A 57,671-nucleotide genomic window follows, 5' to 3' on the forward strand; every position below is an offset into this window, starting at 1 on the left:
ACCCGCTCAAAAATGAAAGCTATTATGCCTTCGGCAAAGAAATCATTGCTCCAGCGGATGGTATAATCATATCGGTAGTGAATGATATTTTAGATAATGCGCCTGTTGGGGTAATGAATCCGAATGAACCTGCTGGGAATAATGTCGTCATTGATCACGGTGGAGAATACAGCCATCTGGCGCATCTCAAGAAAGGTTCTGCAACAGTTAAGCCAGGAGACAAGGTCAAAAAAGGCGACGTCATCGGTCTGACCGGCAATTCAGGCAACAGCAGTGAGCCCCATTTGCATTTTCAGCTATCAGACGGACCTGATCTATTCACTGCTCGATCCATCAATGTGAAGTGGGAAAATGCGATGAAGCCGTCTCAAGGCGAAACCATTTCCTCAGCTAATTAGATAAATAATAACTGGAGGAACATTATGATTGAATGGATTCAGCAAACGGATGGGATATGGCCATATATTGTCTTATTTTTACTCGCAGCAGCGCCGTGGTTGGATGTATTTCTAGTCGTACCTCTTGGCATCGTAGCAGGATTGTCGCCAGTAGCTGTAGCCATTATCGGCTTTGCAGGCAACTTTCTTTTGGTACTGCTCCTGGGCCTGTTTTTCAAACAATTTTCGAAGTGGAATACGAATCAAAAATTGAAGAAGGGCATTACCACAACATCAAAAAAGGAGACTCGCGCAAGGCGAATTTGGGAGCGTTACGGCCTTCCCGGACTTGCCCTGCTGGCGCCCCTTATTGTGGGTACCGACATCGCGGCTTTATTAGCTTTGTCATTAGGCTCCTCGCGAAAACGCGTCATTCAATGGATGGCAGTCAGCCTTGCCGTATGGACCATTGTAATGGCGCTCGGCTCTGTTTATGGATTCAGCTATATGAAAATAATTTAATTGCGATGATCGAGCATACAGGCTCACTTAAAACCTATTGCTCAAACAGAAAAAAGGGTTATCTCACATTGGTGTATTCACCTTTGTAAGATAACCCTTTAGTATTTAGTCTTTTAAATCAAATTAGATTTTTTGAGAAGTCTTTGGATGATCACAGCCACTTCTGCTCTCGTGATTTCATCTTTAGGAGCAAGCACAGTACTGCTTCTGCCTGAGAAGATCTCCACTTGCAAGCAATCGAGGATGCTGCTCTTCGCCCACTCGGATGCGGCATTCGCATCTTTATAAGGAAGCAGCAATTCTCCAGCTTCACTTGCTGCAAGACTYGGTTTCAAGCCGGTGATTTTCATTGCTTTTGCAATGATCGCCATGGCTTGCTCTCTCGTTATTTTGTCCATAGGACGGAAGGTTCCATCTTCATATCCATTAATAAGACCATTTGAAAATGCGGTTTGAATATAGCTGCTATACCATTCATTTTTGTTCACATCCGAGAATGACGATGAGCTTGCCTCCAATTTCAAACCTAATCCCCGAACGATAATAGCAGCAAACTCCGCACGAGTAATTGATTTATTTGGATTAAACATTTCATTGCCAACACCCGTTATTACCATTCGTGAACCCATATCATTCACAGCTTCTTTTGCCCAATGCCGGTCTACATCCTTAAACGCAAGTGGATGCCAGACAATGGTATACGTGCTGTTCGTTAAGCTGTTCACTACGGCATAATACTTTTCGTTCTTAACGACAAGTCTAGTTGGAACATGACGAAAAGATCCATCTGGTTCAACCACAATCCCTGTCGTTATTCGGTTAGGATCAACACCAGCTGGGATAGCTATCATTCTTTCTACATACGCATCGAATTTAGAAACTTCAATCGTTTTTCCATCATACGAAGCTCGCACTGTAAAATTAAGCGGTGGAACAACCATCTCAAACTGGCCTTTAACTGCTGCACTTTCCACCATTTTTATGGTATCTGCTATTGGCTTGGCAATCTCTATCTCGAGCTTGAGGTCTTGAAGATTTAATTTTTTTCCAAAAAGCTTAGTGAGTGCATCAATACTGATCTGTGATGCAGGTATCGTATACGTAAATTGATCATGTTGAAGGACTAAGATAGCTTGCTTTTGTTCCAAATCAGCAATGATCTGTCCATTTATTTGTGAAGCATAAACATCTGAGCTGCCTTTTAGCGGAATCGTAATGACAGCATGCTGACTCTCAGACTCCAATCTGTTCTTAAGCTTGTTCGGATCCACGATAATGGTTGTCACCTTTTGATTATTCACAATTGCTGTAGTCGCTTTACCTGCGTATTCAATTTTACCGTTCACCAGCACTTCAACATCGGTTTCGTCCGTTTTTGGCGGGTTTGGCTGTGAAGGTTCAATTGAATAAGTTATTACCGTCAAGACATTTGAGTTTCCTGCATTCGCTCCACCTGTAACAACTAGTCGGAAGTCATATCCCGTTGCAGCGGATAAACCTGTTACCGTTGCTGTTGTTGCATTGGTCGCAATAGCTCCAGTTGTCGCTGTTGTCCATGTGTTTGCACCCGTTGGTGATTGCTCAACTTTAATGTTTGTTGCGCCCGTTGCTGCGCTCCATGTGAAGGTTGCGCTTGTACCCGTTTTGCTTGCACTCGCGAAATCTGTTAGTGCAATCGGGTTTGTCGTCACCGTTACTACGTTTGAGTCGCCTGCATTTGCTCCGCCTGTAACTACTAGACGGAAGTCATAACCTGTCGCTGCCGACAAGCCTGTTACTGTTGCTGTTGTTGCATTCGTGGAAAGAGCGTCTGTTGTCGCTGTAGTCCACGTGTTTGCTCCTGCCGGAGATTGTTCAACTTTGATGTTTGTTGCGCCCGTTGCTGCGCTCCATGTGAACGTTGTGCTTGTACCGGTTTTGCTTGCACTCGCGAAGTCTGTAAGTGCAATCGGGTTTGTCGTCACCGTTACTACGTTCGAGTTGCCAGCATTTGCTCCGCCAGCTACAACAAGGCGGAAGTCATAACCTGTCGCTGCCGACAACCCTGTTACTGTCGCTGTTGTTGCATTCGTGGAAAGAGCACCTGTTGTCGCTGTTGTCCACGTGTTTGCACCTGTTGGTGATTGCTCAACTTTGATGTTTGTTGCGCCTTTTGCTGCGCTCCAAGTGAACGTTGCGCTTGTTCCCGTTTTGCTTGCACTCGCGAAGTCTGTAAGTGTAATTGGGTTTGTCGTCACCGTTACTACGTTTGAGTCGCCTGCATTTTCTCCGCCTGTAACAACTAGGCGGAAGTCATATCCCGTTGCAGCGGACAAACCTGTTACCATTGCTGTTGTTGCATTCGTGGAAAGAGCGCCAGTTGTCGCCGTTGTCCATGTGTTTGCACCTGTTGGCGATTGCTCAATTTTCAAACCGCTTGCACCCGTTGCTGCGCTCCATGTGAACATTGCGCTTGTTCCCGTTTTGCTTGCACTCGCGAAGTCTGTAAGTGCGATTGGATCTGTCGTCACCGTTACTACGTTAGAGTCGCCAGCATTTGCTCCGCCTGTAACTACTAGACGGAAGTCATAACCTGTCGCTGCTGACAAGCCTGTTACTGTCGCTGTTGTTGCATTGGTCGCAATCACGCCTGTTGTCGCTTTTGTCCACGTGTTAGCACCTGTTGGTGATTGCTCCACTTTAATGTTTGTTGCACCTGTTGCTGCGCTCCAAGTGAACGTTGCGCTTGTTCCCGTTTTGCTTGCACTCGCGAAGTCTGTAAGTGCAATTGGGTTCGTAGTCACCGTTACCACATTCGAGTCGCCAGCATTTGCTCCGCCTGTAACTACTAGACGGAAGTCATATCCCGTTGCAGCGGACAAACCTGTTACCGTTGCTGTTGTTGCATTGGTCGCAAGTGCTCCAGTTGTCGCTGTTGTCCATGTGTTTGCACCTGTTGGTGATTGTTCCACTTTAATGTTTGTTGCGCCCGTTGCTGCGCTCCATGTGAAGGTTGCGCTTGTTCCTGTTTTGCTTGCACTCACGAAGTCTGTTAATGCGATCGGGTTTGTCGTCACCGTTACTACATTCGAGTCGCCAGCATTTGCTCCGCCTGTAACTACTAGACGGAAGTCATAACCTGTTGCGGCGGACAAGCCTGTTACTGTCGCTGTTGTTGCATTTGTGGAAAGAGCACCTGTTATCGCTGTTGTCCACGTGTTTGCGCCAATAGGAGATTGTTCCACTTTTATGTTTGTTGCATTCGTTGCTGCGCTCCATGTGAAGGTTGCGCTTGTACCCGTTTTGCTTGCACTCGCGAAATCTGTTAGTGCAATCGTGTTTGTCGTCACCGTTACTACGTTTGAGTCGCCTGCATTTGCTCCGCCTGTAACAACTAGGCGGAAGTCATATCCCGTTGCAGCGGACAAGCCTGTTACTGTAGCTGTTGTTGCATTGGTCGCAAGTACTCCAGTTGTCGCTGTTGTCCACGTATTTGCACCTGTTGGTGATTGCTCAACTTTAATATTTGTTGCTCCCGTTGCTGCGCTCCATGTGAACATTGCGCTTGTTCCCGTTTTGCTTGCACTCGCGAAGTCTGTTAGTGCGATCGGGTTTGTCGTCACCGTTACTACGTTCGAGTCGCCTGCATTTGCTCCGCCTGTAACTACTAGACGGAAGTCATAACCTGTCGCTGCCGACAAGCCTGTTACTGTCGCTGTTGTTGCATTGGTCGCAAGCGCGCCTGTTGCCGCTGTTGACCATGTATTTGCTCCTGCCGGGGATTGCTCAATTTTCAAGCCGGTTGCACCCGTTGCTGCGCTCCATGTAAATGTCGCCGATGTTCCGGTCTTGCTCGTACTAGCAAAGTCTATCAACGCAACTGAATTAGTAGTCACATTCACCACATTCGAGTTGCCAGCATTTGCTCCGCCTGTTACAACTAGGCGGAAGTCATAACCTGTCGCTGCCGACAAGCCTGTTACCGTTGCTGTTGTTGCATTAGTCGCAATCACGCCTGTTGTCGCTGTTGTCCATGTGTTTGCGCCAGTTGGCGATTGCTCAATCTTCAAGCTGGTTGCGCCCGTTGCTGCGCTCCATGTAAATGTCGCCGATGTTCCGGTCTTGCTCGTATTTGCAAAGTCTGCCAAAGGTACATTCATAGGAATTACTGTCAACGTTGCACTATTTGAGGTTGCCGCAGGCGTAGTACTACCCGAAGCGACTACGCGATAGTGGTATCCGCTCATTCCCGCTGTTGCACTTTTTATAACTAAAGTTACTGTTGTTGCTCCAGTGTAATCGGTATTATCACTAATATTTGTAAATCCCGCACCCATGTTCACCTGCCATTGATACGAACTCGCATTAGATGCAGCAACCGTGAAGGTAGCGTTGTCACCCTCATTGATCGTTGCATTGCTTGGATTGCTTGTAATCGACGGAGCTGGCCTTGTCACAGGATCACCAATTTGAACGTCATTAATTGAAGTCCACATTTCTGAATCTTGAGGAATTATTCGAATTTCATCAATATTGTCAAATGAAAAGTTTAATCCATTTGAGTGATCGAACGTAAACTTCCATGGATCAACACTAATTGTTAGATCGACCCATTCTCCAACCTGAACACCATCATTAAAAGCACCAATCTTGACATCTTTAGTACCCGAATCGATCAACGTAATCGATTCTAAAGAGAAGTTTTGAGATGAATTGCGACTTTTAATCGTCCATATACTTTGGGATTCATTATCTGCATAACCAGCAGATAGTCCACTTGCACCAATTGTATCCGGATAAGGAATTTCATAAGTTAGAACTAAATCTTTATTTGGGTTTACAGCAGACTTGGCCGAAAAATCTAGCGAAAAGCCCGGTATATCATCTGATCCGCCCTGCCCATCTGACACAACGGTTGCGTTGCCAGCAATACCAGCATTCGATTTAAACATAATAGTCGAAGCAATCGATGGTGCTTTTACCGTTAACGTTGCACTATTTGAGGTTGCCGAAGGCGCTATGCTGCCCGTAGCGATGACTCGATACTGGTATCCATTCATTCCCACTGTCGCACCCGTTATAGTTAACGTTGACGTAGTTGCTCCACTATACGTTGAACTATTAACAATATTTGAAAATCCAGCACCCGTATTTACCTGCCATTGATACGAACTCGCATTAGACGCAGCAACCGTGAAGCTAGCGTTCCCGCCTTCATTAATCGATGCATTGCTAGGATTTCCAATAATCAAAGGCGGTGAAGAAACTACGGCAGCAGCCTCTATAGTCGTAAAATTATATCCAAGTGAAAGAAACCGACTGCCGTCATAAACCACATTTGTAAGAAAAGCTGCTACATTAGTTGCTTCTGAAGTCCAGCTTGCTCCATCCGGAGAAGATACAATTTTCCCTCCAATACCTGAAACCATAAACTGTCCCGCTCCGTATGCAATCCCTGTTAAGAGACCAGTAGCTGTACTATCTTGACTAGTCCAGTTCGAGCTGGTGCCATCTGACGAGGTAAATATTTTACCACTGGCTCCTACAGCAACAAATAGATTATTTGCATAAACAACGTTTCTAAAAATGAAGGATGAACCTGTTAAAGAGGAAGCAGTCCAATTCAATCCGTCTGATGAATATGCCATTCTGGACCCTTGACCTACAGCAACATATGTTCCATTCCCATAAGCAACAGAGTAAAGAACAGTCGTGATGGCCGGACCTGCAGTAATTGCAGCTGGTGTCCACGACGTTCCGTCGCTAGATGTTAAAATCGTTCCGCTGTTTCCTACAGCAATAAACCGATTATTTACAAATTGGACGCCTTGTAAGTTGCTTGCCGTATTAGAGGCTGCCAAATTCCAATTGGTTGCATTACTTGATGCATAGATCGTACCGCCCGAACCAACTGCTACATAAGTGCCGTTGCCGTATGCAATACTTGAAAATCCATTTGCAGTTGGCGTTATCCGGCTTGTCCAATTCACTCGATCAGTGGAAGTAAAAATGGTGCCGCCAATCGTAGCCGAATTGTTATAGCCTACAGCAACATAAAGACCATTGTTATAGACCGTATCTGTGATGTTTGGTGTTACCGTTGTCCATTCAATACCATCAAGCGAATACATGATAGAGCCGCTATTGCCTGCAGCGACAAATTTTCCATTGCCAAATGTAATAGCCTGCATCGTGTTTCCATAGTTTGTTGTCCGTTCAGTCCAGCTCACCCCATCCGTAGAAGTGAAGGCTGTATTAGCATTGCTATACAAAACATACACGCCATTGCCATATGCACCTGCAAAAGCCTGCCAAGCTAAAGGAGTACTTGTCCAGGTAAGGGCATCTGAAGATCTGTAGCTTGCAAGTATTGGACTGGAATCAAAAGCGTAAAAATGATTATTTAAAAATCCTATAAAGTTTATTGAACTATAATATGTACTGTTAAGCTGCTGTCCTCCGCCCCATGTTGATGGATTTCCAGTGGCCGAATAATAAATTTTTCCGTTTGCATCGCCTAAGACATACTTACTGTTTCCATAGGAGATGTTGTACAAATCGTTGGAAATTCCAGATGCAATGGATGTCCACGACTGTCCATCACTTGATTTCAAAATAATGCCGGATGCTCCAACTGCCCAAAATGATCCATTTAAAAATTTCACAGAAAATAACTGATTCGACGTGTTGGATGTTGCTGCATTCCATGTAACAGCATCAGTAGAATATAAAATCGTACCTCCTGCACCAGCTGCAACGTAGACATTGTTTCCATAATCCACTTCATTTAAGTTTTGAGTACTATTCGTACTCCGTGTTGTCCACTTTGCAGCATCCGAAGATGTAGCAATCAGACCGTTGCTTCCTACTGCAACATAAATGCCATTGCCATAGCCCATCCCCAAAAACTGGTTGCTCGTATTATTGATAGGGTTATTTAATGTATTCCAGCTCGAGCCGGCTCCATATGTTGTTGATGAGAACCATACGATTTGAGAAAATACGACGAGAAAACTAAGAATAACGAGTAAGGGAGCGCGAAAAAAACGAATACACTTATACATAAATTCAACTCCAAATTAGAATTTTACAAGATGTGTCTTTTGATACAGCTGCTACTCAACTAAAAAAATGTCTAGCATTCTCCTTTCTAGTAAATGAACTGAACTTCCGATTCGTTTCTATGAAATGCTATCCAGTTGAAATTTCCTCCCAACCTTCCTTTCACCAAAAAATGTCAGTGTTATAACTAATTTGATATTCGACAATATAGAATAAAATCCTCTTTTTTTCGACAAAAAACGTCATTTTATTTCGCGTTCATTCAGCCAATAAATACATGTATTCTCCAAGCGGTTTTTTACAAAAAAAAACACTTAGGTTCAAACTCTAACTCACCTAAGCGCTTCTCTCTTCATCGATTCAATCATCTTTACGAAGTCTTGCTCATATCTATTTGTATCTGCGGCACCTCAAAGGTCACCGTCGTCCCTGCTCCCGCTTCGCTTGAAATACCAAGACCATTTCCGTACAAAGAGAGCAGTCTGCGATGAATATTGGTTAAGCCAACGCCTGACAACTGCCGTTGCCCTAGCAATAGCGAGCTGAGATCACTTTGCTTGATGCCAACTCCATTATCCGAAACTGAAATAATTAGCTTCTCCTCTGCCTCTTGAATACGTAATACGATCTTGCCCCCAGCAGCCTTTTGCATGACACCATGCCTAACTGCATTTTCTACAATCGGTTGAATGCTCAGCGGCGGAATAAATCCTCGCAGCTGTTTATCCACCTCATATACAACATTCAATCGTTTGCCAAACCGCGCTTGCTCTAATTTGACATAAGACTGAACAAGCTCAAGCTCCTTCTCTAAGCTGACGATCTGCTGACGATTCTGGAAATCGAAGCTGCTGCGTAAATATCGGCTTAAATTCAATAACAATTCTGTAGCCTTATCCGGATCATCAGGACATATCGAAATAATCGTATTGAGTGCGTTGTACAAAAAATGAGGTTTAATTTGTGCCTGCAGAAAAGCCAGTTCCGATCGAATAGCCGCTTGAACAGACTGTCTAAGCTCAAGCAAAGTTCGTACGCGAGCACGCAGTACAATACCGTCAACAGGTTTTGTTAAAAAATCATTGATTCCAGCACTAAAGCCCGTTTGAATATCGCCTGCCAATTTTCTTGCGGTGAGCATAAGTACAGGCAGTTCAGACAACGAGTATCGTTCCCTGATCCTACGGCAAAGCTCTAGTCCAGACATCGCTGGCATCATCCAGTCTGTTATCACGAGATCAATCCGTCGCTCACTGGATAGTACCTCCAGCGCTTCAGCGCCACTGTCAACCGCAATGACTGTGTAATTTTCCATAGACAATACATTTATTAATACTTGTAAGTTTACGGGATCATCATCTACCACTAACACAGTGAATGGATGTGTATCTTCTATTACTTCATTCCGATTCATCGCTGCTTGGAATGTTTTATTGAGCGCTAATGCCGGTTGAATCGCTGCTCTGCCGCTTTTACCAGCAGCAACCTCAGAAATAGCGGACAGCGCAGCTGAAGGAAGTGTAAATGAAAACGTTGAACCTATACCTAGCTGTGAATTCGCTTCGATATACCCGCCATTCAGTTCCACGAGTCTCTTCGTAATGTTCAACCCGATACCGGTGCCGCTATAGCCCGATTGTAGATCTACAGTGGAAACGCTATTAAACGCCTTGAAAATGTCGTCTAAACGATCCGCCGCGATGCCAATTCCAGTATCTGTAACGCTTATTTTCACCCATGAATCCACAACTTCCGCATAGATCCGAATCTCACCCTGATGCGTAAATTTCACCGCATTGCCAAGCAAATTAAATAAAATTTGACGCAGACGCTCCTCATCAGTATCGAGCAGCGGCATCTGCTGCGGCCAATCCTGCGTCAGGCTTACCCCTTTTTTGTCAGCTAAATGTCCAATGACCTCGACTACAGATTGCGCTGCTGCTGCTAAATCAACAGCTTGCCGATTCAGTGTAAGCTGACCATTTCGCAAGGTGGAAAAATCTAAAATATCATGAATCAGATAATTCAATCTTCTACCCGTCGATACAATCATAGAGAGCTGTCTAGCCTGATCGGTGTTTGGCGTCCCCGCTACACCTTCAAGCAAGGATTCTGCGATATTTACAATACCATGCAGCGGCGTTCGAAGCTCATGCGACGTATTCGCCATAAATTCATCCTTTAATTCGTCCAAGGTCAACAGCTTGCGAGAGAGCTCTTCCACCTCATTAAAGGTGTGAGAGAAACGTCGAGCTAGCATGATTACTTGAACAATGACCAAGATAAGCAGCTCAAACGAGATGAAAAAATGATTTTCCAATAGACCAAATACTTGCATGACACTGACGATTATAAATACTAAAATGCTTATCGCACTCAAAAGCAAAAAATAAGCGTCCCGCGATCGGCGCATAACACCTTTGACAAGCGTGTAAAGCACAACTCCAAAAGTAAATACTGAAAGGCCTATTCCCTTCAAAAACCACTGTGAATAAAGCATCGTCGGCAGCATGAATGCTGCAACAATGACAATACTCGATGCAATATTGCTTGCCCGCCACACAAACTTGTTAACAGCTCTTGGTACTGACACGTTCACATATTGCAATAAAAAATAATAACCGAATGCTGAAGATATGTTCTGCAGCTTCATGATCCAATCGTAGCTAAGCTGAGGCAAGGCCAGTGCAATCAGCTTCTCGCCATGAGTACATACATAGAGCAGCAGCGCTAAGCAAAATAAAGCCAAGTAAAGCAACGAGCGCTCTTTTTTGCGCATGTAGAACAAAAGAAGGAAAAACATAGAAAACAATGCAAACCCGCTGATGTTCATAAATTCACCAAACAACGCGATGTCGCGGCTCTTGCGAATATCAGCCTCATAGCCAAACCAAATCGGATAGATGATGCCGCCCGAAGCATAGTTGAAATTGGATACTTGTACGATAATTTCAACATAGGATCTATCTACGGATACAAATCCAACATAAGGGATATTCGATGCGATATCTTCTTTATCTGAGACTCCAGGTACTCCGCTTGCTCCCACTTCCTGTCCATTTATAAATATCCGGTTAGCCATGCGGATATTTGTCGTTCGTATTCCGTAATGCGTTTCTGCTGTGTTGTTTAACTCCACTCTCAGCCTATAAGTACCGAATCCTGCTCCCTGTGGGTTGCCGTCCTCCGCTATATAGCTGTTCCACTCCGCTGGCACAGGAAAGAGGCCTGTTAGTTCAGGCCTCTTATAAGGAGAAATAGCTGGATCTGCGAATTGCTCTGGCAGCAGCAGCTGTCCACGATAAAATTCCCATTGACCATTCAGCGCGACAAGTCCTTCTGATTCGAAATTCCATTCCCGCAAATCCAACGTGCCAGCGCTTGAATGAGGTGCACTCTTCTCAATGGATTGATTATAAAAAAACTCGTTTACCGGAAAAGCTACAACGATAAGAAAAAATACAACTATCGTCCACCATTGCTTTCTCATCCCATCGTTGCCTCCTTGCCTAAATTCACGTCTTACTGGGATAATTGATGATATAAATCCGTCGTTTGCCTCTCAGGAATAACTCCTAGCTCCTGCAATAATAATTGCGCATAGGTTTCGTAGCAGCGGTTAAGCGATTCCGTATCCCCTATCTGAGCATAACCTGCAAGAAGCAATCTGCAAATTTCATCTGAGTATGGGAAGCTGATCTGAGCAGTCGTCAGTCTCTGGATAGCCGACTGAGCACGGCCTTCCTCCAGCTCATATCTTGCCATACTGCTAACCAGCCGAAAATAACGATGCTGCAAATTTATTCTTTTGGTCTCTGCCCACGCATAATTATGATCCTCCAAATAATCGCCTTTATAAAGAGAAATCGCATGCTCATATCGACTCCAATTATCCTGAAACTGATACGGGAGCTCAGCTACTGTCTCCTCAAACTCAGCTACATCAGTACGAATGGCAGCATACGGGAGTCGGTAGCTCTCACCTTGAAACTCAACTGTGAAAGAAACTCCCCACTCACGCAGTAGCCATCTAATGCGTGAAACGGAATGATGAAGATAGGTAACCGCCTTGTCCAGCTCATACTCTCGCCAAAGCGTTTCAATAAGCCGCTCTCTCGTAACCCAAGCACCCTCCAAATGAAGGAAATAAGCAAAGAGCTCCTGCGCCTTTTTCGTTCGCCACTTCACCTTGCCGTTTAAAGCAGCCCCGCCTACAAGCTCAAGCCGTTTAAAGCATCGCACTGAAAGCTCATTTCGTTCTGCTAGAGCTTCGAAGCTTTGTGCTTGATTGTTCAAAAGCTTCGCATATTCCTCAATACGATCTATCGTTTTTCCAATTCTCGCAGAATCGACCGGCTTCAATAAATAATCCAGCGCATGCAGCTCAAATGCTTCAACAGCATACGCTGAATAGGCGGTTACATAAACGATTCGTATTGCAGGGTACAACTCCTGTATACGTTCAGCTGCTTCAAGGCCGTTCATCTCGGGCATGCCGATATCAAGAAACGCGATATCGGCATAACTGCGAGCAAGGTGGTCAAGTCCTTCCATAGCAGAGGTATACTTGCCCACAACTTGAACCCGGCCATCTGCCCTCAGCAATCGTTCCAAATGTATCAATGCCGGCTCCTCATCATCCACTAATATTACCTTTAGCATTGATCCATGCCCTCCTCCTTCCATTGTTATTTTTCAGTGAGCCTTCTGCTATCGGTATGACTTAGTTTTACTTCGTTTTTACGACTCGAACTTGTCCATCTGGCAGCTTCTGCACATATCTAGAAGCGGCTTCAATATCTAACATAGCCCAGTGTTTTGGCGCGACATCCGGCCAGCTAGAGCTAACAGTTTCCTGCGGCACTGGACGGTTGAAGATTGCGTTGAGTACACGAACCGCTTCTCCGCGAAGCAGCAAACCATTCGGACGGAAGGTATGATCCGGATATCCCTTCATAAACCCTGCCTCTGCAACAGCAGCAACTTCATTTGTTGCCCAGTGTCCCGTTAAGTCTGTAAAATCCGCCTTGGCAGTACCGCTTAGGGACAGCTTGTTCCAACGAGCCGCGATAACCGCTATTTCTGAACGAGAGACTCCGTCGCCCGGTCTAAATTTGCCTTGCTCGTCACCATTCATAATACCATGATTTTTCAACAGCGTAATCGCTTCTTTTGCCCAGTGATCGGAGACGACATCGCTAAACTCTGTCAGCTCTGTTTCATTAGGATTAGGCGCCGTTTCTTCCAGCAGGCTGGCGTTTTTCTTAAGCTCTTTGGCAAGTATGACTGCAAGCTCCGCACGAGTAATCGTTTTACTTGGACGGAAGGTTCCATCCGGATACCCCGTTACATAAGGCTCATAAAGTTTGTCCTTCGTAAGCCGAACGACAGCAAAATTGCTGAATTTAGCAACATCAAATGCCATACCATTCACGATTCCTTTTGCATCATATTGAAGTGTTCCTGGCTGGAGCACCTTTTCTCCATCGCTGTGCTCAATGTAAACCGCTAATTGAGCCTCAAGCTCCTTCGCAGCTGCACTGTCCTTTGCAATCTCAAGACCAGCTATCGGCAGTACGATGCGAGTAACACTATCCTTATAGTTCGTCTCAATTGCAGTAGGTTGGCCTAGCAGTTCAGCATCCCTGCCGCCCAACTGCTTCTTAAGCTTCTCTTCGCCAAGCAGCCTGTCATAAATTTGATTTTGCTTCGCTTGTTCGCGAATCGGTACAAAGCGGAGATAAAGGTCAATACCCGCTTCCTTGATATGACGAATCGTCTCTGGCGATAACGTCAATTCTGCTGTTGGCGTTGAGATGACAAGACTAATTCCGCTCTCGGCTAAAGCGGCAACTGCTTTTGACGGAACATTCAGCTTGATCTCATCGCTCGGATTATTAAGCAAATTCGTAATAACGATGCGAGCCGCATTCTGCTTCTGCAATTTCATCTGTGCAACAATTTCCTCCGCCTTAGCAAGCGGAATATTAACCGTATCTATTTTGCTGCCATCTCTAGCAACCGTTCTAGTAATGGTTACATTTGCTATTGCAGCATTTGAATCCCCAGATGCGACAGTCGCTAATCGATCCGGCGTTGCATACGTTGGTTTACGAACGATTTCAATCGAATATTGCCTTGAACTGCTGCGGTCAGCAGACTCGACTCCAATCACAATTAGATTTGTACCCACCTTTAAACTTACAGTCTGATGCACGCCTTTTTCAACCGGCCTACCATTTATGGTCAAAATAGCATCAGAACTTGAGGTGTTGGCAAGCACAGTCACATTCGCGTCTTCGATCTCTGACTTCAGCTTATAGCTGAGCCTGCTCACAGAGAATTCCGGCAGCAAGTCTAATCCAGAGAGAGATAGCTCTGTTAAAGATGGCGCTGTTGCTGCAGAAGCTGACTGCTTGATGACAGCGAGCTTATAAGTTGCCACAGTGCCATCCTCTGCCGTTACTTCTAATTGAACAGGCTGAATTCCGGTGCGCAATGGAACCACATGCGTTCCTCCGCTGCCGAGGTCAACTTCGCCATTTGCTATACGAATGACTGCACTCGGACTAGCTGCTTCTACAGCGATGCTAAGAGCCGCAGAATCGGAAGGCGCTATGATCTGGTAATCCATCTCATTCCCAGCAAAATCTCTCGTTAGCACTCCTCCGCTTACCGTTAGCTCCTTCAATTGTGCATTGCTATCCTTCGCACGAATAACCTTAACGTTATAGGTTCTATTCTCTTGCCCATTTGGCGCGATAACCTGTATGGCTACATGGGTCTCTCCCACCTGTACTGGCACAGAAATCCCAGCTTCGCCAATCTGCTCGCCATTTACACGAATCGTAGATCCTTGCTTATAAGCTTCAGCCGCAACGCTTACCGCATTCGTATTATTTTCGACATACACGCTATAAGCGGTATCAGCACCATTGAATGCTGGTTCTGTCAGCAGCTCCTCTGTCCCTGCCCGCATCGTGAGGCTCTTCAGAACAGCGACATCCGACGGCTTGCTTCTCACTTCAATGACGTATGTCTTTTCACTTGTATCTACTCCTGATACCTTCACCTGCGCTGTAGTTACGCCATTGCCAATCGGAGCCTCAAGCTCTGCGTAACCCTCCGCGTTCAACGGCACATTGTTCACTGTTACAACAGAATCTATTGCAGCAGCAACAGCATATAATCGAACCTTGCCTTCTTCTATTACCGTCTCATATTTGCCCGTCATATCCGGATGGAAAGGCTGGGATAGAACCCCCTTGTCCAGCTCTAGCGCTGCCAGATCAGAAGGTTTCACCTTGGACTGCTCCTCGGTCTCTGTTCCCTGCACCACATCAAATCGATATTCGACTCGATTGCCGACTTCATCTTCCACTTCGACGATTACAGTATGAAGGCCAGTTTCATCCCACATAATCGGAGCAAAATAATTAAATTCCCCTTCTGCGTTAACTGGAACAGCTCGTCCGTCAACGGTCAGCAAAGCGCCTATTTCCGTTTGACCAACCATAGGTATACGGCTGCCATATACGACCTGCCCATTGAGAGGCTCACGAACAAAATCCTCGTTCTTCTTGCCTGCTACATACAAGAATGGCTCCGTACGATCTACGTACAATTTCCTATAATCAGAGCTGTAATCGCCGCGCTCGTTAATTGCTTCAATTTCAATCGTATAATCAAGCTGCTCTAGCGGCTCATTCGTTTCTTTGCCTAGCAGCAATTCATTCAGATTGAACGATGCGACCGCATTGGCTTCGGAATCCTTGGACTGCAACAATTCCCCATTTACGTAAAGATTAAGCTTTGCTGCTTGATCGCTAGTCAGCTCTACACTAACCTTTTCCGCAGCTGTGTTAACCATAATCTCCTCTTGCTCATCATAACTTTTGTAGGTGCTTGTTTTCTGCTTAGCACCAAAAGTATTAAAAGCAACGTTAAGCTTTGCCCGTTTCGGATTAGGCAAAAACGCCTCCACATTAGCTGACACTGGACTAACAACAACTTTGCCATTTTGCTCGCCAACCGCCATCGCATTGATGGTGTAGCTGTGCTCCGGCTTGTACCCGGATATAATAACGTCCTGCCAATCTCCGGCCATAGGATCTGCTCCGAATGTATCCGTTACAGTTTTTCCTTCATCATCCTTATAGCTGACCGTCAACTGGTAATATTCTAGTCCCTCGGCCTTAATGGAAGGAAAACGCAGTGTAAGCTCGCCGTTTCCAGTTGAAGTAATCGCAAGTTGCTTCGGCTGAGGCAGCATGACTTTAGCAGTCAACTGTACAGGCTCAGACGTTACCGCAAACAGCGGTGCAATTTCTTCACCTTCCGCCACCATAGACAACCAGTATTGACCCGGCATAAATTCATCCGGAATGTCAATCGTTTGAATGCCTGATGCAGGAAGATCCTTCAAAATAACCGGCCCGATTGCCTTATTGGACTGATCGGTTACCATTAAGCTTACTTTGGTTCCCTGCTTGGCATGGTCCACGTTCCATTTTACTTTGAAGCGATTAGTGCCTTCTGTCTCTGGATCTGCACTAAATTCGCTAATTTCAGTTACAGGATCGAGCTCATACATGCTTGCTTGAATAGGCAGAGAGGAGCGAATTTCCCATTTTCCTGTTTGTTCAATATCAGCAGCGACATAAAGCATATCTGCATCTGCAACAAAAGGCAGATTCGAGGTAAAAGTCATATCGCCGTATTTATCCGCTTCCTCATCTTCCTTGGCAATTGCTGCTTGCAGCACCGCATTGTAATTTTTGGCATTCTCGTCCTCAAAAACAACCGGAATGGCTTTGTTATCCGGTGCAATAATTTGGGTATCGCGAGAACCACCCGTTAACATAAACATATATCGGCCTGGCTTATCGATTTGCAAACTCGTCGTATACTCTGCTGTTCCATTTGAGAAAAACGGAATTAAGCTGTCGTATTGCTCATCACTGCGGAAGGCACGTATGGTCACGAATTGTTTGCCGCGAACGGTCCAAAGCCCCGCTTCCTCTTCCGCTACTTGCACCAAAATCGTCCATTTTTGTTTATCAGCCTCATAATAAGCATTCCAGTTTGATTCGCTGCGATCCGCTTGCAGCGGATATGGCGAGCCATCTGGACGATACAGCACGGCTGTCTCATCCGCCTGATCGATTTCAAGCAAGGTCTGACCGCTTTTTAGGTTGACTTCAGTACGAAGCTCACCGCTTGTTATCCAGTCTTTCAGCTCCCCAATCGTGGTATGCTCTCCAAGAGCAAATACCTTAGCCGGCGTTTTCTGTCCTGCTTCAAGCAGCCATTCTCCCGGCTGAGCTACATCGATCAACAGATAAAGCTTACCGCTTAGTGGATCGACAAAATGATTCCAGCCTGATTTAAGCGAATCCGATTCCAGACCATATTCACGGCCATCTGGCTTGTACAATTTCACAGCGCCTTTAGGCTGGTCAAGCTCTACCAGCTTCAAACCGCCCTCCATCATAGCTATTGCTGTTAGCTTCAATTCAGGTGCAGCAGCCCAACGTGCTGCTAGCTCAGTAAGACTGAGCGATTCATTTAGGAATGTAAGCTCGTACAACTCCACTTGCAAAGAGTGCGATGCAACCAGCTTCCAATCTTCATTCGCTGTTAGTTGTAAACGGATATACGTTTTATCCTCATCTTCACGATATACGGCAGAAATAGCACCATTACCAGCCTTTTCCGTCTCAGGGAACTTGAGCGATGCCACGCTTTCATCCGGACGAATGATTGAAAGATCTTCCTGCTTGCCATCCAGCACTAGCAGCGCTTTGAAGCTATGATCTGCCTGCAATGTGTATTGAATCTGATCCTGCTTCGTAAAGCTGGCTTGCGGTGAATTCTCACGCAATGCAGCCGTAAACTGTCCCAATAAAATACGTCCGCTTGCAGCCGTATCTACGCCTATCTCACCCTGCTGCAGCACATCCTTCTGAAGCTTCAGCATGTAACCTTTATCCTCTGTGAGCAAAGGATTTGTAAGTGGTGTAAAAGAAGTATCCGCGAATGCGCTTGTGAACAGCAAAGCACTGCTGCTTAGCAGCGGCATCGAGCGAGCGCTCGGCGGCTTAACCATATTTTTTTTCATTCTCTCAATTTCTCTCTTCATATCTTTGCTCGCGCCAAGACTGAAGTCGAAGCTGTTCGGAGCAAACATATATTTGGCAGAACCACCGAACCAGCCTGAACCAACCGATCCAAAGATCTCACGATTGTTTACGCCGACATCAATGCCGCCAAAGCTTTTGCCGCCAATAACCGACACCCAGTTCGGTATTTTTATGCGTGCACTAACAAAACCTGCGTAACCGCTTTTCGCAAAATATTGAGCGAACAGCTGACCGACCACAACGTCTACTAGATTCAAGTTCGCATCCAATCGGAAGCCTGCACTGCTGTACTCTTTAAAGCCCGCTGCATTCCAAATCGTCAGAAAATCCAAATTCGCAACCGGAACCCAGTAAACAGCCAGCTCTCCGGATGCTTCAAAATGATAACGCGATAATCCTACGCTCAAATTGTTGCCGTTCACCATATTGTAGCCTTTGATCTCAGGCGCAATGACATCTGATGCACCGCCAAACGCTTTCAACGTAAACGGTACTTCGCTCTGGCTCGCTAGATTTGAAAACCCGCCGCCAAGACGAGTGAGCTGTGCCCCCGTCGAGCCAAGCTTGATTTTGCGGCGAACGCCAAAGCTAAGCGCATCAAGCTTCCCGCGTTTGAACTGAATATCTGCTTCAAATCCAACCTTCTGCTTGCGCAAATCGAAGGATCCTCCCGCACCATAGAGCGGAATGCGTGTATCAAGCCGGAAGTTTAGCTCAGCACCCTCGAGCGGACCTGCCTCAAACTCGCCTGCAATACTGAATTTACCAGCAAAATCGAACCGTTCGCGCTTGAACTCTAACGCTTCAATCTCCGATTCGCCTTTAATTTTGGTCGTTCCTGCACTGAAATCTACTTTAATATCCCCGCCGAGCCTTACCCCGCCAGCTATAAAAGTAATTTTCTTCAATGTAATCGGCAAATTCAAGCTCAAATAATCAGATTGCATATCACCAGCAAGCTCGATAACGAACTCGGCTGAATTAAACTCAAAGGAGCCAAGGAACAGCGTATACATAATGCCAGCTTTTTCAACATAAAGCCGTCCGACACCCGTTACATACGTATCTACACCCGTCTTATCAATCGTCAGGCTCGTTCCTTTAAATTTAATATATTCATTCAGCATGACCACTTGATTCATGTTGTTTAGCTTAAATATACCAAGCTCCGAGGGATTCTCCGTGAACGGTCCTCTAATAGCCATTTGACTAATATCTTCATTGTCCGAATCTGTACTAGGAATGATAATTTCATTATAATCGCGCGGCTCATATACGCCGGTTGAAGTAATAAGCAAAGCGCTTGAGAGAACAAAATCATCGTAAAAATCGTGATTTAGTTCCAAATCATATTTGCCATCCGGCAATTCATCCGTCCAAGTCAGCTCTAGCTCCTGATTATTGCGAACGTTTGGCGTCAACGGATACAACTGTCCGCCTTGGCTTTTAAGTGAATAATGAATATTAGAAGCTGGCTTTCTCCACAAATTGGTGATGCCCTCTCCGACGACAACCAGCCTCTTCTTATCCTTCGTATGCAGCACCGATGGTGAAGCTCGGTCATAACGCAGGTCTGGAACCACCATAGCCGGGTCCTCAAAAAACTTAAACGTAGAAACTGCGCTGTATGCCGTCCCCACAACATTTGTCGCATACACGCGTGCTTCGTAGTCGACCTGCCACTTCAAGCCATTAAGATCAATGGTGACCGCACCAGCCTCAGCCGGCAAATGCGCCTTCTTCTGCCATGTGGTTTGACCCACTTCACGGTATTCTATCCCAATTTCGCTAAGCGCTTTGCCTTTCACATTAGCAGAGAACCTTGCTAGATCATTCGCTTTGTTGTTCTTGTCCATCAATATCGTTGGTGAACCCGTTATGCTCACGATCGGCAAGGTAGGCAAAGGATTGCCGAATGTAAACGTCTCATTCGTTAGTCCTCCCCATTCATGGTTTCCGCCGAATACGACAAAGTTATAGCCATCATACGCCATGCTCATAAAGCTGCCTGAGCCTGGACCGCCTTCTATGCCGCCGCCCGGTCCTTTGCTTTTGCCAGACCATACCGACCAAGCACTCCCATCCCAGCCGAAAGCAGCCTTCTTCCCTTGATCATCCTGCGAATTCGCGATAGGCCGTTTTTTGTTTGGCGTAACCGCACTATTGCTCGGGTTAATCCAATCGAACTCTCCACCGTAGAAGACGACTCTCCGTCCATCGTAGGCCATCGCTTGCCCCCAGCGGCCCCAGTCCTGCGCTTCAACCTTTGGAGCGCTGTCATTCCAAGTCGTTCCGTCCCATGCCCATAGCGTATTGGAATTGATTTGATAGGCTGTTCCGCGAATTTCATCACCAATATTACCTCCATAAAGCACGGCATGCTGCCCGTCATAAGCCATCGAGCCCGAATAAGTGGCCGGAGGGCTTTGGGCAGGTGTCCGCTGTTCCCAGCTCGTTCCGTTAAAAATCCAAGTATCCGCTAATCTGCTTTTAGTAGATGCAGACAACGTATAACCGCCAAACAGCACCAAGTTTTGTCCATCATAGGCTAACTGAGCGCCAGCACGTGCCGATGGAGCTGGGATTAACAATGGTTTCCACTGCAATACCTCACCATGCCACACCCAAATATCGTTCAAGACGCCTGAAGCACCCTCGCCTCCGAACATCACGACGCGCTCTAGGTTAGGATCATAGGTTATTGCCGCTCCTTTGCGGGCAACAAGGCCACTTGGCACACTCGAGTCAGCGAGCTTTTGCCATTGCTTGGTTTCGCCGTCCCACAGGAAGTTATCCTTCAGCAGCCCGGAAGTGCCTTCGCCCCCGAACATGATGACCTTTCCATTCTTTTCATCAAATGCCATAGCAGCCCCCATACGCGGGCTAGGCTTAATGTTCGATTCTATCTTCTCCCATCCATAATCGGAGAACTTATCAGTAGCTCCAGCAACAGCCAAAGACGCTAGATCGTAGGAGGAGCTTGTTACTGTAGGCTCTTCCACCTCTGTGTCAGCCGATTCCTGAGCGAATATTTGCTGCCCCGATCTGCTTGGATATACAGGATAAATAGATGTAAGCAGCACCACTGCGAGCAGCATGCTGACTACTCTGACAAATGGTTTATGTATCATAAAAAAATCCCTCCTGAGTCTTCTATCATCGTTGATATAGCAATAAATACCATTATAGTAGTTGGCTCTGGACATGTTCTAAACATATTTCGACATGTTTCTCGCTCTCGATAACAAGATAAATAGGAAAGCTTCCTTGAGGATCAAAAGGCAGCCTACATCTTATAAACACAAAAAAGGCAGCCCCGCACATGAAGCCATGTGTTGGACTGCCATTCTTTATCAATCATCTGCAAGCTATGCTTCTTCTTTCTTAAGCTCCTCCAAAAAGGGCTCGAGCTCAGGTCTTGCTGCCGGATCTTTCAAATCAAGGCTCCGCAGCGCATCCACCGCGATTCGAAGCACCGCATAATTGCGATACCAGCGATTATCAGAGGGGACGACATACCATGGCGCCGCTTTGCTGCATTTTTCAAACAGCTCCTCGTAAAGCTCGCTGTACTGCTTCCAAGACTTGCGCTCCTTTAAGTCGGACGGGTCGAACTTCCAATTTTTTTTCGGATCTTCAATACGGCTTATTAGCTTCTCCAGTTGGAACTGCTTCGATATGTGTAAAAAGATTTTGACCACTTTCACCCCGCTGTCGGCTAAAAGAGCTTCAAAATGATTGATGTGCTTAAACCGCTCCTTCGCTTCCTCGCTCTTAACCGTACCATGGATTCGCGTGATCAAAACTTCCTCATAGTACGAACGGTTAAATACAGCTATCTGGCCAAGGGCAGGCACGGCTACATGTGCTCTCCATAAAAAATCATGCCGCGCTTCCTCCTCTGTTGGCGTCTTAAAGCTATGGGCAGAAATGCCCTGCGGATGAAGTCCGGCAAATACTTTTTTGATTACACCATCCTTGCCGCTGCAATCCATGCCTTGAAACACAAACAGCACGGCATGCTCTTTGCTCGCGGCAAGTTTTTCTTGCAGCTGCTGCAGCTCAAGCTCAAGCTCCTTCACTGCCTGAACGACCTCTTCTTTATTCGAAAAGCGCCCCGTATCCTTCGGATCGATGTCCTTCAGATCCACCTTTTTCTTCTCGGGCAATTTGTAGCTTTTGGACATTTGCTCACAGCCTCTCCAGTGTTTATTTACTTATTAGTATCCCACCAGCGCCTCTCCTAAACAAGCAGCTGGTCGCTATTTTGGCACACCAGAGCGAGAAGAAGCAGAACAAAGCGGACCACACAAAGGCAGGTACACCGGTTACGTCGCTTAAACCAGCCGCATCCCCAGCTGATGCGGGCTCCGTAATCGCAAGATAGAGCAACACAAATGGACTAATAATGGATTCCACTAAACAAATAAAAGCGATCAGCAAATAATAAAAGTCTCTGAGCCAGCGAGGAGCAGCAAAATAAATAAGAACCGTCAATGCTAGGAAACCCGCGCTCCAAGCCATGCCGTAATCATTTCGAACAAAAAGCGCGAGCGCCACTCCAGCTGCTATCGCAACGATCGCGAGTCCAAAACGAGCTTTTCCTTTTGCATATAGAAAGAAAAGCAGCAGCGAGAACAAAGCTGAGCCCGAATAGCCGGCAAGCGCAATCGGGATTAGCATCCAGCTGTCCGTGTACGAGGTATAAGTCACTCCGCTTTGGTCAGCGTACAAATAAATATGCAAGACGCTTCCCTTAAGCAGCAAAGCTGCAAGCGCGTGGGCAAGCTCGTGGACTAATGTATTCACATTTTGAAAAAAAGCCGAGAACGGAATGAACCTAGTTAAAAAAGCAGTAACGATAATAATAGCCGTCATTCGCAACCAAGAAAACATGCTTTAGCCTCCAAGTCATATACCGCTATTCTAACTCTTCTTACGTATGAAAAAGATTTATTTTTCAAAAGATGCTAATACGGGTAAGTAAAAGTATAGACGCGAGAGGAGAGATATGATGGGACATTATATTGAGGTGGAGAAAAAAGTTAAACTTTATGTTGAGGATATAGGCTCCGGTAGCCCCGTTATCTTCTTGCATGGCTGGCCGCTGAACCACAAAATGTTTGAAGCTCAGTTCACCCTGCTATCCGAGCAAGGTTATCGCTGTATTGGGATCGATCAACGCGGCTTCGGCAAATCCAGTGCTCCCGCAGCTGGCTATAGCTACGATCGGCTAGCAGATGACGTAAAGGCTGTTATTGATTATTTGAAACTGGATCAAGCCTATCTCGTTGGTTTCTCGGTAGGAGGAGCAATTGCCGTCCGCTATATGGCGCGCCATGGCGGTTACGGCGTTCGCAAGCTCGCGCTTCTAGGCGCAGCAGCTCCCTCATTCACGCAACGTGAAAATTACCCGCATGGCATGACACAAGAGGAAGCGAATGATCAAATAGCTGCAATCAAAAAAGACCGTCCGCAGCTGCTCCGTGATTTCGGCGAGAAATTTCTAGCCGATCAAGAGCCAAACGCCATCAGTCAGCCATTCAAAGATTGGCTGCAGCTGCTCGGCTTAGAGGCATCCGCGTGGGGGTCAATCCATACGTTCGAGTCGCTGCGCGATGAGGACTTGCGGAAGGATGTGCTGCAAATCAAAGCTGCAACGACGATTTTCCAAGGCAATCTGGATCAAATATGTCCACCAGAATTCGCCAAGCAGCTGCTTAGCGGCATTGACGGCTCTACGCTCGTTACGTTCGAGCAAAGCGGCCATGGCATGCTCTTCGACGAACCAACTAGATTCAATGAGGAGCTGCTCGAATTTTTGAAATAAAAAGCAGAAAAGGAGCCGGATTAATCGGCTCCTTTTTCTACATGTTATGGAGCTCAGCTAGCTCTATCTTGTACTTATTCAATAAATGGTGAAAGCGCTGGAAATCGCTTGAAAGAACTTTTATTTTCCGTTTGATCCTCAGCTTCCGCTTATGATCCTTGTCTTCCAGCATAAACTGATCAATATTTTTATCCAGCTTCTCCCGAAGCGTAAGGATAATGCCGATCGCAATATGCGAGCGTTCCATCTCCTGTAAATCTGCAGCAAGCGCTTCGCCAAGATGCTCCATTGTTTGCTGTTGAATCGTTAATGATTTATCAATTATGACCTGCTCAGGTGTAGAGTCCTCACGAAATGCCTGACCGGGAACATCATCCCAAAACAGGTTCCACTCTTCTAACTGTTCAACCTCAAACAATAAATATTTATGAAAACCGCATAACCATGCTGTACAGCTGGTATTTCGCAATTGACAGCCTACACCATCGAGCAAATGACGGCAATCGCGGCAGCATGATCCGCTGTTAGCTATACAAACTTTGCAAATATGGTCTGCTCCCCATTGCTGCAAAACGGTCATGCCGTTATCAATAAGGCTTGTCCTGCTCACTGTGGAAGGCCGTTGAATAAGGGGGCGGTTTGCTTGATCTGTATGTTCACCCTGCTTCATGTGTGGCATTCAAGCATGCTCTCCTTCCTTACTAAACGTATATATACTAAAAAGTATACCCTACTTGCATTGCGATGACCAAGTTCGCTCCAGCAAAATATGTAATGTGATACAAAAAAGGACTGTCCCAGATCCGCTTCGATCTAGTGAGACAGTCCTGCCTGCTTGCGCTTTCGCTATAAAAGCGAAAGCCATTTCAAACTACCAAGCGTTTACGCCAAGCTTTACAAGTGTCTCCCGAATGAAAGCAGGCTCGTCCTCTGGCGTTCGAGACGTAACAAAGTTGCGATCAACGACAACTTCTTTATCGACAAAAGTCCCGCCGGCTGCTTCAATTTCTGCGGATAAAGCAGGATAGGCTGTTAAAGTGCGTCCCTTCAGCAGGCCAGCTGCCTCCAAAATTTGCGGACCGTGGCATATTGCCGCAATAGTTGTGCCAGCTTGATCTGCCTTTTGAACGAACGCCTGCACATCCGCATTGTCCATAAGATGAGACGGTGATTTTCCGCCCGGAATAATGATAGCAGCGTAGTCATCTGCATCAGCTTCTTCAATGGACAAATGCGAGGTATACGCAATGGTCCCCTGTTTTCCTTTTAATTCGTCGTTGCTCTTTAAGCTAATAATAACGGCGTCGTGACCGTTCTTTGCCATTTCATCATAGGGATTTTTCATTTCGGAATCTTCGAAGTCGTCAGCTAGCAGAAATGCTACCTTTTTTAGTGGTGTCATATGTTGCACACTCCTCTCATGATTCAAGCCATGATTTACTTTACCCTATTTCGATGAATTTGAAGCAAGCTGCTGCGTATAACCTGACGGAATACGTTCTAGCAGACGATCACCGTAAACCTCGCCAAGCTTCAGTTCTGGCATATGAATATAGCCAATGTAGCACCCGCATTTCTTCATCGTGCAAGGACGCTCAGATGCTAGACCCTCAAGTCCGTCACGATAGAGATGGCCGATAACCTTGCGATCGTTATAGCAGCGTTTGACAATGCCAGCCCCCTGCACATAAAACACATGTGAGCCCGCGCCGCATGGTTTGCCTAAACTATCGTAATCGGGAACATTCAGCTGGAAATGCGGATCAATTTCGGTTAAATAAACAATATCATTCTCTGAATAATAATTTTTCTGATCCTTGAAGGCGTTGACCCACAGGTACACGTCCTCTGGCAGCAGCTGCCRCAGCTGCTTAATCGCGCCGAAAGCCGAGCGTATCCCAACGGATCCGACACTAAAAGGAATTCTCTGCTCATACAGCTTCATGCACTGGCTTAGGAAAGCAGCATGGCTCGTTTGTCCAGGATGATAGGTAACCCAAAAGGCTGCCTTGCTCCGGTCGATGTCGTTCGTCCAATCAAGCTTGACGGATAAATTGGTCTGGACAGCTACCTTCTCGATATGCGGCATATGGGACAGCTCGATCATCGCCTCACGATACCACCGATGTACGAGCGCTTCGCCATAAGGATTGAAAAAAATCGAGAGCTGATGTCCAGAGCCGCCTTGCTCCCGAACCCAGTCCATAAAGGCATGAAGCTGCTGCTTATCCTTCGCAAGCGTCGCTTTGCTGTCCTTTGTTTTGCTGAATGGGCAATAAGGGCAGTCATAATTGCATGATGACAACGCGCCGCGGTAATAGAGCACCGCCTTCATCGCACGACGTACCCGTTCATAAGCTCCCTTACATCGCTCGAAATAAACTCGTCGCCAATCGCATCCGAATAAGCCATGCCTTGTGTCGTCAGGCGAAGAGTACCCTCCTGAAGCTCCGCCAGCTCCAAACGGATCAGTGTCTGCAAATCAGGATGATCGGCTAGCGCATCACTCTTGAATCGCTCCTCATACGTGTGTAAGCTGAGCCCCTCGCGGTGCAGCAAAGCTTTCAATATAAACCTGCGCTTCTGCTCCGCTTCATTCAGAATAAAGCCGTAATCGGCCGTATCATAACGCTCGGCAGCAACATATTGTTCAATAATGCTGCGCGTTGCCGCTGCGCTCACGCCGTAACGCGATGCATAATGGACATCACGGGTGTAAGAGCGTGCTCCACAGCCAAGCCCTGCCATGCCTTCCTCCTGACAGCTGAAGGGCAGCACGGTTTTATGATCAAACGATGTATCTCGAGCGAAACGCCTCATCGAAAACTGCTTATAGCCTGCCGCTTCCAGACGCTGCCGCGCAATATGGTACAGCTCCAGTCGAATATCCTCTCCTGCGCTGCGCATCTGTTCTGGCTTAATAATGGTGTTCTCACGTGTATATAGCGGATATATAAATATTTCGCCAGGCGCATAGCTGATCGCCTTCTCCAGTGAATAAATCCATGTTTCCGCGGTTTGCTTTGGCAAACCGTAAATAAGATCGACATTCACGAGTGGAAACGAATAGGACATCAACGTCTCCAGCGCCTCTTCCGCAAGCCGCGGCTTCTGCGGACGATAGATTGCTGCTGCTTCCTCTTCAACGAAGCTTTGAACACCCATGCTGATCCGATCAACATGCCGATCTTTAAGAACGCGCATGCGGTCAGCCGTTACCGTTTCCGGCGACGTCTCAACCGATATCGATGCTTTCATCGGATCAAGGCCCATTGTATTCTCAGCAATATCGAATAAACGGTTCAACTGGGGAGCCGCAAGCAAGGTTGGCGTTCCTCCGCCAATCGCAAATCGCGAAAATGTTTTGCCTTTAAACCAAGGCGCCCACTGCTCCGCCTGCCGCTGCATGGCATCAATATACTGCTCATGTACGTCTAAACGACGATCCGGCAGCGTGAACAAATTGCAGAAGCCGCAGCGAGCACCACAAAAAGGAATATGCATATACAAAAAATAATAATCGGTTTGATCCCGCTCCCACATCTCCTTCAGCGACTGCGCGGGATGCAAATCTCGGTAAGCTGTCTTATGGGGATAGGAATACAAATAGGAACGGTAAGGAGCCCCCATCCAGCGCTGCTCCTGCTCCTTAAGCTCCGGAAAAGATGGTAGCGAAGATGATTTTTGCAAGCTGCTTCTCCTCCTTATTCCAAAATAAATTCGCGATACGGCACATTCCAGACAACCTCATGGGCAAGCCGATGCCCTTCATAGCCATCCTCGCCGTAAGCTGTCCCATGATCGGAAAACGCGAGACATAATGTTTTTCCTCTGCGCCGCATGGCTTCAAACAATGGGGCAAGCTGACTATCAACATAACGAAGCGCGGCACGCTGTGTTTCCACGGAATCCCGTTTGGCGCCATCTACAAAATAATGATTAGGTCCATGCATGGCAGATATATTCATGAACAGAAACAGCTTCTCAGCAGGGTCCGCTTTCTCCAGCAGCTTAAGCGCGTGATTCACTTGATGCTCCGTCGAACGCGGATTCGTTACCCCGAATGTCATCCGCCAATAGCTTTCTTGAAAATAACTAGGCAGAACCTTGGCTAGCTTATTCTTTTTCGTAAAAAAAATGACGCCTCCGATGCTGATTGTTCGGTAGCCCGCCTCCTGCAAGCCGGATACAAGATCCGGAGCGTCAAATAACCATGTATGAGGGTGCGTCTTAAGCCCCGTATTTTTTGTATGAAACAATCTAATATGAGAAGCTTTGTCCGTATTTGCAGGAGTAGGCAAAAAACCGCCAAAAAAAGCATGATGGGCAGCATAAGTAAAGCTGCCCGGCGAATGCCTCTTCTCCCAGCCTCCACTTCCGCAAAGGTTCGGGCAATTCTTTTCCTCAAGCTTCGCAGCGTCATAACGCAGCGTATCAAGCGTAATCATGAGTATATCGTGAGAACCTACAATTTGGTTCATATCTAGCATTCGTATCTATTCCCCTCTAAGCAGCTGCTGCATTTGCCATTCATAGGTGTTCATTCCCTCATACTCGGCGCCGTACAGCAAATCACCAAAAGGATTGATGTCTATCGGATAGGTCATGCCGCTTCCTCTTTGAACGAGCACATCAACGCCTGCCGCAGAGCAGCCGGGAAAAGCTCGGAGCGCGGATTCAGCTGTCCGCTGCACCGCTGCCATTACTTCTGCAGATAGCAGCTGATCGACATCCATCCTCCGTTCGTTGCGCAGATGAAGATTCGTAATTGGAGTGCTGCTTAAACGGAGTACCGTATGACAAGCCTTACCATCCACAACAAGCTGCCGTACATCAAACGACTTGCTCTCGAAGCTTTCCTTCTCAATCCATCGTTCAATATGTGCGCCTTCCCGGCATACCCAATCGACCATTCGCCGAATGTCTGAGCGTTCCCGGTAACGCCGCAGCTTGCCTTCGTTGAAATAGCAAATGCCGCGGGCCCGTTCTTCTATGCCGATGGTCGTGATAGCAAGTTCATCGCCTGTACGAGGATTGATTTGATAGGCAATAACACCAGAAGCGCCCGATCCGCAAGCAAGCTTAATAAACAGACGCCTTATGCCGCTTGCAGCAATCGCCGCTTGCAGCTCATCGTAATTTTTTATGCTTCCTGTAGGAGCTGGAAGAGCCGGCATGATGAGTCCATGGCGTGTGAGCAGCTGCCAGCAGCTTCTTTTGTCGAACATATTAGCTACGCTTCCCGGCGAGTTTACCCAGCTTGCGGAAACGCCTGATGCTTTAACCTCTGTATGCATAGCAGCAAGAAATCGGCAGTACCCGCGGTACCACTGTGCTGGATAATAGATTCGTCCTTGCTCCAGCGGCAGCTGCTGCGCTTCCTCCGCGGATATCGAAATATTGTGCGGCAGAGAGCCCGCTGACCAGAATAAGTCATCGCCGCTTCGGTCAGCCGCACCCCATGCGATCAACTGTCGTTCAACGGCTTGATCCTCACCTGGCGCATCAAGCCGAATAATGACCTTATCCGCACCAGCATATTCTCGCAAAATATCTTGAATAAACACGGTTCGCTTGAGCAACTGCTCATAGGAGAGCACAACAGCAGGAGCGAGCCCCTGCTTCCTTCTTGCTGCCTGCAAGCCGAATGTTCGTTTGTTTGACGGATTTCCGATGAGCAAATAAGGAGCTTCGGCAACGCCGTCGTTTTTAAAATGATCCATTATTCGGTAAGGAACGGATAACGCCAATCATCTTCATCCGTTTCCTGCTGGTCCGTCACATCTACTGACAGGCCTGCTTGCTTCCAGCGAAGCAGCAGCTCATCCGACATATAGTGGTAGCTCAGGTTAAGATGCTTCAGCTTCTTCACACGCTCGCTTGCAAGCAGTGCCTTGCCGCCTTCATCGGATAACGTGCCGTAAGAGAGATCAAGTATTTCCAACTGGTCCAAAATCGGCGCATCCGCGATCGCAATTGCGATTTCGTCCTGAATTTCACTATCCTTCAAGCCTAAGTATGTAAGCTTTGGAAACAGATCACCTTGCAACAGCGGCATGACATCCTCTATTCCGCCGTCAAAACCGTAATCATCTACGCCCAGATAAAGCTCAAGCTTCTTCAGCTCAGGCAGCTTTGCACTCGTTATTTCCTCTAGTACAGACTTCGGAAGCCCTCCGCAAATAATAACGAGCTCTTGCAGCTTCTCGTGTACAAGAGGCTGCAAGCTTAACTCTTGGCTGCCCTTGATCGACAATGACTGCAAATTCGGGAATGCCGCAAGCAGCGGTGAAAGGTTCGTCTGATTAATCCAGGAAACCTCACATTCCTCAAAACCCATATCTCCAATAAATAATTTCGTTAAATTAGGAAAAGAATCTTTGTGGCTGATCAATGATTCCAAGAAGCTGTCCGGAGAATTCTCATACGCCTGACCCCAATCGCCAATCGTTAGTATAGACAGCTTCTCGCCATCTGCGCTAGATGCCAATTTCTCAATCAGTTCAGACATCCTTACGCCTTCTTCATACTCGTCATAACCTACCGATAAGCGAATTTCAATCAAGATGATCCCTCCAATAGTTTCCATGTGAAGTTAGAGTAACATGGACTTTTTCGATGCGTCAATGGTCTCAGGGTCTTATCTGTCTTGGCTTCATAAAAATAAAGCCGAGCAGCGCAGAAAACAGCGCTCTCAGCTATTTGAATTTAGTGCAGTGCTTTGCGAAGTACAAATTCGATGAGTCGCCAAGGGAACAGCTTTTTCATAACAAAAATCATCTTCGCATCATTTCCGCACACATAACGAAGCTTCGGACGGTGGGATTGGCAAATTTTCACGATCGTGTTCGCAACCTGAATCGGATTAGGCGCATTTTTCTCCGACTTTTTATTGAATTGATTAAAGCGCTCAATCATTTTGCTGTAAGGGGAGTTTTGTTCCGCACGAAACACATGCTTTGCTGCAATGCCAGTATCGTAAGTACCGGGTTCTACGAGTACGACCGGGATGGAAAATGGCAGCAGCTCTAGGCGCAGCGCTTCACTAAAGCCCTCTAATGCAAATTTCGAGGCCGAATACGCACCCGTGTTGGAAAAACCAAGAATGCCTGCTCCGCTGCTGACATTAATAATTTTGCCTTGGCTGCGAACTCGCATATGTGGCAGAACCGCTTTCGTAACAGCAACGGTACCAAAGAAATTCGTATCAAATTGAGCACGCCAATCCACCATCGGTATTTCCTCAACGACGCCCATTACGGCATAACCCGCATTATTTACGAGCACATCGATTCTGCCCCAGCGCTCCATTACCTGCCCGATGACTTCCACTATGTTGCCAGAATCGGTAATATCAAGCCTCATTATTGCAATATGATCTAGTACGCCGTTCTCTTTTGCTTTTGCAAGCACGTCTTCCTTCTTCCCGATGTCCCTCATTGTTGCGATTACAAAGTAGCACTCTTGCGCTAAGCGAATCGAAGTCAAAAGCCCAAACCCACTGGATGCTCCCGTAATCAATGCAATAGGTCGATTGGTTACTTCTGCTACATTAGCCATCCTTAAGCCACCTCAATTCCTAGGAATGGTATACAATAACATGTTGTATTGAGTATAGCTTATTTGGACATGGATGTTGGAAAACTTGAAAAATAACGAGACTCATTTATTTTACTCGCCAGGCAGCGCATTAGATCCCAAGATCATTACTCTAACGAACTGTTTTAAGCTTATTATGCAGATAACCACATCTCTTTCATTTTAATGAATCATATTAACGTTATTGCATTCTTAATAGAGTGTTATGTGCTACTTTTCTCAAAATAACGATTATAGCGTTCGTTACCATCTTAATCCATTACGAATGGTTTAAATAAGAACTATTTGATTCGTAAGCCAATTTTTTGATAGGGGGAAAGCTTCGTTATGCCTAAGCTCCATTAAAAAACAAAATAGGAACTGTTCCAAAAGTAATTTTTTAGACAGCCCCATTAGTCGATCCTAACCTAACTACTCAACACTAAACTGCTGCTGTACGAGCTTAGCATATAATTCATGGTTCTCGAGCAGCTCTGCATGGGTACCCTGACCCGAAATTTCACCTTTCTCAAGCACAATGATTTGGTCGGCTCCACGAATCGTTGAAAGTCGATGGGCAATGACTAATGTCGTTCTTGCCGTCATAAGACCCTGAAGCGCTTCTTGTACTTGCATTTCCGAATCGCTGTCGAGGTGAGCCGTCGCTTCATCCAGCAGCAGTATATCAGGATTTCGCAAAATAGCCCGGGCAATCGCCAGCCGTTGACGCTGGCCTCCCGAAAGCTTAACGCCTCTTTCTCCAACCTCCGTGTCATAACCTTCAGGAAGCGAATCGATAAAAGTTGTCAAATTCGCTTGATCGACAGCTTCCCTGATTTTCGCCTCGCTCACATCCTCCAGCCCATAAGTAAGATTGTGACGAATCGAGCCTTGCATCATCGGGCTATCTTGTGAAACATAAGCAATCCGCTTTCGCCAATCTTCCAGCGCCATGGACGCGATCTGTTCCCCGCCATACGTTATGGCGCCCTCGGTTGGATTATAGAACCGTTCCAGCAGCGAGAACAGCGTTGTCTTGCCTGTGCCGCTCGGGCCTACAAACGCCGTTACTTGTCCCTGCTCCACTTGAAACGAGAGCGAATGAAGCAGCGGCCGATCCTCCGAATATCCGAAGCTTACCTGTTCAAATTTAATAAAGGAATGATGGTCTTTCTCGTGAAGGACTGCTGCCGCAATCTCATGGCTGGACTGCTCCTCCTTCTCATTTAGCAGCTCCAAAATACGTTCTGAAGCACCCATCGCCTTCTGGAATTGCGTGAAGAACGAAGCCATCTGCGTAAACGGCATAACAATTTGGAACATATACAAAATGACAGCAACCAGCTCTCCGCCCGTTAAAGTGCCCTGTGCGACCCTTACACCGCCATAACCGATTAATATAACAAGTATGAGCAGCATCACCGTCATCATTAAAGGGGTTACGATTGACATGATTCGGGCTTCCTGCAAGCCAAATGTAAACAAATGCGAGATTCGCTTGTCGCCTTGACGATTTTCTACCGGCTCAGCAAGCGATGCCTTCACAAGCCGAATATCGGAGAGCACACGGCCAAGATCGCCTTGAAATAATGCAGTTTCATCCTGCATGGATTTGGATACTGTGAACATTTTGGTGCCTAGCGGCCATAGAACAAGAAGTGCTACCGGAACGGCAATCAGCATAAGCAGCGTGAGCTTCCAATCAATCAGCAGCAGGAGAATGACGCCGCCTATAATAGATACAATTCCTCCAAAAAACGATATTACATGGCCGATGATAAAATCTTTGATCACATTTGTATCATTCGTAACACGGCTCATCGTCTCGCCGGAATTGTTGCGATCAAAAAACGGTACTGGCAGCTTTATCACTCGGTTCCATACTTCACGTCGCAAGCCTGCAATAACATACTGACCTACATAGGACATCGTATAGACCGAGAAACCTGACATAATGGTCTGGACTAGAAACACTGCTCCAAGCACAACAAACGTCATCGTTTGGATGGTCGATTGCGATAACTCCTCGACTAAATTTTTCGTCAATAAAGGAATGAGCAGCGAGAGCAGCGTCTCTCCAAGTCCTAGTACAACGGCAACGATAATTAAAAACTTAGCGGGTCTATGCTTTGCGATCAGCTTGAAAAATTGTGAAACGCCAATGGTTGCCTTCGGCCTATCTGCTTCAACATTATTTTTCATCGGTTATCCCTGCTTTCAACATTTTCAATGCCTCAAGATGATCGAAAGTAACGGCTAAGAAGGCTTCTTCATCCTTCGTAAACAAATTTGGGAATAAAATAGGATCAAAGGAATGAGCTGGATCGTTCAGCACCTCTAATTGCGCAAGCTCCTCTTCACTAAATCTCTCTAAGACAGGTGACAGCAGCTCCTCTAAGAGCGCAACAAGACTCAGTCCGCAAGCAAGCACCTCTTCGTCCAGAGGCTGTTTTCCTTGCTTGTAAAGTTCCTTTAGCTCCATGGCGAACACCGTTATTTTACTTTCAAATGCCGATCTGATTTCCGAGTCTATCCCCTCCATAAATATCGCATCTACTAAAGAAGGCGGCATTTGCGTTGACAGCCATTCCTTCTGCTGCTGCTCATGCTGAATATGTTGAATAAACACGAGCAATGAATTGCTGTCGACCTTGCCCGCTCCCTCCAAAATTTTCTGCATCCGTCCAATGGTGTCTATTACACGTTCCAAATGCGCCTGCTTTTTCTTAAGCATCTCATATTGCGAAGCTAATGAGTGCTGCAAGTCCTCCTCCGGACGCTGCAAATAAGCAGAAATGTCCTCTAATGAGAAATCCAAATATTTTAACGTTAAAATCTTTTGCAGTTGAATTAAATCTTGATCCGTATAAAAGCGATGCCCATGCGCGTTTCGGCTGGACGGCTTAAGCAGTCCCTGTCGATCGTAATAACGGAGCGTTCGCTCAGTAACTTTTGTCAGCTTCGCGAATGCGCCAATCGCATAAGAAGAACTATTATTCATCTGTTCATTCCCCCTCTTGAACAGAGTATAACCCTTGACGTAACGTCAAGGGCAAGTGGCTTACAGGATGAAATTTATAATTTTTTGGATATATTGTCTACTTTATGTCTGCTTAAAAGGGGTTTATCCTATCCTTTCCGCCCGTAAAAACACAAATTGATAATCGATAATATCATTTATTTTCTCTCAATTAATCTATTATTTTGTCGCTATAATTGAATACAAGCCCTAAATTTTATAAATAAAAAACAATTTTCTTCAATTCAAGGGTTGTAAATTATGGGAATTTATATATAATCAATTTGTGACCAAATTGTTACAGCACTATGAACTCAGAGGAGAGAAAGAATGGATAACTATCAGCAGCCCCCCGTAAATCCCGGTGTACCAGGATACGGGCATCAACAAAATCAGGAAATGTCGCCTGTCATTACAATTAAAGAGTGGATGCTCACTACACTCATTTTAATCATTCCGATCGTTAATGTTATTATGATGTTTGTATGGGCGTTTGGTGAAGGCAACCCAACGAAGAAAAACTATTTTAAAGCATCTTTAATTTGGGCAGCAATCATTCTCGTTATTTACATCATCATTTTCGTTATTTTTATTGCTGCAGCAGCTTCATCTTCTATGAGCGGCTAGTACAATAATCCATAATAAAAGTGAAAATCCGAGCAGCTGTCTGCTCGTTTTTAACAAGGAATAAATAGCGGTACAGGGACGACCCCTGCATCGCTATTTTTTTATTCACACCTAAGCTAAAAAAAACAGGGGTTACCTCAAAAGTAATTAAATCCACTTTTGAGATAACCCCTTTATTTTAGATCGTTTACTCCACGGCGAGGAATCGGTATACCTTGCTTGCATAATCGCCATAAAATTGCGGAGTTGCAAGTCCAGCATATAGCAGCTGATCGCCGCCATATACCGTTTCTTCACCAAGCAGCTTGTAATCGCGGTTCGGATCAAGGCCTTTGAGGCAGAAGCGATTAAGCTTCAGATTTGGCTCTTGCAGAACAGTAACGAACACTACAAATGCTTCTTTTTTATCCTTGGAAACGAACATCCACGCTGTTTCATTTCCTTCAAACGGGCTAAGCAGACGATAGAAATCTCCGAATTGCACAAGATGCCTTACATCCTTATAAAGAGCAACCTGTTCCTTAACGGTCGTCTTCTCTTCCTCCGTAAATTGAGTCAGATCAAGCTCATAACCGAAGTTTCCAGATAGCGCAACATTTCCTCTTGTTTCTAGAGAAGTTATCCGGTTCACTTGATGGTTAGGCACGGCTGATACGTGAGCGCCCATCGCGCTTACTGGGTATACGATGCTTGTTCCGTATTGAATTTTCAGGCGGGATACCGCATCGGAGTTGTCGCTTGTCCATGTTTGCGGCATGTAATACAGCATGCCCGCATCGAAGCGGCCGCCGCCGCCGGAGCAGCTCTCGAACAATACATCAGGGAAAGCAGTTGTAATTTGCTCAAGCACGGAATAAAGACCCAGCATATAGCGATGAGCAGTCTCGCGTTGACGCTCGGCAGGCAGAAGTGCTGAACCGATCTCTGTCATATTGCGATTCATATCCCATTTCACGTACGTAATCGGCGCACTTGAAAGAATATCCGATATCGACTTAACGATATATTGTTGAACGTCCGCGCGTGACAAATCTAAAATGAGTTGATTTCTCGCTTGTGTCCGTCTGCGGCCGTCGATATGCAAGCACCAATCTGGATGAGCTTTGTACAGCTCGCTCTCAGGCGAAATCATTTCCGGCTCGAACCATAGGCCGAATTGCATATCTAGACGCTTCACGCGGCTAACCAAATCCTCTAAACCGTTTGGCAGCTTTTTCGGGTCAACAAACCAATCCCCGAGCGAAGTTGTGTCGTTGTCGCGTTTGCCGAACCAACCATCATCCAGTACGAACAGCTCGATGCCAAGCTCCTTGCCGGCACGCGCAATATCTTCGATTTTGTCCGCATTAAAGTTAAAATACGTCGCTTCCCAGTTGTTGACGAGTATCGGACGTGTTTGATCACGGAACGTGCCGCGAATTAAGCGAGCACGGTACAAATCATGGAAGCTGCGTGACATGCCGCCGAGGCCATGCTCAGAGTGAACCATTACCGCCTCTGGCGTTTGGAACTCCTCGCCCGGCTCCAATCGCCAATTAAAGTCGAATGGGTTAATGCCAATGAATAACCTAGCTGCATGGAATTGATCCACCTCGACGCCAGCCGTAAAATTACCGCTGTACACAAGGTTTACACCGTATACATCACCGTGATCCTCGGTAGAACCCTCAGAGAGCAAAGCGACAAACGGATTTTGCATATGGCTGCTTGAACCTCTGCGGCTCTCGATCGATTGCAAACCTGGCTCAAGCTTGCGCTTATGAATATGGCGCTCACGAATCCAGGCACCAGAGAGCTGCAGCATCTCAAAGTTGTCATGCGCAAAGTCCAAGCTCATGCTGAACGCGCGCTGTAAATCCAAAGTATCAGTACCGTTGTTGACGATTCTAGCTGAACGGGCAATCGCATCGTAGTTTTCAAATACGGTATAAGACAAAATGACGGACAAGCCCGTCAGATCATCTTTCAGCGTGATTTCAAGCGTTTGCGCTTCGGAGTCGTTCTCAATATACGTTGCAGGCAATCCAGCAAGCGCCGGCTTTCCATCCACAATGCGGTGCGAATCAAAGCGCAGATCCGTTACTGTTGTTCCATTTGGAAGCTTGACCTGGAATGCAGGCATGCGGAAATCAGAGTTGCCGTATGCAGGATACTCATGCGGAAGCGTATCCAGCGACAGTTCCAATTGGTCCAGCTCTGTGCTAGGCGTGAATGAAGCCCGCTCCTTAAGCTCAAATAAACGCTCCAGCTGCACGCCGCGAATTTTTTTGCCCCAATAGACATGTGCAGGATAACCTGATTTCGTAATATGGATAACATAGCTTGTATCCTTCGCTTGCAGGTGGAATACCGATAGCTGTTGATCATATTGAATAGACAAAATAATAACCTCCTAAAAGTTTATATAAATGAATACTTACGATTTCACAGAGCTGCCGCAGCTTTCCCGCACGATGAGTGTCGTATTAACGGTCATATGAACAGCTGCCTCACGGCCTTCGATCCGCTCAAGCAGCAGTTGTACCGCCGTTCTGCCCATATGCTCAGTATGCGCGCGAACCGTCGTTAGCGGCGGATTCAAAAATGCAGAGATTTCAATGTCATCAAAACCTACTATCGCCATATCATCAGGCACCCGAAGACCATGCTCATGCAGCGCGCGCAAAGCACCTACAGCCATGGGATCACTTCCAATAAAACAAGCGGTTGGCCGCGAGCTTTGCTGAAGCATCTGATTCATCGCCTCATATCCGCTGTTTGAAGACCAATATGCCTTAATGACGAAGTTTTCATCATAAAGACCGCGCTCACGCATCTCCTTCTCGAAAAAAACACGGCGAAGCTCATCCGTCTCTGTACTCTCAAATTGACGATTCAGACGATGGATATAATCATTCCCGCCGATGTAGCCTATTTTTTGGTGTCCTAGTTCTCTAAGATGTTTGATTACTGCTCGGGTTGCTTGCTCAAAATGCAGCTTTACGGTGTCATACTCATACAGCTCGCCTGAATGGTTTACAAATACAAGCCGATTTCCGTTGCTATACAACTGATTAACATCCTCATCATGAATGGAGCCTACAACAATCACACCATCCAGCTCGTTGAACGACTGCATCTCCACTCGACTGTTGCCGCGAAGCACTTTCACAATGTTGATTCCAAGCTCCTCGCAGCGCGTTTCAATGCCTTTGCGAATGGAGGAGAAATAAGGATCATCATGCTCATCTTCCAGTGTCGACCACATGAGCAAACCGATTTGCTGACGCGAGAGCTGCTCTTCCTTCTTCATTCTTCTCAGCCTGGACGGCTTATATTGCAGCTGCTCGGCAATGCTGAATATTCGTGTACGCGTTTCCTCACTTACTGCCAAGGTGACATCATTGTTCAAAACCCTGGATACGGTAGCAGCTGAAACGCCTGCCTCCTGCGCAATATCTTTTATCGTTGCCATGCCACACTCCGAATTTAGTTAATAAATTTACTGAATAACAACTTTAGTTTAGCAGACGCTCGCAAAGTCCACAAGCACCCTATTGCATTTTTATTGAAATCACTTTTCATACCTAACGAAGAAGAAGCATTATCGGTGAATTTATGAATAACTAGATACAAAAACGATGGATTTGGTTTATGGGGAGTCTGCTTAAAGGCAACGGATGAACTAATCGGTGATTGTGGCCTTGTTAAACAAACGATCGATGGAACAATTGAGGTGGAAATCGGCTACCATATAAATAAAAAATATTGGTCCAAAGGATTCGCCTCTGAAGCAGCCATGGCTTGCAAGCAATATGGTTTTCATCACTTAGGCTTGCAAAAATTAATCAGTATTATAGACCCCAATAATTTAGCGTCCATTCGTGTTGCCGAGAAAATTGGATTTTCCAAAGAAAGAGAAGCTTTTATTTTCAACAAAAATCATACTATTTATGCAGGCTTCCACACTTAATCTTACTGATGTTCCTCCCTTTAATGGCATCCAATCTTCCATAAAGACATAAAAAAAAGCAGTCGACTGCCTCCTCCAAAAAGGGGCAGCCCCGCTTAAAAATCTTTTCGCCTCATAATTAGTATACCTATGCCGAGCAGAGCAGCCGTGTAAATACCGCAATAAATTAAAAAGGAATTTGATGCCGCCCCGTTAATAGAGAAAATACTTAGCTCTGCGTTAATGTTATATAAACCTCTAAGCTCAGAGATTGAAAATAATTCGTTTAGCATGCGCTGCTGCAAAGTATCCGCCGGCATAGCCAGCTTAATTAAGCCTGTTATAGTCTCAAGTGTTTGCATCCCTTTCATTTGAATCCTACCTGTGCTCATAAACCGGCCAATCGTACTGCCAAGCCAGCCCATACCGAAGAGCATCGTCATCCATATGCCGTTTCCTAAAGGACTTAAATAACAGGAGCCGAGCATCGTTAAGGATACTAATAGCGGAATAACAGACATAAAAAACAAAAGAGATTTGAAGTACACCATCATGCTGAATAAGACGCCAGTTTCTGCCCAGCTGATAAGAATAATTGAGCTGAATAACAGGAATGCATATAACGCAACATAACTGACAAAACCGAGCCATCTGCCCAAAAACCACTTCCAGCGCGCAATGGGCCTTGCGAGTACGGATTGAAGAACGCCTTGCTCTGCTTCCCCTGTCACAGCCGCAACGGAGCTGAATATAGAAAGGAAGGCAACTGCAAAAGCGCCAAAGAAGAAACCTAATGTCATAATCATTGCACTGCGGGCAAAATTTTCGAATAAGTTCATAGAAGTCGCAACATTCACCTCGCCACCGGCGATAGCATCAGCAATAAACCAGTAAGCAATCCAGAAGAGAACCGTCATGATGACCGTCATAAGCGTTACTCTTTTACGAACGAGCTCCTTCCAAGTTAGGCCCCAAACCGCGATCATCTGCGCTCCCCCCTATGCTCAAGGCCCGTTATGGCCTGCATAAACCACTCATCGAGCCGTGATTGCAATTTCCCAACCTCATACAGCGTCAATCCCAGCTCAATAAGAATATAATTGACCAACCCAATTTGCTCGTCATTTTCCAGTTCAATCTCCAGCCATACAGATGCATCATCATGCTCAGCGTTCGACACGATCACATTCGCGCCTAGCAGCTGCTGAATACGTTCAGCTGCTAAGGGGGTATAACCGCTGACACGCAAACGCCAGCTCGACTGCGAGCTCAGCACATCGGATACCTTTCCCTCCGCCAGCACTTTTCCGTTATTCAGAAGAGCGACCTTATCGCATAACTGTTCCACATCCTCAAGCAAATGCGAATTAAGAAAGATCGTTTTCCCTTGGCTTCTCAGCCTAGCAAGCAAATCTCGCACCTCATGCCTGCCAACGGGATCAAGCGCTGAAGCCGGCTCATCAAGAAAAACGATATCCGGATTTGTGAGTAACGCGCATGCGAGTCCAAGCCGCTGCTGCATTCCCTTCGAATACCCTTTGAGCCTGTCGCTTCCCCGGCTGCCAATGCCCACATCGTCCAGAAGCTGATGAATGCGTCGTTTGGCCATAGAGCGGTCGAGCTCACACAACTTTGCATGAAAAGCCAAAACCTCTTCGCCCGTCAACCAATCCGGATAACGAAACAACTCAGGCAAATAGCCAAATCTCCGTCTAGCCTCGATTGATCCTGAAGGCTGTCCGAAGATTTGAGCTTTACCTGAGGTTGGTTTAATAAGGCCTGTGAGCATTTTCACTATCGTGCTTTTTCCCGCTCCATTAGGACCGAGGAAGCCAAAGGCTTCCCCTTCTCTAATCGTCAGTGTAACATCGTGGCAGCCGCGTCCTTCACCGTAATCCTTGCATAATCCGATGGTTTCAATAGCAACAGCACTCATGGATGAATCAGCTCCGCAATAAGCGACTGTACTTTTTGTTTGTCCTCAAAATCATTAAAGTGTGCGCTTGCTACAACGCCATCTTTAAGCCACATCGCATTTGCATAACTATGGTCAGCGGATTGATTCAAATATACATCAACCCCTTCAATAACGATTTTCTCCGGCTTTTCATTTGTAATGAGCGGAAATGGAATTACTCCGTTTTCCATGTTTGATGCTTGCATAAGCGATTTGCGCAAATGATCAGGAAGCGCTGGGAAGCGAATGATAGCCTCATAGGCATCCTTTGCATCCACTGAAGGATCCATTTTGATGCTAGGCTGCTTAATATATTCAACCCATAGGCTTTGCTTAGAAGTACTTCCTTCCTTAGTTTCATACGTGATCGTTACACCTTGGCCTGTGTTGAATTCAATTGCTTTGCCGTCTACTGATTTCGGCAGCAGCTTATCTGCGCCCAGCTTACGCATTGCACTATTGATTTCATCCACATTTAGGCGGAAGGCAATCGTCTGAGCTGACATCGATGATATGGCACCTAACTGAATCCCTGGAACCGTCAATGTTGGAACAGCAAAGCCCAGCTCCTTAGAAGCTTGTTCTACGCTCATCTTTGACCAGCTTCCGACAGTCGTCTGCTCGAAGTTGCCGAAACGGTTAACGGTTTCACGCGTTTCGCCATCCTTCATGAAGCTGTTCATGAGCGACTCCAAATCATTTTGCTGCACAATCATTACGTTATCCATACGGAACGTATTAAGCCATGCCGCCAATGCTTCATTTGTCGAGGGCGTCGCTATAACTACCGTAATGACAGCTGCTGCGCATGCTGCTATTGTTTTGCCAACGTTCCTTTTGAACCAGCGGCCTGCCGCCCCACTTTTATTCGGTTTATTAGCAGCTGGACTGGATGAAGTACGAGCTCGTCCTAACGGAACCACATTTGCTTGCATTTGTTCAGGATACGTTTGAACGGCAGCAGCTTTTGTTTGCGCAGCGCTAGCTGCAGCTGTTGACTCCTTATTGAGCTCAGCAGCGTGCTTGCCTTGTTCTTCCCATTGCTCCCAAAGCGGCGATTGCTCTGAGGCTTGAAGCTGTTTCTCTAGACGCGCCCATGCAGCCGACATTTGCTCTGCTTCTTTTTTGTTTATTTCATCATTTTTTGTCATCTTGAACTCCTCCTAAAAGGTTTTGACCTTTCATGCTAAGTGCAGCAGGCGCTGGCCATCGCACATCATTCATGAGACAATGCTCCTTCTGCCTTATGCGCATGGCGCYTCAGCCTAGCCCCGGCTCTGCGCAGCATCGTCCCGACCTGCGGCTGCCGCAGCTGGAGCTGCTCTGCGATTTCCGCATAGCTGTATCCTTCATATCGGAGCAGAAGCATTTTTTTGTCTCGTTCGGGCAGCGTATCTAACCAGCCTCTAACCCGTTCCTGCTCGTCCTTATCAATCAACTGCTGTTCATTCGACTGAACCGCTTGCGGCTGTGCGAGTATGCTTTGTTCCTGCTTTTGTGTTAGAGCACGCTCTCGTGCTTTTTTATCCATATAATCATAAGCTAGCCTCGTTAATACGCGATGAAGCCAGCCTCCTATTGCTTCAGGCTGATCCGGTGGATTCCGGTAAAGCCTTAGAAATGTTTCCTGGGCAAGATCCTCCGCAGCTGCTTCATCGCGTATAAGTGCGACAAGCTTTCGTCTAACCGAAGGATAATGTGTATTAAACTGTTGACGAAACAAATCCGGCGCCGAATGTTCCATTCCGTTTACCTCCTTACGTTTTTTGCTCAAGCTATAAAGAAGACGATGCCTTCGATCATTTTGTAACACCTATCGCTCAACAATATTTTACCAAACGAATGTCATATTTATCGACAAGCCCAAGACGTAACAATTATACGAAAATAAAACTGGTCTAATAAAAAACCGCCTCCACGTTTGACGGGAGACGGAATGTCCATCAGGCTTCCTTATTATGTTCCATATACAGCTGTACAAATCTCGGTGCCGCAACAGGAGGGCTATAAATATATCCTTGAGCAGCATCGCAGTGGTGGTCGTTAATAATCCGCAGCTCTTCCTCTGTCTCTACTCCCTCGGTCACAACCTTTAAATTTAAATTGTGAGCGATGACGACGACCGATTTAAAAATCATTTGTTTCTTATAGTCGTTTACGATGCCGCTTATAAAAGATTTGTCGATCTTTAACGTGTGCAGAGGAATATTTTGCAAATAGCTGAGCGACGAATAACCCGTTCCAAAATCATCAAGCGACAGCTTAACGCCGAGCTGCTGAAGCTCATGCAGTATGTTAAGCGTGTGAGCCGCATTATCCATAAAAATCGACTCTGTAATTTCCAGCTCAATTTGATGAGGCCGAATCCCTGCATCCGAAATGATTCTTTCAATCGTATGGACGATTTGTTTCTGCTGGAATTGAATCATCGACATATTTACACTGATTGAGATCTGCCGCAGCCCCATGCGCTCCCATTCTTTAATTTGCTGGCAAGCTGTAAACAGCACCCATTCACCAAGCGAAATAATAAAGCCGGTTTTCTCCGCAATCGGGATGAAATCAAGCGGTGACACCATACCAAGCTCCGGGTGATTCCATCTAATTAATGCTTCCGCCCCATAAATAGAGCCAGTAGCTAAATCAACCTTGGGCTGGTAATAAAGCATAAATTGGCCCAGCTCCAGCGCTTTGGACATGCTGCTCTCAAGAATAAGCTCCTTCTTCGTTACATCATTAATCGTAGGAGAATATAGTTTGCATGTATTTCGCTCTTTCTTCGCCACATACATCGCAATATCCGCTTCCTTCACCAGCTGGTCTGCAGTCGCAGACGTCCATTCATGATGAATGCTCATTCCAATGCTTGCTGTAATATAAAACATCCGATCCTCAAGCCCAATGGGCTGGGAAATAGCTGATAAAATTTCTTCTGCTTTATGCATCGCCACATGGAGAAAAGTAACTTGCTCTAGCAGCACGATATACTCGTCCCCCCCGAAGCGGAATACTTTCCCCGAGCTGCCGACGGTAATTATAATTCGATGCGCCATTTTCTGGAGCAATTGGTCACTCATCGTATGATCGAGCATATCATTTATCATTTTGAACCGATCAAGGTCTATGAAAAGCAAAGCGATATGGCCTTGTTTCTTGTCTTGCTCCGCTAATTTCCCTTCCATATAGCGATGATAAGCATAGCGATTAGGAAGTCCCGTCATTAGATCATGTGTCGATTGGTATTCAATTAATTTCTCCGCTTCCTTGCGCTGGATAAGCATATGATTAAAATGATTAGCCATGTATTCAAACTCATCATTCGTATGAATGGTTAACTGCTGTTCTTCGCCTCCAATTGCGACAGCCGAGGTGGCTTGTACAACTTTATAAATATTAACTAGAATTATTTTCCTGACAAGCGACACCATAGCAATCGCCATCAAAAATAAAGCAATACCAGTGATGAGTATCGATTCCCAAAGGCTTTTGTAGTAATTAGAAAGCATGTTCTTTTTGGGGATGATCGTTTCAATATGCCATAATACATTGTGAACAAGAATCGGATGAAGCAACCGCAGCACGGTCTCCTTGTCCTGCGAGTCTCGTGTATAGGCAATTCTTGAATCCGTCCCTTTCATCGCCTCAAGTTCATCCTTATTTGACCATAACCGATACGGTGTGTTCACAAGCTCAGGGTACTTGCCGTTAGCCAAATATTGATTATCCGTCGTAATAATCGTGGAGTATCCTCCTAGCGGCCGGAAAGCTTCGATCTGTTTCTGCATCGATTCAAGTGAAATATCTGCTCCTACTATACCTAAAAACTCATTTTGCTCATTCAATAGAGGCAGCACAAGCGATATCATCATTATTGATTTGCCATCAACATCATAGGCATATGGCTCTATGAGTGAAAAAGATTTCGTAAGTTTAGGCGTTTGATAGAAGCTCCCTTTCTCCTTATCCTCGTAATTTGCAATGGCCAGCAGTTGAATGGACTGATCCTCGCGAACGACATAAGGAATGAAGCGCCCCGTAGCATCGTCATAGCTGTTTTTATTTTTGTAAAATGCATCTTTCCCGTCATAGGCATTAGGCTCCCACAACGTATAAACGCTTAATAGATCAGGATGCTTGATAAGCATTTGCTTAAGCAGCTCGACTATGTATTCACGATTTTGCATCTGGTTTTTGCCCATTTGAGTCATGGTTACTTCAAGCGTTTCCAGCATCATCATCGTTTGATCCATCGTTTTAGTGAAAGGATTTATGTAGGCCATGGATTCCGTCTGTGCAAGAAGCTCGCTTTCGCGCAGGTTGGAATGATAAAGCTTGATGAGGTGAGCGGTTACCAATAGACCAAATGAAAGAATAACTAGCAGGCCTATGGAAAATATTAATTTTTGAGCGATGCTTAGCCTAATCTTTCTCATCCGATCTATCAGCCCCTTGTTGTCGGAGAAAGCAGAAAACGACGTAATATGTCAAATTATGATACGGTTCTAGTATACTTGACATTTTGACCCAAATACAATGATAAAAATAGGATAATAACACTATATAATTCGACAAAAAACCACTTTATTTCTTTATTTTTTGAAACGACAAGGATCGATAGCATCTATTCTTATTTGTATGATATCTAGTAAGAAAGTCCAGCACTTTTCATTTAAATTCATTATATCCACACGAAGAAAAGCCCCCTCTGTCTATGACAGGGGAGGCGATGGAATCGCTCACTTACACTTGATTTTGTTTGTTCTTCTCTTTAACATCATTATCCTCGTTGCTGCGGTCATGATCCTCTAAGCGATGGGGACGTTTGCCTTTTCCGCCATGCAGCTTATATAGCTCTTCGCGCAGCTGCTCCGACGTCTTGCCTTCTGTTTTAATGCCATGTTCCTTCGCAATCTCACGCAAATGCTCCAGCCGCTTCGCTTGATGCTCTGCTTTAAAAGCTTCCCATTTATCTTTATTGGCAAGCTTCGCAGCCTCTACTTCCTTCTTCAGCTGCTCCACTGACTTGCCATCGGCTTGAATACCAAAATAGGTCGCTATTTCCTTCAGCTTTTCCAGCCGGTAAGCCTCAAAATCTTTGCGAGTCATTTTCCCTTTGTAATGCTTATGCTCTTTGTCTATATCAGACTCTTTAGGGTGAAGAACCACTAGTGAAGCATCAGGCAAAGCAGTAACCGACTTCGCTGCCCATACGGGAGCGACTGAAAACAGTACAAGCAGCGCTACCATAGGAATAAACCATTTTCTAATCATTTGTTGCCACACCTTTCTATTACATTCGTGATGCAGAGACGATGGTCATGCCTCGTCAGCATTATTTTGCCCAAGCGATCACAGGAATAGACATGTTAATGGCAATTTTCGACATATCCCTACAGCAAGTTCATTACCCCTGCGTCTCTATGTTCAAATGCTGCTCAAGTAGCTCCAGCTCATTTTGCAGCCATTCTTTGGAAAAATGCTCTCCGATAAATACCGCAACATCGTTTACATGTCCTTGCGGCTCGATTCTCATAAAATCAGATTCCTTATATGCATATTGGAACAGGAACCGGCTAGGCGCATCCGTAAACGTCACAATCCCTTTTGCGCGGTAAATGTTAGCTGGAAGCTTTTGCAGCAGAGATTCAAAGGCTTCACTGCTCACCGGGCCGCGCCAATAATGCGTCACAACCATAACATGGTCATGCGAATGATGATGGCTGCTGTGGTTGTGGCTGCTAAGGTCATCATCATGGGAGTGAACGTCATCGCCGTGGTCATGAGTACATCCAGCTACTGAGCATACTTGGCTGTCATAGCTATGAACATGCGCGGCTGATGCGCGCTCTTGTATGTCTAAAGCTTCATCACCAGCATGCACAGGGGCATGGCGATCCGTATTTTCAGCTGTTTCAAGCCAGCTCCAATCGTCAATTGCGCAGCGCACGGTTGCTATAATTTGAGCATGGGCATTTAATTCCCGCAGCTGCTGCTGCGCTTCAACAAGCTGATCCGGCTCAAGCTTGTCCGCCTTATTTAGCAGCAAAATCGTAGCACATTTTATTTGCTCCAGCATCAGCTTGAACGTGCGACCCTTCCCGTCGCGGCTCCGCGCGAGCAACTCAGGACCATCAACAATCGTGATCACACTGCGTAGTTCGATTTCCTTATACATCGCTGCCTCGGTTATCCCATCCAACGTCTCCATCGGATTGGCAGCACCAGTCGATTCAATAAAAATGACGTCAGGTTTATGCTCGTCAATGAGCATGCTGATCTCCATCCCCAAATCGCCCCGCATCGTGCAGCAGATACAGCCGCTTAGCATCTCAGCCATAGGCACTTCATCCCCTACAAGCTGACCATCAAGGTTAATATCGCCCAGCTCGTTCATAATGACCGCCGGCTTCAATCCCTGCGCGGTGTAATAATCCAACAATCTTCTCAGCAGCGTCGTCTTCCCGCTTCCAAGAAAACCAGACAGCAAATGAACCGGTATGTGTTTTTCTCTATTAGTCATTGTAAGTTCTCCTGTATGTAACAAATTTTAAACGCATTTGAATATTTCTATTATATCGTAATTGTTACGTTCATTCATCTTTTCGTAAACAGGACTGCGATTTAGCAAAAAATGAGGTATCCTAAAATCAATAAGCGCATATATGCGCTTACAGACTACAAACCTTGCCGTTTCGCACGCTGTAAGAACATATGCGTGCTTATTACATCATTTCCCGCCTCGATCCTACGCCTCAGCAGCTCAATTAACGCATATATGCACTTACAGACAACTAACCTTGCCGTTTCTTACGCTGTAAGAACATATGCGTGCTTATTGCATCATTTCCCGCCTCGATCCTACGCCACAGCAACTCAATAAGCGCCTATATGTGCTTACAGACCACAAAACTTGCCGTTTCGCACGCTGTAAGAACATATGCGTACTTATTGCATCATTTCCCGCCTCGATCCTACGCCACAGCAACTCAATAAGCGCCTATATGTGCTTACAGACCACAAACCTTGCCGTTTCGCACGCTGTAAGAACATATGCGTGCTTATTGCATCATTTCCCGCCTCGATCCTACGCTTCAGCAGCTCAATAAGCGCATATATGCACCTACAGACAACTAACCTTGCTATTTCGCACACTTTAAGAACATATGGGTGCTTATTGCATCATTTCCTGCCTCGACCCTACGCCTCAGCAGCTCAATAAGCGCATATCTGTGCTTACAGACTACAAACCTAGCCTTTATTCTCGCTATAAGAACTTATGCGTGCTTATTGCTTCACTTCCCGCCTCAGTCTTTTGCTAAGGAGAACATCAACAGACAAAAAATAGAAAAATGGCGTCACAGAAATAAATCTCTGTGACGCCATCTTTTCAATATTGTTATCGAACTATCTCTACAGCGAATTTATCTATTTTGAGACTAACTCTACATTGAACTACTTTTTGAATTTCTACTATTAAATTAACTATACCTGCTTAATTAGTAGGTACCATCTTGAGAAGACGGACGATCAACACAACGGCTTCTTCTCTGGTTGCGCTAGCTTTAGGCTCGAATTTTTGTCCACTCTTACCGTTAATGATCCCAGCGTTAGCTAGTGCATTGATTTGATCTTCTGCCCAATTCGCAGTGATATCCTGGAATTTCGCTTCTGTACTCAAAAGAGAAATATCCAGCAGCCTTGCTAATAGTGCTGCAATTTCAGCTCTTGTAATTTCACGATTGGGTTCGAAGCTGCCATCTGCATATCCTGTCATAATGCCGTTTTCCATTAAGGCCCTAATTGCTTTCTCGGCAAAGTGACCCTTAGCATCCGTCAGCTCTTGCGCTGCGTTAGATGTGAATCCAAGAGCATTTACGAGCATTTGAGCAAACTCACCGCGTGTTACTTTCGCTTCACCACGGAATTTATCGCCTGCATATCCCTTTATAATCCCTGCCCGTGCAGCGAAATCAATGTCAGCAAAACTCCAAGAAGTTGATTTTACATCTTTAAAGGTTGTTGGAGCTGCTGCTTCAGCCTTTGCTTTCATTTCAACTACAAATGCTTTATCCACTTTGTCGTTGTAAACAGGTTTGTTGACAACAGGCGTTGGTGTTGGTGCTATCGGTGTCGGTGTAGGAACTGTCGGTACACTCGGTCCTGTTGGCGTCGGTGTTGGTACAACTGGCGCTGCATTCACAGTTACAATATAAGTGGTCTTCGTTGTTGAATCCTGCGCTGTAACGACGACCTTGATGCCTGTCTCTATAGTTTCTGCCTCATTCTCGCCGTCCGCCTCATAAACTTCAAATGTCGCATAAGCTGCTGGCGTGATCGCTGCCTTAAATGCGGCTAACGTTGTTCCATATGGAATATTCGTTATTGTTTCATCTTCAGTTCCACCTGTGCTTACTGTTCCTATTGTCGAAGTCAATGTGGACACCGTGCTTTTTTGCTTAATATCCGCTAATCCAACCGTCAACACTTGTATTGCAGATGCAGGATTTTCTGGTGTTGCTGCTGTACGAACGGAGATTGTGTCTCCTGCTTGTACATTAATGTTATCTACAAAGGTCTGACCCGTTGCAATCGCTACAAAATTAGTAGCCGTTACAAAATCAATATCATTTCCGCTATTGTATTTGTACTCCATCTTATCTGTAACCCCATTCAAACGCGTTGTTCCAACGTTTGTTCCTGGTGACAAATTCCCTGCTGGCGGCGCTGCTTGCATCATTACGATGTATGTGGTCTTCGTCGTTGTATCCTGCGCTGTAACAATGACCTTGTTGCCCGTTACCAATGTGTCAGCTTCTTTTAGTCCATCCGCCTCATAGACAATAAACGTGGCATGCTCTGCTGGAGTGATCGCATCCATAAACTCATCTAACGTTGTTCCGTATGGAATATTCGTTATCGTTTCATCTGCAGTTCCGTCAGTGCTCACATCTCCCAGTGTCGAGGTCAACGTGGACACCGTGCTTTTCGGCTTAATGTCCGCTGGACTAACCGTCAACATTTGTACAACAGATGCAAGGTTTTCTGATGTTGCTGCTGTACGAACGGAGATCGTGTCTCCCGCTTGTACGCTTATGTTATCAACAGAAGTTGTACCCGTTGCAACCGCAACGTAATTCTCGCTATTGCGTTTGTACTCCATCTTATCTGTTACACCATTCAAACGCGTCGTTTCTGCGTTTGTTCCTTGTGACAAATTCCCTGTTGGTGCTCCTGCTTGCACCGTTAAAGTGTAGGTGGTCTTCGTTGTTCTATCTTGCGCTGTAACGATGACTTTGTTGCCTGTCGCTAATGCGTTCGCTTGGTTTATTCCATTCGCCTCATAGACTTCAAACGTCGCATCGGCTGCTGGTGTAATTGCTTCCTTAAATTCGGCTAACGTTGTTCCATATGGAATGTTCGTTATCTTTTCATTTGCTGTTCCGCCGATGCTTACTGTTCCTATTGTCGAGGTCAGCGTGGACACCGTGCTTCTTGGCTTAATGTCCGCAAGACCTACCGTCAATACTTGTGCAGAAGATGCTGGTTTACCCGATGTTGCTTTTGTACGGAGAGATAGCACATCTCCTACTTGTACGCTTAGGTTGTCAATAGAAGCAGAACCCGCTGCAATCGCCATATAAAGCCCATTATTTAGTTTGAGCTCCATTTCATCGGTAACTCCATCCAAACGTGTGGTGTCAACGTTTGTTCCTGGTGATAATTTTCCCGTTGTTGGTGCTTCTGCTGCTCCTATTATCGTGTAGCTCTGAATCATAACTTCATTATAGGTCATACCTTTAACTGCAATGGCCTTAATCGTCATATCTTCCGTCACTACAATAGGTGAGCTGTATCGTGTACTGCTCAGCGTCGGCACATCGCCGTTCGTCGTATAATAAATGGATGCGCCTATTGTCCCACTGCTAAGCTCCACCTCTGTCTTCCAATCAATTGCCCCTTCTTCTACATCCGCTGTAGGAGTTTCTGCCAAGAAAACTTGCAGTTGAGGATAGTTCCCCTCTTTTATAAACCAATCTGAGCCAAAGTCCCAATTCGTAAATGTGGATTTTGTTTTCATCTCAGCAGTTGACTTAGGCATTCCTTTCCCTGAATTATCATATTGTTTTGAAACCTCTTTGTCATAAAAGCTATCCACGTCTACGCTAGCGTCTGCACCTCCATAAGTACCGCCCACTAGCCCGCCACTAAAATTGGCAGTTGCGACGAAACCTGCAGCAAAACTATTTGTAATCGCACCTCTATATTCAAGCCCAACTAAACCGCCTAATTGAGAAGTGCCTGAAACATTGGTTATCGTATAGCTATTTATGATCTTTGCTTCTTCTTTATACCCTACTAGACCGCCTGTATAATTCGTCCCTCTAACGTCGCCTGTAACATAACTGTTCGACACTGCTGATGAAGAGCCCCTTAAAACGCCCACTAAACCACCAGTAAACATTCCACCTATGATATCCACATTTTCTAACCCTATATTTTTTATAAAAGATCCTGCTGCTACTTGTCCGAAGAGACCGACATAATTTTCGTTGCTATTCGTTTTCAGTCCCTTAATCACATAACCATCACCATCGAAAGTGCCGAAAAAGCTACCGAAAGGCTTCCAAAACTGTCCATCATTGTATCCTCCTTCACCTTCAGAAAGATAATCCGTTAAATCGATATTACTGCCAAGCTTGAAATTTACGGAATAATAATTTCGCACGCTATCTAACTGCTCAGGTGTCGTAACGATATAAGGATCATCAACAGATCCAGTTCCGCCACTAAAACCTGGCGCCGCAAATACCTGTGAAGCATTCGTCAAAGGCCCAAATAATGAAATCATTAATGCCAAACACATGACTCGTATTAGAATACTTTTTACCTTTTTCCCAACTAGTATTGATCCTTGTGCCATACGAATAGTTCACTCCCAAATCATGAATAAGTTATAGTTGCATACGGGCTTTAGCATAAATGCTAGGCTTTTTAAAAAACACCAACTAAAGTTAGTTTTGCGAAAATAAAGTCGAAAAATCCAATATTCACGCGCATTTTGGCGTCTATTAGTAGTCTATTTATCCTATATAAGCAATAAACCCAAACGAATGGCATCGTACTATTTTGAAGCTCCATTAGGTATTCAAGATCATCTGCATCTGCTAAATATAATGATAGAATCAGAAAAAAACGGTATCCTCCCCAGAGGGATGATACCGTTTTTTTTGTTTACTATCCTCTAACTAACCTTTAACTGCTCCAGCTGTCATCCCTTTCATGACCTGTTCTTGAAATGCCAGATAAGCAATGATCGTTGGAATAACAGCAAGCGCCATCGCTGCCATCGTAAGCTTATAGTCTGTGGAGTAACCTGTTGCAAATATGGATAGACTGAGCGGCAGCGTCTTTAAGCCAGGGTCACTAATAAAGACGAGCGCGAAGGAGAAATCATTCCAATATCTCAAGAAGGCTAGGATACCAACTGTCGCTAGAGCCGGAAGGGACAATGGAAGCATCATACGAAGGAAAATTCCCCAGTAGCCAGACCCGTCAATCATCGCAGCCTCTTCAATTTCTTTCGGGAAGGTATTCATATAAGCCACACAGACAAAGATGGCTATCGGCATCTCAAACGCTGTATAAGGCAAAATCAATGCTGCATAAGTGTTCAAAATATCGATCTTGTTCATTAATATGAACAGTGGAACGAGTGTGCTGTGAATAGGGATGAGCATGCCGAGCATAAAAATGCCCATTACGAGCAGCTTGCCTCTAAACTGAAAACGTGAGATCACATATGCGCTTAATGCACCCATTACAAGCGTAATGACAAGCGCTGTTAAAGTAACAATGGCCGAGTTCATGAACGCAGTGCCCATATCTGCAACTTCCCAAGCACGAGTGAAGTTGCTCCAATTCCAAATGTCCGGCAGGCCGAACGGACGCGAGTAAAATTCTTCATTTGTTTTAAAAGCGCTAATAAACAGCCAAATGAGCGGATAAAGCGTGACTAAGGCGTATACGGTTAGACCAATGGATTGCAAGCTTCCTCTCAGCTTGCGCAGCCCTGTTCCTAAATTTGCGGAGGAGGCTGAGTGTGAAGCGCTAATTGATGGCGTAGTCATACTGTGGGTCCCCCTCCATTATTTTTTTGATTTCATTAAATATTGGCTTCCCGCTACGAGAACCAAGCTGATGATGATAATCATGGTGGATACTGCGCTGCCATAACCGAAGCGATAGATCGAAAATGTATTATTGTACATGTACGATGCGAGCAGCTCCGTCGAATTCGCCGGCCCGCCGCCTGTCATGACATAAATAAGATCGAATGCTTTAAGGCTGCCGGATATACAGAGCACCACGGCTACTTTAATCGTATCCCAAATCATCGGAAGCTTGATCGAGAACAGCTTGCGAGAGCCTTTTGCGCCGTCAATCTGAGCGGCATCATCAATTTCACTCGGAATATTTTGCAAAGCGGCAATAAACATAATAAGATATGGACCTACATTCAGCCAAATGATTGGAACCATGATGGCATACATCGATATCGATGGGTCAGACAACCACTGCTGTTTCCAACTGCTTAATCCCAACGTATCTAGAAAAAAGTTCAGTACACCAATTTGCGGATGATAAATGTATCCCCAGATGATACCGACTACAACGGAAGAGAGTACCATTGGCATAAAGATAGAAGCTCGGATAAACTTTTGAAACCAGCCGTTTTTGAGCAGTACTAAGGACAAGACCAATGCAATCGGCACCTGACCGAAAACAGACGCAGCAACAATGAGCAAATTGTTTTTGAACGAATGCCAGAACAACCGGTCTTGAATAACCTCTTTATAGTTGTCCAGTCCGATAAATCGCATCTCCCCAATGCCTTTCCAATCAAAAAAGCCATAATAAGATGACCATAGTATCGGTACGATAACAAAAAAGATGAAAAGCGCAAGCGCCGGAAGAAGTCCGATAGCGATAAAGCCTCTGATGCGTAAAGATGATGACATAATCGTCCCTCCTAAAGGTTTGCGCAGCAAACCTACTTCGTAAGCATAAGCCAAGGTTTGCGCAGCAAACCTACTTCGTAATGCTAGTAAGAGCACGGGGATTTCCTGACAGCTTCGGCATGCGATCCTTTTAGCAGCTTCCAGTTGTGCTTGCTGTAAAGGACTTCAGCTTGCTGATCTTCATGCAATCAGGAAATTCCCTGTACTCAATAACCTAACTACCGAGCAGCTATGTTACTTTCCTAGCGCTTTCGCTTGCGCCTCTTGGATTTTTTTCGCGATGTCTTCCGGTTTGCCACCCATCAACAGCTCCTGTAGTCCATTGTTCACGGCTTCAGCTCCTGCAGAAGTCAGCTTGCCATCATACACCGGCGTCATCTTCACGYTGTTCACAAGCTCATATACTTCGCTAAAGATTGGCGAAACTTTGCTCTTATCCAGCTCTACTTTGTAGCTGACAAGCTGATTGCTCTCAAGCGTACGCTTTTGCGCTTCTGGTCCTGACATTGCATAGATAAGTTCAAATGCTGCATCCTTTTTCGGACCAATCGCATCCTTGCCTAGACCCATGCCGACACCTACGACACCAGATAGAGAATTAGGATCGCCTTTTCCACCAGGAATGGATGGAAGAACCGTTGCGCCCATTGCTTTAAGTGCATCTTCTGAAGCGTTGGAAGCTAGATTCGACAATGCCCAGCCGCCGTCAATCATCATCGCAGCTTTGCCTTGCGCGAACATTTGCTCCATTTGCGTGTTGTCGATTGCATTGAATCCATCTTGGAATGCACCTGCCGTACCAAGCTGCTGCATGTAAGTTAATGCCTGTACAAATTCAGGGTCCGTAAATGCCGCACCATCTTGGCTTGCTGCTTTCAAGAACCACTCCGTACCTGTTACACGGTCAGCCAATGAGCTGAAAATACTGGATTGTGCGAGCCAAGCCGCTTTATTGCCTAGAGCGATTGGCGTAATATTTTTGCCTTTCAGCACGCTAATTGCATTCAACAGCTCATCCCATGTTTTTGGGACAGTAAGGCCGTTTTCTTCAAGAATCGTTTTGTTGTAGTATAGAATCGATGTTGGAGACAAGCCCATCGGAGCGCTATAGATGTTGCCATCTACTGTGAAAGCGTCGAAGGAATTAGGCATGAAACCTTCTTTCCATTCTTGGTGGCTGTCAATTAGCTCATTAACCGGCTGAATAAGTTTGCCTGCTGAAAATTCCTGTGTCATAGAGCCATTGGATAAAATGAATACATCCGGCATTTCATCTGCCGCAGCGACCGTTTTTAGACGCGTCTTGTAACCGTCTGGCGGGATCGCTTGAATATCGAGCGTAATGTTCGGATGATCGGTCTGGAACTGCTGAATAATCGAACGCATCGTTTGCGCTCTAAGATCGTCGCCGGTAAAGTTATGCCATAGGCTTAGCTTCACTTTCTCAGCTGCCGGCTCACTGCCGTCCTCATTTTTTTTGCCGTTATTGTTTGTTCCGCCGCACGCTGCCAAGATAGAAATCATTAGAGTGACCATAATTGCAATTGTTAGTGTCTTCTTCATGTCATGTTTCCTCCTTGATATTTGTCTTACCTCCGAGTATAGGGAATCATAGGCGACATGGGCAGGGGACAGAACTCAGGAGTAGGGTAGATAAACTTCAGCTTCTCGTCCGGTATTCCGAAGGTGTAAAACCCGTAAACCGTTTAAACAATTGGCTAAAATACTTCATATCCGTATAGCCCACGCGGCTTGCAACCTCACTCACCTTTATCGGTGATTCATCCAAAAGCCGCTTGGCGCGCTCCACTCTCATGCGAGTTACAAATTCAATGTAGGTATGACCCGTCTCACGCTTGAATACCTCGCTGAAGTGGTTTGGATTCAAATGAACATGCTTGGCAACCTGCTGCAATGTAAGCTCTTTGTCCAAATGATCATGAATATAAGCAATCGCACGCTTAATGTAAGGTATGCCTTCTTGTCCGATCGTCTCACGGTACAGCATCATCAATTGGTGAAGCTGCTCATACAGCAATCCAACTCCGTTATCAGTGTTTGGGGAGGGAGAAATGCTGTTAGCAAACTTCTCTTTGGAGAGGGCAGCAGATTCCCCAAAAGAGGCAATGACTCGCTCCACCCAGCGGTGGGCAGAAATTTGGACGGATTGAAGAAACTTCTGCAAGGAATCTGGCGTCGTATCTGCATCTTTGAGCTGGAGTTCAATGAGCTCTTGAACCCATTGGTAAAGCTGCGCGTCCGTTCCGTTCTGGAATAACGCTGTGAGCTGTCCTTCCTCCTCCTGCGAGCAGACGGTACGTCCGCCTCGGCGTCCTTTTATATCCTCGTAAGCCAACAATCCTTCTTGGCCTATAATTCCTTTGAACAAAAAAGCATAAGAAGCCTCCGTGTACGAATCCTGAAGCTTGTGCCAGTCTGAAACAACTGTGCCTGTTGCCCCGAACAATTTGCATTTCAGCTTCCTTGTTACCCTCTCCATTAATCTAGCGAGCTGTGATTGATCTGCTCGCATGCTTTCATGCCTAAGGAGAATGACGAGACTATCTTTACGCAAAAGAGCTTCTCCATCTATCAGCTCGCTTATCATATTGTGCACGGCAAACAGCAATAAATAGCCGTGTCCCGATTCATTTCCCCAGCCTTCCGCCGAGACAATTACCGTTTGATAAAAAAAGGTTTCGTTCAATCGCAGCTTCGGCAGAAGCTTCGCCGCTTTCTCTGCGGAGTGATTGTCAATTTCCGTATCAGCAATCAGCCTCTCAAGCAATCTGTCGCGTAGCTGGTCTTTTTTTAGTGCCTCCCACTTTTGCAGAATTCGCATCTTCGCTCCATTTACCGCTCGGATGATTTCATCGGGCCGACTCGTTTTGAGCAAATAATCTCCTGCTCCTTCTCGAATCGCCTGCTGGGCATAGGAAAATTGATCGTAGCCTGTCAAAATAATGACCTCACTATCAGGCAGCAGTCTCCTGACATCTCCCGCAAGCTCTAGTCCGCTGCGTCCCGTCATTTGAATATCCGTCAATACAATTTCCGGCTGCTCCAATTCCAGACGAGCAAGCGCCTCCTCGGCTGATGCTGCCGGCTGCAGCAGCTCGTAGCCAAGTTCTGCCCATTTTATAACGGTGCTCAGACCTGTTCGAATAATGACCTCATCATCTACGATTAACAGCTTCATTAGGCTTTGCCTCCTTCGTGTAACATCGGGATCGAGAAGGACACGCGTGTCCCTATTCCGTCCAAGCTTTCAATGCGCAAGCCTGCTTCTGCCCCGTAATGCAGCTGCAACCGCTTATGAACGTTGCGAAGTCCATAGCTGCCGCGTTCTAGGCGATCACGTTCTTTTTTGCGATCATCCGGTCCGTGGAGCTCTTTATATATAGCAGCCAGCTTAACCGAGTCGATGCCAACGCCTGTATCTTCTACAGCAAAAGACATAAACAAACCTTGCATATGTGCGGTTACTTTGATCAAACCAGCTTCAGCTTTCTTCTGAATACCATGAATAAGTGCATTCTCAATTAAAGGCTGCAGAAGAAGCTTCAGCATCGTTAAGTCCATTAGTTCCTGATCGACCTGAACGATAAACTCAAACTTGTCCGGGAAG

The 57,671-nt window shown here is 45.8% G+C and carries 35 protein-coding genes and 1 pseudogene (2 of these 36 cut by a window edge); 5 read left to right on the plus strand and 31 right to left on the minus strand.

The genetic code is table 11. The features are described 5' to 3' along the window. Both AB4Z50_RS06305 and AB4Z50_RS06310 read left to right on the plus strand, forming a co-directional pair. A protein-coding gene (locus tag AB4Z50_RS06305; RefSeq protein ID WP_441876996.1) for a peptidoglycan DD-metalloendopeptidase family protein crosses the window boundary here: on the plus strand, nt 1-398 show its 3' end. Its footprint begins 631 nt before the window's first position; only the last 398 of its 1,029 coding nucleotides appear in the window; its start codon lies off the left edge, out of view; the stop codon is at nt 396-398. Between the two features lie 24 nt (nt 399-422). After that, on the plus strand, nt 423-899 hold the full coding sequence (locus tag AB4Z50_RS06310) for a small multi-drug export protein (protein WP_441876999.1): 477 nt from the start codon (nt 423-425) through the stop codon (nt 897-899). A 113-nt stretch (nt 900-1,012) separates the two neighbouring features. Here the strand turns inward: AB4Z50_RS06310 and AB4Z50_RS06315 are convergent, their stop codons facing one another. The 6 genes from AB4Z50_RS06315 to AB4Z50_RS06340 form a co-directional block, all read right to left on the minus strand. Next, nucleotides 1,013-7,942, minus strand: a complete 6,930-nt coding sequence (locus tag AB4Z50_RS06315) for an S-layer homology domain-containing protein (protein WP_441877002.1) — start codon at nt 7,940-7,942, stop codon at nt 1,013-1,015. A gap of 368 nt (nt 7,943-8,310) precedes the next feature. Continuing rightward, nucleotides 8,311-11,430, minus strand: coding sequence for a hybrid sensor histidine kinase/response regulator (locus AB4Z50_RS06320; RefSeq protein ID WP_441877005.1), 3,120 nt, complete (start codon nt 11,428-11,430; stop codon nt 8,311-8,313). Nucleotides 11,431-11,462: 32 nt separating this feature from the next. Then, a complete protein-coding gene (locus tag AB4Z50_RS06325) occupies nt 11,463-12,602 on the minus strand; it encodes a response regulator (RefSeq protein WP_441877008.1) in 1,140 nt (379 codons plus the stop codon). Nucleotides 12,603-12,669: 67 nt separating this feature from the next. Then, nucleotides 12,670-21,213: a cadherin-like beta sandwich domain-containing protein gene (locus AB4Z50_RS06330; protein ID WP_441877011.1), complete on the minus strand. Its 8,544-nt coding sequence runs from the start codon at nt 21,211-21,213 to the stop codon at nt 12,670-12,672. Nucleotides 21,214-21,450: 237 nt separating this feature from the next. Next, nucleotides 21,451-22,269 (minus strand): PPK2 family polyphosphate kinase, encoded by an 819-nt coding sequence (locus tag AB4Z50_RS06335; protein ID WP_441877014.1) that lies wholly within the window; start codon nt 22,267-22,269, stop codon nt 21,451-21,453. 22 nt (nt 22,270-22,291) lie between these two features. After that, nucleotides 22,292-22,978, minus strand: a complete 687-nt coding sequence (locus AB4Z50_RS06340) for a M50 family metallopeptidase (RefSeq protein ID WP_441877017.1) — start codon at nt 22,976-22,978, stop codon at nt 22,292-22,294. 118 nt (nt 22,979-23,096) lie between these two features. Between AB4Z50_RS06340 and AB4Z50_RS06345 the strand changes: the two genes are divergently transcribed. Further along, nucleotides 23,097-23,912, plus strand: coding sequence for an alpha/beta fold hydrolase (locus AB4Z50_RS06345; RefSeq protein WP_441877020.1), 816 nt, complete (start codon nt 23,097-23,099; stop codon nt 23,910-23,912). Nucleotides 23,913-23,949: 37 nt separating this feature from the next. Here AB4Z50_RS06345 and AB4Z50_RS06350 read toward each other — a convergent pair whose 3' ends face one another. The 10 genes from AB4Z50_RS06350 to AB4Z50_RS06395 all read right to left on the minus strand — a co-directional run bounded on the left by AB4Z50_RS06350 (nt 23,950) and on the right by AB4Z50_RS06395 (nt 34,491). Then, nucleotides 23,950-24,591, minus strand: a complete 642-nt coding sequence (locus AB4Z50_RS06350) for a hypothetical protein (RefSeq protein WP_339207406.1) — start codon at nt 24,589-24,591, stop codon at nt 23,950-23,952. Nucleotides 24,592-24,783: 192 nt separating this feature from the next. Next, nucleotides 24,784-25,314 carry a type 1 glutamine amidotransferase domain-containing protein gene (locus tag AB4Z50_RS06355; RefSeq protein WP_441877023.1) on the minus strand — a complete coding sequence of 177 codons (531 nt, stop codon included), beginning with the start codon at nt 25,312-25,314 and terminating at the stop codon, nt 24,784-24,786. A 45-nt stretch (nt 25,315-25,359) separates the two neighbouring features. Then, the gene (locus tag AB4Z50_RS06360) at nt 25,360-26,247 is read right to left on the minus strand and encodes an STM4011 family radical SAM protein (RefSeq protein WP_441877026.1); all 888 of its coding nucleotides are present in this window, start codon (nt 26,245-26,247) and stop codon (nt 25,360-25,362) included. After that, the gene (locus tag AB4Z50_RS06365) at nt 26,244-27,542 is read right to left on the minus strand and encodes an STM4012 family radical SAM protein (protein WP_441877574.1); all 1,299 of its coding nucleotides are present in this window, start codon (nt 27,540-27,542) and stop codon (nt 26,244-26,246) included. Before AB4Z50_RS06365 ends, AB4Z50_RS06360 begins: the two co-directional genes overlap by 4 nt. A 74-nt stretch (nt 27,543-27,616) precedes the next feature. Then, entirely contained in the window at nt 27,617-28,402 is a 786-nt protein-coding gene (locus AB4Z50_RS06370; RefSeq protein ID WP_441877029.1) for an STM4013/SEN3800 family hydrolase, read from the minus strand. A 6-nt stretch (nt 28,403-28,408) separates the two neighbouring features. Next, the gene (locus AB4Z50_RS06375) at nt 28,409-29,635 is read right to left on the minus strand and encodes an STM4014 family protein (RefSeq protein ID WP_441877032.1); all 1,227 of its coding nucleotides are present in this window, start codon (nt 29,633-29,635) and stop codon (nt 28,409-28,411) included. Beyond that, nucleotides 29,635-30,474, minus strand: coding sequence for an STM4015 family protein (locus AB4Z50_RS06380; RefSeq protein ID WP_179089872.1), 840 nt, complete (start codon nt 30,472-30,474; stop codon nt 29,635-29,637). Before AB4Z50_RS06380 ends, AB4Z50_RS06375 begins: the two co-directional genes overlap by 1 nt. Before the next feature lie 146 nt (nt 30,475-30,620). Next, nucleotides 30,621-31,472: an SDR family oxidoreductase gene (locus AB4Z50_RS06385; RefSeq protein ID WP_441877035.1), complete on the minus strand. Its 852-nt coding sequence runs from the start codon at nt 31,470-31,472 to the stop codon at nt 30,621-30,623. Nucleotides 31,473-31,922: 450 nt separating this feature from the next. Next, nucleotides 31,923-33,692: an ABC transporter ATP-binding protein gene (locus AB4Z50_RS06390; RefSeq protein ID WP_441877038.1), complete on the minus strand. Its 1,770-nt coding sequence runs from the start codon at nt 33,690-33,692 to the stop codon at nt 31,923-31,925. After that, nucleotides 33,682-34,491 carry a MerR family transcriptional regulator gene (locus AB4Z50_RS06395; protein ID WP_441877041.1) on the minus strand — a complete coding sequence of 270 codons (810 nt, stop codon included), beginning with the start codon at nt 34,489-34,491 and terminating at the stop codon, nt 33,682-33,684. Before AB4Z50_RS06395 ends, AB4Z50_RS06390 begins: the two co-directional genes overlap by 11 nt. 348 nt (nt 34,492-34,839) lie before the next feature. Between AB4Z50_RS06395 and AB4Z50_RS06400 the strand changes: the two genes are divergently transcribed. After that, nucleotides 34,840-35,136 (plus strand): hypothetical protein, encoded by a 297-nt coding sequence (locus AB4Z50_RS06400; protein WP_441877044.1) that lies wholly within the window; start codon nt 34,840-34,842, stop codon nt 35,134-35,136. Between the two features lie 187 nt (nt 35,137-35,323). On the opposite strand, the gene AB4Z50_RS06405 is transcribed toward AB4Z50_RS06400, so the two are convergent. Then, nucleotides 35,324-37,516: an alpha-galactosidase gene (locus AB4Z50_RS06405; RefSeq protein ID WP_441877047.1), complete on the minus strand. Its 2,193-nt coding sequence runs from the start codon at nt 37,514-37,516 to the stop codon at nt 35,324-35,326. 36 nt (nt 37,517-37,552) lie between these two features. Further along, nucleotides 37,553-38,590: a LacI family DNA-binding transcriptional regulator gene (locus AB4Z50_RS06410; protein ID WP_441877050.1), complete on the minus strand. Its 1,038-nt coding sequence runs from the start codon at nt 38,588-38,590 to the stop codon at nt 37,553-37,555. Nucleotides 38,591-38,743: 153 nt separating this feature from the next. On the opposite strand from AB4Z50_RS06410, the pseudogene AB4Z50_RS06415 reads away from it, so the two are divergent. Continuing rightward, nucleotides 38,744-39,088, plus strand: a pseudogene (locus AB4Z50_RS06415) (GNAT family N-acetyltransferase); the annotation flags it as partial. A 95-nt stretch (nt 39,089-39,183) separates the two neighbouring features. Here AB4Z50_RS06415 and AB4Z50_RS06420 read toward each other — a convergent pair. The 13 genes from AB4Z50_RS06420 to AB4Z50_RS06480 all read right to left on the minus strand — a co-directional run. Next, nucleotides 39,184-40,053: an ABC transporter permease gene (locus tag AB4Z50_RS06420; RefSeq protein WP_441877053.1), complete on the minus strand. Its 870-nt coding sequence runs from the start codon at nt 40,051-40,053 to the stop codon at nt 39,184-39,186. Next, nucleotides 40,050-41,003, minus strand: a complete 954-nt coding sequence (locus AB4Z50_RS06425; protein ID WP_441877056.1) for an ABC transporter ATP-binding protein — start codon at nt 41,001-41,003, stop codon at nt 40,050-40,052. The genes AB4Z50_RS06420 and AB4Z50_RS06425 overlap by 4 nt, the downstream gene beginning before the upstream one ends. Then, entirely contained in the window at nt 41,000-42,175 is a 1,176-nt protein-coding gene (locus AB4Z50_RS06430; RefSeq protein ID WP_441877059.1) for a hypothetical protein, read from the minus strand. Before AB4Z50_RS06430 ends, AB4Z50_RS06425 begins: the two co-directional genes overlap by 4 nt. 65 nt (nt 42,176-42,240) lie before the next feature. After that, on the minus strand, nt 42,241-42,768 hold the full coding sequence (locus AB4Z50_RS06435; RefSeq protein ID WP_441877061.1) for a sigma-70 family RNA polymerase sigma factor: 528 nt from the start codon (nt 42,766-42,768) through the stop codon (nt 42,241-42,243). A 199-nt stretch (nt 42,769-42,967) separates the two neighbouring features. After that, nucleotides 42,968-45,457 (minus strand): EAL domain-containing protein, encoded by a 2,490-nt coding sequence (locus AB4Z50_RS06440; protein ID WP_441877064.1) that lies wholly within the window; start codon nt 45,455-45,457, stop codon nt 42,968-42,970. A 307-nt stretch (nt 45,458-45,764) separates the two neighbouring features. Further along, on the minus strand, nt 45,765-46,295 hold the full coding sequence (locus tag AB4Z50_RS06445) for a hypothetical protein (RefSeq protein ID WP_441877067.1): 531 nt from the start codon (nt 46,293-46,295) through the stop codon (nt 45,765-45,767). A gap of 133 nt (nt 46,296-46,428) precedes the next feature. Further along, a complete protein-coding gene (locus tag AB4Z50_RS06450; protein ID WP_441877070.1) occupies nt 46,429-47,544 on the minus strand; it encodes a CobW family GTP-binding protein in 1,116 nt (371 codons plus the stop codon). A gap of 972 nt (nt 47,545-48,516) precedes the next feature. Beyond that, complete coding sequence (locus tag AB4Z50_RS06455; protein WP_441877073.1) at nt 48,517-51,945, minus strand: S-layer homology domain-containing protein; 3,429 nt, start codon at nt 51,943-51,945, stop codon at nt 48,517-48,519. Between the two features lie 325 nt (nt 51,946-52,270). Beyond that, entirely contained in the window at nt 52,271-53,152 is an 882-nt protein-coding gene (locus AB4Z50_RS06460; protein WP_441877076.1) for a carbohydrate ABC transporter permease, read from the minus strand. Between the two features lie 18 nt (nt 53,153-53,170). After that, nucleotides 53,171-54,043, minus strand: coding sequence for a carbohydrate ABC transporter permease (locus tag AB4Z50_RS06465; protein WP_441877079.1), 873 nt, complete (start codon nt 54,041-54,043; stop codon nt 53,171-53,173). 234 nt (nt 54,044-54,277) lie between these two features. Beyond that, complete coding sequence (locus AB4Z50_RS06470) at nt 54,278-55,606, minus strand: extracellular solute-binding protein (RefSeq protein ID WP_441877082.1); 1,329 nt, start codon at nt 55,604-55,606, stop codon at nt 54,278-54,280. Nucleotides 55,607-55,703: 97 nt separating this feature from the next. After that, nucleotides 55,704-57,242: a helix-turn-helix domain-containing protein gene (locus tag AB4Z50_RS06475; protein ID WP_441877085.1), complete on the minus strand. Its 1,539-nt coding sequence runs from the start codon at nt 57,240-57,242 to the stop codon at nt 55,704-55,706. Further along, nucleotides 57,242-57,671 carry the 3' end of a cache domain-containing sensor histidine kinase gene (locus tag AB4Z50_RS06480; RefSeq protein WP_441877088.1) on the minus strand. The gene runs 1,343 nt beyond the window's last position, so only the last 430 of its 1,773 coding nucleotides appear in the window; its start codon lies off the right edge, out of view; it ends in the stop codon at nt 57,242-57,244. The genes AB4Z50_RS06475 and AB4Z50_RS06480 overlap by 1 nt, the downstream gene beginning before the upstream one ends.

The sequence above is a fragment of the Paenibacillus sp. 2TAB26 genome (assembly GCF_052115145.1).
GTDB lineage: Bacteria > Bacillota > Bacilli > Paenibacillales > Paenibacillaceae > Pristimantibacillus.

Coding starts and splice junctions, on each gene's coding strand:
- AB4Z50_RS06440 (WP_441877064.1), bottom strand. CDS start 45,457: ATGAGAAAGATTAGGCTAAGCATCGCTCAAAAATTAATATTTTCCATA.
- AB4Z50_RS06445 (WP_441877067.1), bottom strand. CDS start 46,295: ATGATTAGAAAATGGTTTATTCCTATGGTAGCGCTGCTTGTACTGTTT.
- AB4Z50_RS06395 (WP_441877041.1), bottom strand. CDS start 34,491: ATGAATAATAGTTCTTCTTATGCGATTGGCGCATTCGCGAAGCTGACA.
- AB4Z50_RS06400 (WP_441877044.1), top strand. CDS start 34,840: ATGGATAACTATCAGCAGCCCCCCGTAAATCCCGGTGTACCAGGATAC.
- AB4Z50_RS06430 (WP_441877059.1), bottom strand. CDS start 42,175: ATGACAAAAAATGATGAAATAAACAAAAAAGAAGCAGAGCAAATGTCG.
- AB4Z50_RS06465 (WP_441877079.1), bottom strand. CDS start 54,043: ATGTCATCATCTTTACGCATCAGAGGCTTTATCGCTATCGGACTTCTT.
- AB4Z50_RS06355 (WP_441877023.1), bottom strand. CDS start 25,314: ATGACACCACTAAAAAAGGTAGCATTTCTGCTAGCTGACGACTTCGAA.
- AB4Z50_RS06410 (WP_441877050.1), bottom strand. CDS start 38,590: ATGGCAACGATAAAAGATATTGCGCAGGAGGCAGGCGTTTCAGCTGCT.
- AB4Z50_RS06375 (WP_441877032.1), bottom strand. CDS start 29,635: ATGGATCATTTTAAAAACGACGGCGTTGCCGAAGCTCCTTATTTGCTC.
- AB4Z50_RS06460 (WP_441877076.1), bottom strand. CDS start 53,152: ATGACTACGCCATCAATTAGCGCTTCACACTCAGCCTCCTCCGCAAAT.
- AB4Z50_RS06475 (WP_441877085.1), bottom strand. CDS start 57,242: ATGAAGCTGTTAATCGTAGATGATGAGGTCATTATTCGAACAGGTCTG.
- AB4Z50_RS06425 (WP_441877056.1), bottom strand. CDS start 41,003: ATGAGTGCTGTTGCTATTGAAACCATCGGATTATGCAAGGATTACGGT.
- AB4Z50_RS06310 (WP_441876999.1), top strand. CDS start 423: ATGATTGAATGGATTCAGCAAACGGATGGGATATGGCCATATATTGTC.
- AB4Z50_RS06385 (WP_441877035.1), bottom strand. CDS start 31,472: ATGGCTAATGTAGCAGAAGTAACCAATCGACCTATTGCATTGATTACG.
- AB4Z50_RS06390 (WP_441877038.1), bottom strand. CDS start 33,692: ATGAAAAATAATGTTGAAGCAGATAGGCCGAAGGCAACCATTGGCGTT.
- AB4Z50_RS06340 (WP_441877017.1), bottom strand. CDS start 22,978: ATGTTTTCTTGGTTGCGAATGACGGCTATTATTATCGTTACTGCTTTT.
- AB4Z50_RS06420 (WP_441877053.1), bottom strand. CDS start 40,053: ATGATCGCGGTTTGGGGCCTAACTTGGAAGGAGCTCGTTCGTAAAAGA.
- AB4Z50_RS06330 (WP_441877011.1), bottom strand. CDS start 21,213: ATGATACATAAACCATTTGTCAGAGTAGTCAGCATGCTGCTCGCAGTG.
- AB4Z50_RS06450 (WP_441877070.1), bottom strand. CDS start 47,544: ATGACTAATAGAGAAAAACACATACCGGTTCATTTGCTGTCTGGTTTT.
- AB4Z50_RS06345 (WP_441877020.1), top strand. CDS start 23,097: ATGGGACATTATATTGAGGTGGAGAAAAAAGTTAAACTTTATGTTGAG.
- AB4Z50_RS06350 (WP_339207406.1), bottom strand. CDS start 24,591: ATGCCACACATGAAGCAGGGTGAACATACAGATCAAGCAAACCGCCCC.
- AB4Z50_RS06325 (WP_441877008.1), bottom strand. CDS start 12,602: ATGCTAAAGGTAATATTAGTGGATGATGAGGAGCCGGCATTGATACAT.
- AB4Z50_RS06335 (WP_441877014.1), bottom strand. CDS start 22,269: ATGTCCAAAAGCTACAAATTGCCCGAGAAGAAAAAGGTGGATCTGAAG.
- AB4Z50_RS06370 (WP_441877029.1), bottom strand. CDS start 28,402: ATGCTAGATATGAACCAAATTGTAGGTTCTCACGATATACTCATGATT.
- AB4Z50_RS06365 (WP_441877574.1), bottom strand. CDS start 27,542: ATGGGGGCTCCTTACCGTTCCTATTTGTATTCCTATCCCCATAAGACA.
- AB4Z50_RS06320 (WP_441877005.1), bottom strand. CDS start 11,430: ATGAGAAAGCAATGGTGGACGATAGTTGTATTTTTTCTTATCGTTGTA.
- AB4Z50_RS06455 (WP_441877073.1), bottom strand. CDS start 51,945: ATGGCACAAGGATCAATACTAGTTGGGAAAAAGGTAAAAAGTATTCTA.